Genomic DNA, 55394 nt, shown 5'->3' on the forward strand with positions numbered 1-55394 from the left:
CGTTCGCGCTGTTCAATGCCCGCCGTCTTGATGACGAACTGCGCGAAGCCTGGATTGGGCAGTTCCGGCTGGATCGACAGATAGAAGCGCGGCGTGCCGGCGCCGGTGTAGGCGGTGAAGAACTCGATGTCCGCGTCCTTCGCCAGCTGCGCTTCCAGCAGCTTCACCTGGCGCTCAGTCGCGGCGAAAGACGCGCCCTCGCGAAGCCGCAGGTCCACCAGCAGTTCCGGCCGCGATGCGGTGGGGAAGAACTGCTGCTGCACCGTCAGCATGCCGGCTCCGGCGATGGCGAAGATCAGCACCGTGGCGCCAAGCACCCAGGCCCGGCGCTGCACCGCCCAGTCGATGACGGCACGCAGCCGGTGGTAGACCGGCCGGTCGTAGACGTCGTGGTGTGTGCCCGCGGCCAAGTTCTTCGGCAGCAGCAACACGCCCAGGTACGGCGTGAAGATCACGGCCACCAGCCACGACAGGATCAGCGCCACCCCGACGACCCAGAAGATGCCGCCCGCGTACTGGCCCGCGATCGACTTGGCGAAGCCCACCGGCATGAAGCCGGCGGCGGTGACCAGCGTGCCGGTCAGCATCGGGAACGCCGTGGACGTGTAGGCGTAGGTGGCCGCATGCAGCCGGTCCCAGCCCTCCTCGAGCTTCACCACCATCATCTCCACCGCGATGATGGCGTCGTCCACCAACAAACCCAGCGCGATGATCAGTGCGCCCAGCGAGATGCGGTCCAGCGCCCAGCCGGCCGCTTGCATGACGGCCGCCACCAGCCCGAGCACCAGCGGCACCGAAGCGGCCACCACGATGCCGGTGCGCCAGCCCAGGAACAGGAAGGACACCGCCAGCACGATGGCCAACGCCTCCAGGAACGAGCGCTCGAATTCCCAGACCGACTCTTCCACCACGCGAGGCTGGTCGGCGTACTGCTGGATCTCGACGCCCGCCGGCAGCTCCTGCCGTACCTGCGCAAGTCTTTGCTCGAGCGCGTGCCCGAAGTCGAGCACGTTGCCATTGGCCTGCATCGTCACGCCGATGGCCAGCACCGGCACGCCGTTGTGGCGGATGGTCATGCTGGGCGGGTCCTCATAGCCGGTGCGCACGGTGGCGATGTCGGCCAGCCGCAGCAAGCGGCCTCCCACTTCCAGCGTCACGTTGGAAACGTCCGCAACGCTGCGCAGCCCGCCGTCCACGCGCACCTGCACGCGGTCGTGCGTGGCATCGGCTGAGCCGGCCGGGGCCACCAGGTTCTGGCGCGACAGCGCCTCGAACACCGCCGTCGCCGGAATGCCGAGCGCGGCCAGCCGCCGGGTGGACAGCTCCACGTACACGCGTTCGGCCTGCTTGCCCAGAACGTCGACCTTGCCGACACCCTGCACGGCCTGGATGCGCCGCTTCACGTCTTCGGTGACCGTCAGCAGTTCGGCCATCGACAGCTCGGGCGCGCTCAACGCGTAGAGCACGCTGTAGCGGTCGTTGTACTCGTCGTTGAAGAAGGGCCCGCGCACGCCCTCAGGGAACTCCTGCCGCACGTCGCCGATCTTCTTGCGCACCTGGTACCAGGCGTTCTCGAGGTCGGCCTTGGTGCTGCCACCCTTCATCCACAGCGTGATGCCGCCGTAGCCCTGGCGCGAGAAGCTGCGCACGTATTCGAAGTGATCGAGTTCCTGCAGCCGGCGCTCGATGCGGTTGAGCACCTGGTCCTGCACGTCCTGCGCGGTGGCGCCGGGCCACACGACGATGGCCGTCATCTGCGGCACGTCGAAATTGGGGTCCTCCAGACGACCCAGCCGGCTGAACGACATGACGCCAACGATGAGCGTCGCGATGATCAGGAACAGCACCATCGGCTGGTGCGTGACGGCCCATTCCGAGAGATTGAAGCGTTTCATGACTGCACCTGTGAGCTGCTCTTGGCGACGGGCGCCGGAGCGGTTTCGGGTGCACGTTCGACGGCCCGTACCTTGATGCCGGCGTCGAGCTTCTGGGCACCGACGCTGACGACCCGGCTGCCGGTGGCCAGGCCGGTGACGCGCACCGACGCGTCGTCCATGCCGACCACCTGCACCGGCTGGAACGCGATGCTGGAGCCCTTGGCGTCCAGCACCCAGACGCCTGCGGAGCCGCTGGCCTTCACCAGCGCCGTGACCGGCAGCGCGGCAGTGGCCGCGCCCGAGCTCGCGTCGGACAGGTTCAGCTGCATGGTGCTGCCCAGTGGCAGCGCCGCGACCAGCGCGCGCGATTCGGGGGCCGCGGCGTAACGCACGCGGAAGGTCCGGCCCTGCGCGCTGGCCAGGGGCGACAGTTCGCGCAGCACCAGCCGCAGCGGCGCCTTTGCGTCTTGCGCCGTGCCCTGCCAAGGCGTGGCCGCGGCAGTGAGGGTGCGCGCCCGGCCCACCCATTCCTCGGGCAGGTCGGCGACGATCTCGCGTTCCCCGTCACGGGCCAGCGAGAGCACGGGCTGGCCTTCGGTGACCACCTGGCCGCGCTCGAAGTGCAGCGCAGTCACCACGCCGGCATAGGGCGCGACCAGCGTGGAATAGCCTTCGCGGTTGCGCGCCAGGTCGAACTGGCGGCGGGCCTGGTCCAGGCGGGCCGCAGCCGCATCGGCACGCGCCTTCTGGCGCTCATGGTCGGCAGCGCCCACCGATCCGTCGGCAAGCAGGCGGCGCATGCGGGCCTCGTCGGACGCGGCCTGTTGGGCATCCACCGAAGCGGCCTGCACCTGATCGGCAGCGGCCCTCGCGGCCAGCTGATAGTCGGCCGGGTCGAGGCGAGCGAGCGGCTGGCCGGCCTTCACCACATCACCGACCTCGATCAATCGGTCGACCACTTTGCCGCCGGCGCGAAAACCCAGGTCCGTCTCAACACGCGCTCGAACCACGGAGGTGAAGGTGCGCGTCTGCGCAGACACCGATTGCGTCACCGTGGTCACGAAGACCGGCTTGACGACGGCTGCCGGAGCGCTGGGCTGGCTGCAGGCGGCCAACAGCACGCTGGCGGCGGCAATGACCGTGAGAGTCATTGATGGAGATATCTTGTTCATTGGGGCGTCCTTGCAAGAGAAGTCGTGACGGCACCGGCCGGCGCAAAGCCGCCGCCGAGTGCCTTGTAGAGTTGGACGTCGGCCAGCACCTGCTGAAGGCGGCTGTCCGACAGGGCGAGTTCGCTGGCCAGCACCGAGCGCTGCACGTCCAGCAACACCAGCAGGTCGATCTGGCCTTCGCGCTGTAGCGACTGGGCACGTTGCAGCGAGCGGCGACGGTGGTCGACGGTGCGGCTCAGTGCGGCCGCGCGCTCGGCCTCTTCGGTGCGCACGAGCAGGCTGCTCTCCACTTCCTGCACGGCCACCAGCACCGCCTTCTGCCAGGCCAGCAGCGCCTCATCGGCCCGCGCCGACTGCACGCGGATGCCGGCGTCGATGCGACCGGCATTGAAGATCGGCGCGGCAAACGCCAGCGCGACATTCGAGAAATGCACCGGCGCAAGATCCAGCGCATTCAGCCGCAGGTCTTCACGGCCGAACAGGGCGCTCAGGAACAGCTTGGGCCACCACTGCGCGCGCGCCTCGGCGCCGCGCAGCGTCTCGGCCGCAACGCGCGCCTCCGCGGCGATCAGGTCGGGTCGGCGCCGCAGCAGATCGCTGGGCTGACCGGTCCCGATGTCACGCGCGGTGGGCCACACGAACGCCGCACTGTCGTCGACGATGCGTGACGATGGGTTGCGGCCCAGCAGCACGGCCAGCCGGGTCTGCGAGACGCCGGCCAGCATCCGCAGTGGAGGCACCTGCGCGTCGAGCGCTTCCGCTTCGGCGCCTGCGCGGTCGAGGTCGAAGGCACTGGCCTCGCCTTCGCGCTGGCGGCTGCCCACGCGGTTGGCCGTCTCGCGCTGGGTGGCGGCCAGGGCCTGCACGATGCGCAGCTGCTCTTCAGCGCTGCGCAGCACGAAGTACTGCCGCGCCACCTCGCTGGCCACCAGCAAGCGCGCGCCGTCCACGCCCGCAGTGGCAGCCGCAGCATCGGCCTGCGCCGCATCGCGCGCAGCGCGCACACCGCCGGCGAGGTCGATCTCCCACGCCACGTCGACGCCCACACGAAGCGCGCGCGTGTCAGGCTGCCCCTGCTTGACCGGCTCGGGCAGACCGCTTTCGCTGCGCGAGGCCGACCCCTGCAAACCCACCGTGGGCCACAGGCGAGAACCTTGGGCATCGCTGCCTGCGCGCGCCTGGGCGACGCGTTGCAGGGCGATGGCCACGTCCTGGTTGGCGGCCAGGGCCTCGTCGATCAGCGCTGTCAGCACCGGGTCGCCATAGCCGGCCCACCAGGCACCGTCGGGAGTCTGGGCGGCACCGGCCGCCGGCACCCCGTGCGCGAAGGCAGTGGTCAGTGGCACCGACGGCGACGGAGGCTGCACGGGCGCTACCGAGCAGGCCGACAGGAGCACCAGCGCCGCCAACGCCACGGGGCGGATCGCCCAGGCGCCGGGGTCGAGGAGGCTGCGATGCGGAGGGGGCGTCATGATGTGATTCATTTGATGGACGGTTGAGTCCAGTAAATGTACCCGACAGATAATGTACTTTCAAGTACATTAAATTAGATGCCCAAGAACGAAACCGAAAACGATGCCGCACCGACGCCGCGCCGCGGCAGGCCGCGCGATCCTGTGCGCTACCGCCGCATGCTGGACGCGGCGCGCAGGCACTTCTATGCGCATGGCCCGAAGCGGGCCAGCATGGGCGCGATCGCCGCCGACGCCGGTGTCTCGAAGATGACCATCTACAGCCACTTCGGCTCCAAGGACGGGCTCTTTGAGGCAGAGGTACGGGACCGCACAGAGCGCGTGGTGGGCGGCCTCTCAGGTGCCCAAGCGCTGGACGCGAAGCAGCCCCAGAAAGCGCTGCTGGCCGTTGGAGAGCAGTTCCTGGCGTTGGCGAGCGAGGAACAGGTGCTGGGCCAGTTTCGCTCGCTCTATGCCGCTGCGGGCTCACAGCCCACGGCGTGCCGGGCGTTCTACAGGCAGGGCGCCGACCGGCTGATCAACGACTTGGCGACCTATCTGCGCCGCGCAGGCGCGCAAGGCACGCTGAACATACAGCGCCCGCGTCAAGCCGCGGACATGTTCCTGTCAATGTTCCTTGGCGATGGCCACACCCGTGGGCTGCTGATGCTCGAAATGCCCGATGCGCGGGAAGACAGGGCGCTGCTGCACGAGGCTGTGCGGGTGTTCATGGCGGCCTATGCGAAGACACCTTGACCGAAGAGAGGCCACATTCCTGCGCGATGCCGATGCGCTTCATCGTCGTGTCGTCCGCGCCGGTCTTGAAGCGGCCGCGTCCGGTCGCCGGCAGCTCGCCGACCTCGAAGGCTTTGCCCGGATCGACCGCATGCTGGTGGCACTGCCACCAGCACCGCGACAGACGCGGTGGTCAGACGGGGCAGCCAGCGACACAGCACTGCAAGAACAGTGCAGGGCAACCGTTCACATCGCCGCCGGAGGCTGCTGTGAGGTCAGTACCGCCGCGGCGACCAGCGCACCCGCCAGCAGCACCGACTCCAGGCGCAAGATGGCAATGACCTTGGCGGAGGCGCTGTCATGCCGGATCAGGGCTGGAAAGCCTATGAGCTTGTTGTAGCCGCCCAGTGCTGCAGCAGCGCCAACGCACACCAGCTTCACGATCAGCGTCAGGCCGTATCCGGTGTCGACCAGGTGCATGGGCAAGCCCAGGCGCGCCCAGGCGTTGACCACGCCCGTCAACACGATGCCGCCCAACGCGGCCGTCGCCGCAAGCGAAAGGCTTTCCAGGTAGCGATGCAACACCGCGCTCGTCGGCGCGGACATCTGTGCCGCGGGCAGCACGCACCAGCCAGCAATCGCAACACCGCCGACCCACAGCGCGATCAGGACCAGGTGCAGCCACTCGATCGCCATCCCCAAGGTCAAGATCCCGCCTTCACCACCGTGGCTCACCGACGCGCGGGCCAGCGCGAACAGGCCCAGCAGGCCCAAGGCTGCCGCGCATTGGAAGACGGTCAGCGCTGACCGCCAGGCCATGAAGGACGCGCAGGCGAGGAACACGAACGCAACGACGCCAGCGCGACCGTAGGAGGTCTTTGCGAGCATCGTGGGCAGCATCGCGGCTGCCTCGGGGAGCGTGTGTCCCATCATGACGGCCGCCGCTGCCCACATGGCCAGGCCCTGGCCGACGAGCCCGAGCACTGCGGCGGACCGCTCCCACGCGCGCAGATGCACCAACAGGCCGTCCTGCGGCCGCGCGCCAGCCCTCAACAGCCACCAGCGCGCGAGCACACAGCCGACAAGTGCGCAAAGGCTGGCATTGACGGTCGCCGTCGAACCGATCTGCAGCAGCGTGGTCGCGTCCATCATTTGACGGCGAAGCTGAAGTTCCCTGTGCGCCGATGACCGTCCGGCCCGACCGCGACCCACTGCACGCTGTAGACACCGGGGCTCAAGGCGGGCAGGTCGACGCGCAATGTCGTCGCATCGCCCGTGTCGACGTGTGGCTTGGACACTGAGACCTCCTTGCCTGCGGCGTCCTTCAAGGTCACGGCGCTGAAGGATTCCTCGACTTTCTCGTTGAAGGTCAGCGCGATGCCTTTGGGCGCTGCCACGGTCGAGTCCGCCGCTGGGGCCGAGTTCTTCAGCGAGGCGTGCGCTTGGGCCAGCTGCGGCAGTGAGACTGCGCCCGCAACGGCAAGGACCAGGCCGAGCATGTTGAGCTTTTTCATGGATTCACCTTTGATTGGAGGGGGCACGGGAGGACGTTACTTGGCAACCTGCAGCGTGGTCACGGTGAGGGCCCCGCCGACTTTTTCGGCGACGAAGTGGATCTGGTCGCCAACCTTGACCTGGGTCAGCATGGCGGGATCCTTGACGCGAAACACCATCGTCATGGCCGGCATGCCGATGTTCTTCAGCTCGCCGTGCTTGATGGTCAGCTTGGCGTTGTCCTTGTCGATGTTCTTGATCTCGCCTTGAGACATCTCCGCATGCGCGGGCACCATCGGCTCGTCATGGGCAAAGCTGGGCGCCGAAATGGGTAGCAACGAGCCGGCAATGAGGGCGGCGGCGGTGAGCTTGAGCAGTGGCTTCATGGTCTTGCTTTCAGATTTGCAGGTAAAAAAATCATTGATGTCCGGAATGACCGGACGGCTTGCGCACGGTCATCTCGATGGGGGTCGACTTTCCTGTCGGCTGCATGAGCTGCCCTCCGGGGCCCTCATTGCGTTGGGTGGCGGGCACCTCGCCCTGCCATTCATGGGCCAGCGTGCCGGGCGGGTGCTGGTACCAGCCGGGGTCCCTGTGGTCGCCTGGCTTCTGCGCACCGCGAACCTTCATCACGGTGAACATGCCGCCCATTTCGACGCCGCCGAACGGACCTTCTCCGCCCATCATCGGCAGCGTGTTCTCGGGAATCGGCATCTCCATGCCACCCATGGACTGGCCCTTGTCGCCCATCGCCATGTAGTCGGGCACGAGCTGCGTGATCTTCTCGGCGACGCCGCGCTGATCCACGCCGATCATGGTCGGGACGTCGTGGCCCATCGCATTCATCGTGTGGTGCGACTTGTGGCAGTGGAGGGCCCAGTCGCCGGGCTCGTTGGCCACGAACTCGATCGCTCGCATCTGCCCGACCGCAACGTCGGTGGTGACCTCCGGCCAGCGGGCCTGCGGGCCCACCCATCCGCCGTCGGTGCCGGTCACCTCGAACTCGTGACCGTGCAGGTGGATGGGGTGGTTGGTCATCGTCAGGTTGCCGACCCGGATGCGCACCTTGTCGTCTTGCCGGACGACCAGCGGATCGATGCCGGGAAACGCGCGGCTGTTGAAGGTCCAGAGGTTGAAGTCCAACATCGTGTTGACGCGCGGCGTGAAGCTGCCGGGATCGATGTCGTAGGCGTTCAGCAGGAACACGAAGTCGCGATCGACGCGCATCGTGTTGATGTCCCGCGGGTGCGTGACCCAAAAACCCATCATGCCCATTGCCATCTGGGTCATCTCGTCGGCATGCGGGTGGTACATGAAGGTGCCGGCCCGGCGAGCGACGAACTCGTAGACGAAGGTCTTGCCTGGCGCGATGCCTGGCTGCGTCAGCCCGGTGACACCGTCCATGCCGTTGGGCAGGCGCTGGCCATGCCAATGGATGCTGGTGACCTCGGGCAAACGGTTCGTCACGAAGACGCGCACGCGGTCACCCTCGACCACTTCGATCGTGGGTCCCGGCGACTGGCCGTTGTAGCCCCACAGGTTGGCCTTCATGCCGGGGGCGATCTCTCGCACCACAGGCTCGGCAACCAGGTGGAACTCCTTGACGCCGTCCTTCATGCGCCACGGCAAAGACCAGCCATTGAGCGTGACGACAGGGTTGAACGGCCGCCCGCTGGACGGAGCTGATGGCGGCTGGGTCAACGGGCTGGTCTGGCTGACGGTCTCGGGCAGCGTTGCTGCGCCCAGTCGGCTGACGGCGGTGGCGCCCACGAACGTCGCGCCTGCTGCCTGGAAAAAAGTTCTGCGGTTGGTCATCATCGATTCCTTCAGTGGGCCCGCTGCTCATCGGCGGCCAACTTGCCGAGCGCGACGGACGCCGCCGGGCCCGGAGAGCGCCCAGTGAGCGCGCTTTGCAGATCGGTCTCGGCGATCCAGAAGTCGCGCAGCGACTCGACTGCACCGGTCACGCTGTTGACCTGATCCCGTGCATCTGCAAGCAGTTCGAAGACGCCTGTCAGCATTCCGTTGTAGCGAAGCATGTTTTCGTCCGACATGCGCTTGCGCAGCGGCACCACCTCGTCGCGGTAGTGCCTGGCCAGGTCGTAAGCGGTTCGATAGGCCGAGTACGACTCGCGAACCTCGGAGCGGGCGTTGGTGGCGACTTCAGCCGCTCGGTGCACCGACTGCATGTACGTCGCCTCCGCGCGCGCGGCACGCGTCGAGCCGAAGTCGAACAAGGGCAGTTCCAGCTCGATCTCGTAGCCGCCTTGGCGCGCCTCGCCGGTCTGGCGTTTTTCGGCGTAGCCGACTTCGAGCACATTGATGAAGCGCGTTGCCTTCGTCAGCCCGAGCGACTTCGCCGTGGCCTCCGCATCGCGCTTGGCCATCAAGACATCCAGGCGCTTGCGGACTGCGGTTTGCTCGGCATCCTGGGGTTCAAATGCCGAACCCGGCAGGTCCGGCAGCCGTTCGGGCAGTCTGAAGCCGAGGCTTTCGCCGGAGAGGCCCAGCGCGCGGGCCAGCCGCTCTCTTTGTGCAACCGCCTGATGGCGGGCACGCGCCAGGCTGGCCGTGGCGTCTGCGTAGAAGGATTGCTCGCGCATCTGCTGAAGCCTGCTGAGGTTGCCCGCCTGCAGCATGCGTCGCGCCAGTTCGCTCGATGCATCGGCCGCAAGCTTGACCCGCTCGGCGTAGATGACGAGCTCCTGAGCAGCCACAGCACCAAAAAACGCCTTGCGGGCCTCCGCCGCGACGCCGACTGCTTCGAAGGCGGCTCGGTATTGCGCTTGTTCGAACTGCCGTTGTGCCGCCTCGTTGGCGAGGGGCATCGTCAAGAGGCCCACCAGGTCGAACATCACCGAGCGGTCGATCTCGGTGACACGCCCGCCGGCGAGGCGCCCCAGGCTCAGCCGGGGATTGGCCAGGCGACCTGCACGCACCCGCTCTGCTTCAGCGATGCCCAACTCGGAGAAGCTGGCCTGGAGGCCACGGTTGTTCAGGAACGCGATCTCGATCGCGGCGTCGGCCGTCAGTGGCTGTTTGAGCAGCTCGCCTACGCGCACAGCGGCCGAATCGACATCGGACGCCGTCCGCTGGAAGCTGACGCCCTGTCCCGTGCGTTCCTTGGTCAGCTCGGAGACCTGGCCGGCGCCACCGTCAGACGAAAACGAGGCGCAGCCGGCCAGGGCCAGCGCTGCAGCGGCAGCAAGGGTGAACCGCATCATCGCGTGACTCCCTGCGGGTGATGGCCCCCGTGCGCTGCCGCCGGCACAGAAACCGAGGGCGCGGATGAAGGGGTTGCTGGTGAGGCCAGGGGCGGGGCCATCTGAGGCCTGGGAAGGTCGTCCTGGCCGCCCGCGGCGCGGTCATCCCACAGCGCGTTGTTGAGCGTGCGCCAATCGCCAGCCTTGATGTCTTGCCAGCGCGTGTAACCGGCGAACGCTGATGGGTGGTGCAGCGCCGGGGCCGAGGCTTTCGGGTCGGCGGGGTCGGGCGGTCTGGTCTGGGCGAGCGCGAGCAGCGGCAAGCCAAGCGCAAGCGCCAGCGCCAGCCCGGAGAGGGCGTTGTTCATGAATCGGATCCATCTGAGTGGACGGCTCGGCAATGCGAGCCGCAACACGCTCGGCACGACCGCAATGGCGGACGCGCGAGCCCCGTCAGGCCTCCCACAGAGGCCCAGGGTGGGTCAGATGGTTCGGGGGGGCCGCTCTTGGCCGCCAGAGAAGAAGCTGGGCGACGGCGCGGCGAACGAGTCGAACTTCACGGCTTTGAAGCCCTGCGGTTCAGCAAGCACCGGCATGGCACCAGCCAGGGGCGTGAGCGAACAGCACGCGGAACACATGTTGCACTTGTCCGAGCCGGCATGATGATGAGGCGGCTCGCCGTGGGCATGTCCAGCACCTGCCTGCGCGTCAGACGGACCGGCTTCGTGATGCATGTGGTGCGCCGTTCCCGTGCTCGCCTCCGGACCTTCTGCCATGCGGAGCTCGTTGTGCGAACCGGCTTCACTTGCCGAGCAAAGCATGGCAGCAGCCACCGCGCCTCGCAACGGAAGCAGCACAGCCAGCAGCAACAGGAAGCAGAGGCGAACGGTTTTCAACAGAGGCAAAGGAGTGCAGAAAGCGGAATGACTGCCCGGCCGCGGCACGGGCCGAAGTCAATGGAAATGAATGCTAAACCCTCTCACTGTGACAAGGTCAAGTGAACTCCCTCCTGGTGCCACGCCATTGCGCCTGGATCGGTCTGTGCCCCCGGCGACGTAGCAGCGAGCGGAGTGTGGCCATTGTTTGACCTTCCCACAGTGGAAACGTTGAAGGTACGCCCAACGAGAAGTTCGCCTTTGCCGCCCTGTCTGCCGTGCGGTTGCAGCAGGCGCGCGCATTGCCGCCGCAGAGATTCCCGGCAAACAGAGAGCATCCATGCCTTCTTCCTCTCCCGAGCATCCCGCGCCTCAGCGCACGACGTCCGCTGGCCAGGTGATGCCGGATGGGACGGCCATGGGCCACGCGGCGCATCACGGCCACACAGCGCAAGCAGCGGCCGATTCAGGCCGTTTCCCCAGCTCGGCGGTTGAGAAGGCAGTGGTGCACAGCCGCCCAGGGCCCGCGGTGTACACATGCCCGATGCACCCGCAGATCAGGCAGGCGGGTCCCGGCAGTTGTCCCATCTGCGGCATGAGTCTTGAACCCGTGCTTGCCGCGCCCGAACCGGGCCAAAGTCCTGAGCTGAAGGACATGACGCGCCGCCTCTGGCTTGGCACCGCGCTGACTGTTCCGGTGTTTGTCCTCGAAATGGGAGGACACCTGATGAACCTGAACCCCCTTCTTTCGCAGCCGTCTTCGAACTGGATTCAGTTGCTGCTGGGAACGCCTGTGGTGCTCTGGGCGGGGTGGCCGTTCTTTGTTCGCGCTGCAGCGTCGTTGAAGCACCGCAGTCTCAACATGTTCACCCTCATCGCCTTGGGCACGGGGGCGGCGTGGCTCTACAGCCTCATTGGAACGATTGCACCGCAGCTGTTCCCGGCGAGTCTGCGCATGGACGGCGGCGCGGTTGCGGTCTACTTCGAGGCCGCTGCCGTGATCACCGTTCTGGTCCTGCTTGGCCAGGTCCTCGAACTGCGTGCGCGCGAGAAGACGTCTGGTGCCATCAAGGCCCTGCTCGGGCTGACGCCGAAGACGGCCGTCAGGGTCGGGGCCACCGGAAGCGATGAAGCGGTCCAGGTGGACGCCATCAGGGTTGACGATTTGCTGCGGGTGCGGCCGGGCGAAAAAGTGCCTGTGGACGGCGAGATCACCGAGGGCAAAGGCAATGTCGACGAGTCCATGGTCACGGGCGAGCCGATGCCGGTGGCCAAAGCAGCCGGTTCTTCGGTAACGGCTGGCACGCTCAACCAGACCGGTGGGTTCGTCATGCGGGCAAAAAAGGTCGGGGCGGACACCTTGCTCGCGCAAATCGTGCACATGGTATCCACCGCTCAGCGCAGCCGTGCACCCATCCAGCGCATGGCCGACCAGGTCGCGGGCTGGTTTGTGCCTGCGGTGATCCTGGTGTCCGCACTGACATTTGCAGCCTGGATGGTGCGGGGGCCAACGCCGGCCTTCAGCTACGCGCTGATCACCGCAGTGGCTGTGTTGATCATTGCCTGCCCTTGTGCACTTGGCCTGGCCACGCCGATGTCCATCATGGTCGGCGTTGGCAAGGGCGCCCAGCACGGCGTGCTCATCCGCGACGCGGAAGCCCTGGAGAAGATGGAGAAAGTCGACACGCTGGTGGTCGACAAGACCGGCACCTTGACCGAGGGCCGGCCGCGGGTCGTCCACGTCGAGCCGGCGTCCGGCTTTTCTTCGGACCAGGTGCTGCAGAAGCTCGCCAGTGTCGAGCGAGCCAGCGAACATCCGCTGGCCATGGCCATCGTGACGGAGGCGAAGCATCGCCAGCTGCCGCTCTCGGCTGTCATTGACTTCGACTCACCCGTAGGGAAGGGCGTCACGGGCCTGGTCGATGGCCAGGTCATCGTGTCGGGCAGCGCCAAATTTCTCGCCGAGCACGCCGTGCAGACCTCCGGGCTCGACCTGTCAGCCGAAGCGCAACGCAAGAAGGCGGCCACAGTGATTTTCGTGGGGATCGACGGCAGGCTTGCGGGCTTCGTCGCGATTGCAGATCCGGTCAAGGCCACGACACCTCAAGCGCTTTTGGCACTCAAGGCGGCCGGTGTGCGTGTCGTGATGCTGACCGGCGACGGCAAGACCACTGCGGAGGTCGTCGGTCGCGAGCTGGGCATCGACGAGGTCATTGCCGACGTACTGCCGCAGGACAAGGCCGCGGCGGTCAAGCGCCTCCAATCCGAAGGTCGCATCGTTGCCATGGCGGGCGACGGCGTCAACGACGCGCCTGCGCTTGCCCAAGCCACGGTGGGAATCGCCATGGGCACCGGAACCGATGTGGCCATGGAAAGTGCCGGCATCACCTTGCTCAAGGGCGACCTGATGGGCATTGTGAAAGCCAGGTCATTGTCACAAGCGACCATGCGAAACATCCGCCAAAACCTGTTCCTGAGCTTTGCCTATAACGCTGCTGGCATTCCACTGGCGGCGGGCCTGCTGTACCCGTTCTTCGGGCTGCTGCTCTCACCCGAAGTCGCTGCCGCCGCAATGGCGCTTTCTTCGGTGAGTGTCATTGCGAACGCTTTGCGGCTGCGCACCGTCAAAGTGCAGTGAACTCCGGGAGGCTTGCGGAGCGCTCATGCAGACGAGACAGGAATGAGGATTGCTGCGAGCAGTTGGGGAGCCGCATTTGGTGAACTTGTTGGTTCCGCAAGTCTGGCGATATATATAATGTACTGATAAGTACACAAACATATTCAATGGCACAAAACGACGAACCCGCGCCGCCTCCCGCGCGTCGCGGTCGACCACGCGACCCCGAGCGTTACCGGCGCATCATGGAGGCAGCCCGCAGCCACTTCTTCGCCCATGGTCTGGAGCGTGCCAGCGTGGATGCCATCGCGGCGGAGGCGGGTGTCTCGAAGATGACCGTCTACAGCCATTTCGCATCGAAGGAAGGGCTGTTCGAAGCGGTGGTGCAGGACCGCACCGACCGTGTGATGGGCGGCTCTGCCGGTGTTGAAGCGCTGGACCCGCTGCAGCCGCGCAAAGCGCTGCTCGCGGTCGGCGAACAGTTCCTGGCACTGACGCGAGAAGAGGACGCCCTGGGCAAGTTTCGTTCGGTCTACGGCGCCGCGGGCGCGTATCCCGAAGCCTGCCAGGCGTTCTACCGGCAGGGAGCGGGCCGGCTGAACAACGAGCTCGCCGCGTACCTGCGACGCGCGAGCGACGCAGGAACAATGACAGTGAAAAACCCCCGCCTGGCGGCCGACCTGTTCCTGGCGATGTTCCTCGGAGACGGCCATATTCGCGGCCTGCTGATGCTGGAGATGCCCGACGCACGCGAGAACAAGGCGCTGTTGCGCGAAGCTGTGCGGGTCTTCATGGCGGCTTACGCAGCCCCGGGCTGAGCCGCCGTCGGCCCCGCGTATCGCCCCGACTCGGCGCTGGCCCATGTCAGCCCGGTGCAGTTCGAGGAAAACTGGCTGGTCCGTCGATCAAAGCAAGCCGGCGCGCAGTGCAGTCATGGGATACGGAATCCAGGGCCAAGGTCAGAATTTCCGGTGGGCTGCGTCAAAGGTGGAACCAGGCCGCGACGCCGATCACCACACCCAGTCCGCCGAGGCCGATGGTGGCGTATTCCAGCCAGCGCCGCCGGGTGAGCAGGGCGATGGCGGCCATCGCGATGGAGATTTGCAGCGCGGTGGTCGCCTGGGCCCAGCGGTGGTGCTGGTGCATCTGCGCTTCGGATTTTTCGTCGAATTCCCGGGACTCGGCCTCCAGCTTTTCGGCGGCCACCTTGATGTCTTCCTTCTCGTGCTGGTAGCGGGTGACCTGCTTTTCGTATTCGGGGCGCTTGACCTCGGGCACCAGCACCATCGCCAGTTCGGCCATGTTCTGCTTGCCGCTCTTGGCCTGGTAGAAGGCCCACTGGTTGGCGGCTTCGGTCTTGCGGATCGCAGCGTCGTTCTTGTACAGCCCGGCCGCGGCCTGGGTGGCGCCGCCCATGTAGGAAAAGATCGCGCCAACGGTGGCGAGGATGGCGGTGATGACGGCCAGCTGGCCGGCCATGCTGCCGGCGCCGCCGTGTTGCGCGGCATGTTCGAGTTCGTGGTCGTGGGGACCGTGCACGTGGAATCCGTCGCCGGACATGGGTCAGCTCCTCAGGGGGACATGTTGGTAGGTGACGAAATCGTAGGCCGGCTGGCCTTCAGCAGGCTGGCCGGCGATTCGGGCGATTTCGTGGAATTCCGTGCGGTCGAAGCGCGGAAAGAAGGCGTCGCCGTCGGCGTCCTGCTGCACTTCGGTCAGCAGCAGTTGGTCGGCACGCGGCAAGGCAAGTTGGTAGACCTGCGCGCCGCCGATCACAAAAGCCTGCGGTGCGGCCTGGACCCGCATCAGGGCATCGTGCAGGCTGGTGGCGCATTCCGCGCCTTCCAGTTCCAGGCCGGGCTGGCGTGACAGCACCACGTTGCGCCGGCCCGGCAGCGGACGAAAGCGCGGTGGCAGCGAGTCCCAGGTCTTGCGGCCCATGATGACCGGGCAGCCTTGGGTGACACGGCGGAAATGGGCCAGGTCCTCGGGCAACTGCCAGAGCAACTGGTTGTCTCGGCCAATGCAGCCATTGCGGGCCACGACGGCGATCAGGGTGACGAGGGTTCGGCGGATCATCGGCGGGCATTGTCGCCCTGCTGCGGGTGAGCACCCATTCGGCGCGCGGTTGATGCGCCTAGACTGCACTGCAACATGGACCATGCGGCCCCTCCTGCCTCTGCCCAGGTGGATGTTGAGCCTGTGGAGGCGATCGCCTCCGGTTCGTTCGCGCGGCGAGGCGGTTGGCTGGCATGGCTGACCGGTCGGTCGGCACCGCCAGCGCCGCTGCGCGCCGTCTGGCAGCTGGAGCAATTGCACCTGGTGTGGTTGCACGCGATGGGCGCCATGGTCATGGCCAATGCCTTTGCGCTGCTGGGGGCCTGGCAGCTGCAGCCGCATGTGCCAGCTGCCTGGTTGTGGGCCTGGGTGGCGCTGAAGCTGGGCGTGGCGCTGGTGCGGCTGGTGATTGCCCTGCGGCTGATCCCGCAGCTGCAACCTCAGCCGGATGCCACCTCGGTGCAAGCCACCGCGCCGGGCCGTGTGTCGCGCTGGCGCCGCTTGACACTGGGCGGCTTGTTGATCGATGGGGCCGTGTGGGGCCTGGCCGGTGCCGGCCTGATGCAGGGCACGCCCGAGGTGACGGCGCTGGTGGTCGCCGGCCTGGCCTGCGTCGCCTGCGTGGCCACCTTCGGGCTGCAAATCAGCCTGGAGGCGACCGCCTGCTACGTGCTGCCCATCCTGCTGCCGACCGCGGCCTCGCTGCTGCTGCGTGGCGACAGGTTGGGCCTGTTCGGGGGCCTGGGCCTGCTGATGCTGGTTGCCGCACAGCTGGCCACCGCGGTGCGCATGCAACGCCGGCTGCTGCAGGCGGTCACGCTGCGCCAGCAGGCCCGGGCGCTGGTGCGTGAGCGGGGCGAGGCGCTGCAGCTTGCGCTGCAGCAAAGCGCGGTGAAGTCCAAGTTCCTTGGCGCCGTCAGCCATGAACTGCGCACGCCGCTGCACGGCATCATGGGCCTGGCGCGGCTGATGCACCTGGACAGCGCGGATGCGCTGGCCCGCCAGCGGATCGAACTCATCGAGTCCTCCGGCCGCCACCTGCTCGGCCTGATCAGCGACCTGCTGGACATGGCCGTGATGGAGGAGGGCCGCTTCGCACTGCGCGAGGAAGTCTTCGACCTGTGTGCCCAGCTGAACCAGGTGACGGGTGTCTACGAAGTGCGGGCGCAGGAGAAAGGGCTGCGGCTGGATGTGGACTGCGAGCTGAGCCCGCCACTGTGGGTGCGTGGCGATCCGGTGCGCTTCCGCCAGGTGCTGCACAACCTGCTGGGCAATGCGGTGAAGTTCACCGCGCAAGGCCATGTGACGCTGCGCGTGCGCCCAGCCGAGGACGACGGCGAAGGCGAGCGCTGGTCGATCGTGGTCGCAGACTCCGGCCCGGGCATTGCCGAGGCGGACCAAGCCCGGGTCTTCGAAGCCTTCGAGCAGGCCGATGCCGGCATGCGGCCACTGGAAGGCACCGGCCTGGGCCTGCGCATTGCACGCGCCATCGCGCAGCGCATGGGCGGGGGGCTGACGCTGGAAAGCCGACCAGGCGAAGGCTGCTGCTTTCGTTTCGTGGCCCGCTTGCCGCGGGTGGCTGAAGCCGCCAGTGCGGCACAGGTGCCTGCGGATGCATTCGCTGGCCAGCGAATGCAGGTGCTGCTGGCCGAGGACGACGACGTCAACGCGATGATCGCGGAGGCTTATCTGCAGCGCCTGGGCGTGGCGGTGGAGCGCGTGCCCAACGGCCGCGAGGCCGTGCGCCGGGCCTTGCGCGACAACCGCCGGCCCGACCTGGTGCTGATGGACTGCCGCATGCCGGTGATGGACGGCTACGAAGCCACGCGCGAGATCCGCCGCCGCGAGGCCGCGCTGGGCCTGGCGCGGCTGCCCATCGTGGCGCTCACCGCGACGGTGACGGCGCTCAGCCGCGCGCAGTGCATGGAGGCCGGCATGGACGACTTCCTCTCGAAGCCGTTCACGCTGGATGACTTGGCGCGGGTGCTGCAGCGGCCATTGCCTGGCGCTGAGCTGGGCGACTGAACCAGTCGAGCCGAATCAGACGGCCACCGGGGCTTTGATGGCCGCGTGGTGCTGGTAATCGACGATCTCGAAATCTTCCAGCGTGTAGTCGAAGATCGAGGCCGGGCGGCGCTTGATCTGCAGCGTGGGGTACGCAAACGGTTCGCGCGCCAGCTGGGTCTGCACCTGCTCGAAGTGGTTGTTGTAGAGGTGGCAGTCGCCGCCGGTCCAGATGAAATCCCCCACGTCGAGGTCACACTGCTGGGCCAGCATGTGGGTCAGCAGCGCGTAGCTGGCGATGTTGAACGGCACGCCGAGGAAGATGTCGGCGCTGCGCTGGTAGAGCTGGCAACTGAGCTTGCCGCGGCCGCCCGGTTCGGTGGCCGGGGCGACGTAGAACTGGAACATCGCGTGGCAGGGCATCAGCGCCATCTTGTCCAGTTCGGCCACGTTCCAGGCACTGACCAGGATGCGGCGCGAATCGGGGTTGGTCTTGAGCTGCTGCACCACTTGCGAGATCTGGTCGATGTGGCCGCCGCCGGGCGTGGGCCAGCTGCGCCACTGCACGCCGTAGACCGGGCCCAGGTCGCCGTCGTCGCGGGCCCATTCGTCCCAGATGGTGCAGCCACGCTCCTGCAGCCACCGCACGTTCGAGTCGCCGCGCAGGAACCACAGCAGCTCGACGATGATGGCCTTGGTGAAGACCTTCTTGGTGGTGACCAGCGGAAAGCCTTCGGAGAGATCGAAGCGCATCTGGTGGCCGAACACGCTGAGCGTACCGGTGCCCGTTCGGTCGCCCTTGGCCACGCCGTGTTCGAACACGTGGCGCATCAGGTCCTCGTACTGGTGACGGACCGGACGTGGGGCGGGCGAGGGCGGGCTGGTCATGTCGGCAGGCGAAAAAAAGCCGGGGCAGGAGCGCCCCGGCCGGGATTGTAGAAGTCGAGAATCAGCCTTGCTTCTCCGCCAGGAAGATTTCCACGCGGCGATTGCGCGCACGGCCGTCATCGGTGCTGTTGTCGGCGATGGGCTGGTGCGAGCCACGGCCGTCGGTGCTGATGCGTCCAGCGGCAACGCCACGGGTGACCAGGTAGTCCTTGACGCTGGCGGCGCGGTCGACCGAGAGCGGGTTGTTGATCGCGTCGCTGCCGGTGGCGTCGGTGTGGCCGACGATTTGCACTTGCATCGCACTGCTGTCCAGGCCGGCCGCGAATTTGTCCAGCACCGGCCGCAGTTCGGGGCGGATGGCCGAACGGCCAACGTCGAAGCTGATGTCGCTGGGCACGTTGACCTGCAGCTGGTTGTCTGCCGTGCGGGTGACCTGCACGCCCGTGCCGGCCGTGGCCTGTTCCATCGCCCGGCGCTTGTCCTCCATGCGCTTGGACCAGACGTTGCCGGCGACCGCGCCGAGCGCGCCACCAATCAGCGCACCCGTGCCGGCCTTGCCGCCAGTGGCCGAACTGATCACCGCACCGCCGATCGCGCCGATGGCAGCACCGCCGGCGGTGCCTTTTTCGCGTTCGCCCATGTTGGCGCAGCCGGTCACGAGGATCGTGGCGCTGAGCAGCGTGATGCCTGCAGCCCGGGTGGTGGCGTTTACCAGCGGCCGGAAGTTGAAGCGTGGGGTGTTGATTTGAGTGTGCATGGAAGACTCCTGTGTGTTCGAGTTGGGATGCGGGCGCCGCAGCCACGCGAGCGCCGTCGCAGCCATTAGGGACCGGAAACGGCGTAAAAGTTCAGCTGCCGCTGTATCGGCGCGTGTCCGCCCGTTCAGCTCAAGCGGCGCGGACCTGCGATTCACCGCCAAATTGCAGCGCCGCCAGCCGTGCATACAGCCCGCCTCTCGCCATCAGCTCGGCATGCTTGCCCTGGTCGACGATGCGGCCCTGGTCCAGTACCACGATGCGGTCGACCTGTTGCACCGTGGCCAGCCGGTGGGCGATGACCAGCGTGGTGCGGTCGGCCATCGCGGCCTGCAGCGCGGCCTGCACCACGCGCTCGCTTTCGGCGTCCAACGCGCTGGTGGCTTCGTCCAGCAGCAGCAGCGGCGGGTTCTTCAGGATCGCGCGGGCAATGCTGATGCGCTGGCGCTGGCCGCCCGACAGGCGTACGCCGCGTTCGCCGAGGAAGCTCTGGTAGCCGCCGGGCAGCGCGAGAATGAAGTCGTGCGCAAAGGCGGCCTTGGCTGCGGCGATGACCTCTTCGTCCGTGGCCGAGGGCCGGCCGTAGCGGATGTTCTCCAGCGCGTTGGCCGAGAAGATCACGCTGTCCTGCGGCACGATGCCGATGCGCTCGCGCAGGTCGTGCAGCCGGGTGCTGCGCACGTCCACGCCGTCCAGCGTGACGGTGCCGGCGTCCACGTCATAAAAGCGCAGCAGCAGTTGGAACAGCGTGGACTTGCCGGCGCCGCTGGGGCCGACCAGCGCCACCGTCTCGCCCGGCTTGATCTGCAGGTTCAGGTCGGCCAGCGCGGCCTGCGCGGGCCGGGAAGGGTAGTGGAAGCGCACGTGGTTCAACGCCACGGCCGAGCCGCCGCGCGTGGCCGGCAGGGCCAGCGGCTGGGCGGGCTCGGCCACGGCGGACTGGGTGGCCAGCAGCTCCATCAGCCGCTCCGTTGCACCGGCGGCGCGCAGCAGGTCGCCATAGACCTCGGACAGCACGGCCACCGAGCTGACCAGCACGATCACGTACAGCACCGTCTGCCCCAGGTGGCCAGCCGACACGTCGCCGCGGATCACTGCCTGCGTGCCCTGGTACAGGCCGAACAGCAGCGCGCCGAAGGTGGCGCTGATGATGAAGGCGATCAGCACCGAGCGCACGCGGGTGCGGCGGCGGGCGGTTTCGAAGGCGGCCTCTGTCGCGCGGTCGAAGCGCGCGGCCTCGCCGGCTTCCTGGGTGTAGCTCTGCACCACCGGAATGGCGTTCAGCACCTCGTTGGCCAGCGCGCTGGCGTCTGCCACGCGGTCCTGGCTGGCGCGCGAGAGTCGGCGCACGCGGCGGCCGAAATACAAGGCCGGGCCGACGATCAGCACCAGCACTGCAAAGACCGGCAGCATCACCCGCACGTTGGTGAAGATCAGCATGCCAAGGGCGCCCAGGCCCATCACGCTGTTGCGCAGCCCCATGCTGAGGCTGGAGCCGACAACGGTCTGGACCAGGGTGGTGTCGGTCGTCAGCCGGCTGATGACCTCGCCGCTGGAAGTCGTCTCGAAAAAACCAGGGCTTTGCAAGACGACGTGGCGATAGACAGCGTTGCGTAAATCGGCGGTGACACGCTCGCCCAGCCAGCTGACCATGTAGAAGCGCAGCGCCGAGAGCACGCCCACCAGCATGCCGACGACGAACAGCGCGAAGAAGTGCTCGCGCAGCTGCATCACGCGCTCGCCGGGGTCGGCCGCTACCAGGCCGTGGTCGATCAGTGAACGCAGTGCCACGGGCATCACCAGCGTGGCGGCGGCCGCCGCGACCAGCGAGACCAGGGCCAGCGCGATGCGCCAGCGGTACGGGCGCAGGAAGGGCAGCAGTCCGCTCAACGAACGGGGGCTGCGGGCGGGCGGGCGGTCTGGGGTGGACTGGCTCATGGCGCCGAGTGTAGGCAGCGCCTCGTGACGCAGCGCCGCTGAGACAAAACCTTGCAAAACGCAAGCCTATTCAATCATCGCCTGAGCAATACTTGCTTGAGCAAATATAGTTCAGGCATGAAATCGACCCAGGACCCTTCCGTTGCCGCTGCTGCTGCCCCTGACCGGGCGGAAGACGCGTCGCCGGCCATCGCCTTCTACGTGCCCGGCCAGTACAAGTCCGAGCACAGCGTGGGTTACCTGATGCGCCTGGTGTTGAACTCGGTGATGGCCCGGGTCGACAGCCGCCTGTCGGCGCTGGACATGACGCATGCCCAATGGCTGCCGCTCTACAAGCTGGTGGCCTGCGAAGACCACACCATGGCCAGCCTGGCGCGCGAACTGGGCACCGACCCGGGCGCGATGACGCGCTCGCTGGACCGGCTGGAAGCCAAGGGACTGCTGCGCCGCGAGCGCTCGACCGAAGACCGCCGCGTGGTGCACCTGGTGCCGACCGAAGAAGGCCGGGCGGCGGCGGCCCTGGTGCCACCGGTGCTGTGCGACGAAATGAACCGACACCTGGCCGGTTTCTCCGAAGCCGAATTCCAGCAACTGCAGCAATTCATGCGGCGAATGATCGCCAACGGCGAAGCACTCAAACCGGGCTGCTGCGGCAATGTCGGCGCAGCCATCGTCGCCGGCGCGGTTCTGGCCGGCACCACGCCCTCTGCTGCAGATGGCAGCGGCTGAAACTTCAAGAACAAGGAGCCTGCACATGGCCCACTTTCCCCTGCTGCCGCGCCGCGGCAATGCCTCCAGAACCCATCTCCTGTCGTCCCTGTTGCCCATGTCCCTTCACAGCCTCACGAACCTGGCCCGCGCCTTCGGTCCTGCCAGCCTGACCACCGCTGTCGCGCTGGTTTCGGCCGCGGTGCTGCTGACCGGCTGCGCCACCCCCGGCCCCGATCACGCCCCGCTGGCGCAGACCGAACCCGCCGTGCTCGGCCTGACCCAGCAGGCCACGCCAGAAACCGCCGCGCTGAACTGGTCGGTGCTGGGCGATGCGCGCCTGAGCAGCCTGATCGAGCAGTCGCTGCAGGCCCATCCCAGCCTGGCCGTGGCGCGTGCCCGCGTCGAGCGGGCCGCAGCGCTTGCCCAGTTGAACGAAGCCGCGAATGGCCCGCAAGCCTCGCTGAGCAGCGACGTGACCCGCCAGCGCTTCAGTGCCAACGGCATCTACCCGGCGCCGCTGGGCGGCGGCACCTGGAACATCGCCAACCTGCAGGCCGGTGCCAGCTGGTCGCCGGACTTTTTCGGCAAGCACGCCGCCGAGCTGGCCGCCGCGCTGGGCCAGGCCAAGGCCGCACAGGCAGATGCGGCCGCTGCTGCGACGGGCCTGTCGGCGCAAGTGGCGCGCGGCTACGTGGCGCTGGCCCGGCTGCTGGCGCAGCGCGAAGTGGCAGAGCGCACGCTGGCCCAGCGTGAAGAGCTGCAGAAGCTGACCCGCCAGCGCGTGGACGCCGGGCTGGACACCAAGGTCGAGCAGGTGCAGGCCGAAGGCGCGCTGCCGGACACGCGGGTGCAGATCGAATCCCTGAACGAGCAGATCATGCTGGCCCGCCATCAGCTCGCCGTGCTGGCCGGCCTGGCGCCGCAAGCGCTGGACGCGCTCAGCCCGAAGCTGGACGCGATGGCGCTGGCCCAGCTGCCCACGGTGCTCGGTGCCGACCTGCTGGGCCGCCGGCCGGACGTGGTCGCGGCGCGGCTGCGCGTCGAAGCGGCAGGCCAGGACGTGAAGGTTGCCCGCACCGACTTCTACCCGGACATCAACCTGACTGCCTTCATCGGCTTCAACTCGCTGGGCCTGGACCAGCTGTTCGAAGCCGGCAGCCGCCAGTACGGTGTGCAGCCGGCGCTGCGACTGCCTTTGTTCGACGGTGGCAGGCTGCGTGCACAGCTCGGCGCCAAGCAGGCCGACCTGGACGCCTCGATCGCGCAGTACAACGGCGCGCTGCTGGACGCCGTGCGCGAAGCGGCCGATGCGATGGGCTCGCTCGCCTCTCTGAACCGCCAGCAGGCCGAGCAGAATTCGGCGCTGCAGAGCGCAGAGAAGGCCTACGACCTTGCTCGCCAGCGCCATGCCGCGGGCCTTGGCAACTACCTCATCGTGCTGAACGCGGAAAGCCAGCTGCTGGTGCAGCGCCGCGCTGCGGTGGACCTGCAGGCCCGCCAGCTCGACAGCCGCGTGTCGCTGGTCAAGGCGCTGGGCGGTGGCTGGGCCGAACAGCCCCAGGCCGTGGCGCAGGCCGCCACCGGCAAGCCGGGCGCGCCGTGATCCGGCGCCGCGTTGGCCACCTTCCACACCTCTTCCGATTGCAGATGCAAACCGGGTTCCACCAGAACCCGACCCACTTCGAAAGCTTGCCATGAGCGACAACAACAACGCTGAACCCAACAACGCCCGCCGTCGCGGCCTGACCGTGATTGCCGCCGTCGTCGTGCTGGCCGGTGCCGGCTGGGGCGTGTACCACTGGATGAACGGCCGCTACCTGCAGAACACCGACAACGCCTATGTCGCTGGCAACGTGGTGCAGATCACGCCGCAAGTCGGCGGCACCGTGGTCGCCATCCTGGCCGACGAAACCGACTTCGTGCGTGCCGGCCAGCCGCTGGTGAAGCTCGACACCACCGACGCCCGCGTGGCGCTGGAACAGGCCGAAGCCCAGCTGTCCAAGGCGATTCGCGACACCCGCGGCCTGTTCGCTGGCAACGGCGCGCTGTCGGCCCAGATCGCGCTGCGCGAAGCCGACCTGGCGCGCGTGCAGAGCGACCTGGCCAAGGCGCAGGACGATGTGAACCGGCGCGCTGCGCTGGTCGCCTCGGGCGCGGTCGGCAAGGAAGAGTTCCAGCATGCCAACAACCAACTGGTCAGCGCCAAGAGCGCAGTGTCGGCAGCCCAGTCGGCCGTGCTTGCGGCGCGGGAGCAGCTGACGACCAACCAGGTGCAGACCGATGGCACCAGCGTCGAGCAGCATCCTGCCGTGCAGACCGCGGCGGCCAGGGTCCGCGAGGCCTACCTGACGCTGCGCCGCGCCGAACTGCCGGCGCCGATGGACGGTACCGTGGCCAAGCGTGCGGTGCAGATCGGCCAGCGGGTGCAGGCCGGTGCGCCGCTGATGACGGTGGTCTCGCTGAACCAGTTGTGGGTGGACGCGAACTTCAAGGAAAGCCAGCTGCAGAACCTGCGCATCGGCCAGCCGGCCGAGCTGGAAGCCGATGTCTATGGCAAGAAGGTCGTCTACCACGGCAAGGTCTCGGGGCTCGGAGCAGGCACCGGCGCGGCCTTCTCGCTGCTGCCGGCGCAAAACGCCACCGGCAACTGGATCAAGGTGGTGCAGCGGGTGCCGGTGCGCATTGCGCTTGACCCGGCCGAGCTGCGCGCCAACCCGCTGCGCGTGGGCCTGTCGATGGACGTCACGGTGAATGCCGAGGACCAGAGCGGCAAGGCCCTGGCCGATGTGCCGCGCGGCGACGCGGTGGCCCAGACGGGGGTCTATGAGACGCTGGAAAAGGATGCCGACCAGCGCGTGCAGCAACTGCTCGCCAGCAGCCTGGGCCGCCGCGGCCACGAGCCGGTGGCCGGCGCAGCCGCCGGCCAGCTGGCCGCCAGTGTCACCACGGTCCGCTGATCGCTCCTCTGAAAGGCTGTTGCCATGAGTGCTGATTCTTCAGCGCAGCCGGGCGGCGCTGCGCCTGTTGCCGCGCCGCCGGCCAGTGCCGCGCCGGCAGGCTACACGCCGTTGCACGGCCTGCCCTTGCTGCTGGGCACGATCTCGCTGTCGCTGGCCACGTTCATGAACGTGCTGGATTCGTCGATCGCCAACGTGTCCATTCCGGCGATTGCCGGCGACGTGGGCGTGAGCCCCAACCAGGGCACCTGGGTCATCACCAGCTTTGGCGTGGCCAATGCGATTTCGGTGCCGCTGACCGGCTGGCTCACGCAGCGCTTTGGCGCGGTGAAGCTGTTCACGATGAGCGTGCTGCTGTTCGTGCTGACCAGCTGGCTGTGCGGCTTCGCCACCTCGCTGGAAATGCTGGTGGTCTGCCGCGTGGCCCAGGGCCTGGTGGCGGGCCCGATGATCCCGCTGTCGCAAACCCTGCTGCTGTCCAGCTACCCGCGGGCCAAGGCTGGCATGGCCTTGGCGTTGTGGGGCGTGACGACATTGGTCGCGCCGGTGGTCGGCCCGCTGCTGGGCGGCTGGATCACCGACAACGTCTCCTGGCCGTGGATCTTCTACATCAACGTGCCGGTCGGCCTGCTGGCCGCGGGCATCACCTGGTGGATCTACCGCGAACGTGAAACCACGATCCGAAAGCTGCCGATCGACACCGTCGGCCTGACGCTGCTGGTGCTGTGGGTGGGATCGCTGCAGCTGATGCTGGACAAGGGCAAGGAGCTGGACTGGTTCGCTTCGAACCAGATCGTGATCCTGGCGCTGGTGGCGGGCATCTCGTTCGCCGTCTTCGTGGTGTGGGAGCTGACCGAAAAGCACCCTGTCGTCGACCTGCGGTTGTTCATGGGCCGCAACTTCGCGTTTGGCGCGCTGGCGCTGTCGGTCGCCTACGGCCTGTTCTTCGGCAACGTGGTGCTGATGCCGCTGTGGCTGCAGCAGTGGATGGGCTACACGGCCACCAGTGCCGGACTGGCGCTGGCACCGGTGGGTTTGTTCGCCATCCTGCTGACACCGCTGGTGGGCAAGAAGGTGGCCGAATGGGACCCGCGGCGCATGGCCACCGGCGCCTTCATCGTCTTCGCGCTGGTGCTGTGGATGCGCTCGCAGTTCACGCCGCAGACCGACTTCGTGCAGATCCTGATCCCCACGGTGATCCAGGGGGCGGCGATGGCGTTTTTCTTCATCCCGCTGACGACGCTGACGTTGTCCGGTCTGCCGCCAGAGCGCATTCCGGCGGCCGCGGGCCTGAGCAACTTCGTGCGCATCACAGCCGGTGCGATGGGCACCTCGATCGCCACCACGCTGTGGGAAAGCCGCGCGGCGCTGCACCACGCGCACCTGACCGAGCCGATGACCGGCCACGGCGATGCCCTGAGCGGCGCGTTGACCGGCTTGAACCAGGCCGGCCTCAGCACCGAGCAGGCGCTGGTCCAGATCAACCGCCTGATCGACGTGCAGGCCTTCACCCGTGCGGCCGACGACATCTTCATCGGCTCGGCGCTGCTGTTCGTGCTGCTGATCGGCCTGATCTGGCTGACCAAGCGTCCGGCAGCGCACGCGGGCGGCGCACCCGCCGATGCAGGCGGAGCGCATTGATGGAGCACCCGGTGCCGCGCGTACGCAGCACCACCCGCCGAGCGGGTTGAGCCGCCGCCTTGGGACGGCCCGGCGGTGGCGGCTCTGCGTCGCGCGAGGTGATCGACCAAAGCGGCCGGCGAGGTTCATTCATCGCCGGCCGCTTCTTCTTTGGCGTTGCCCGCGGCAGGCAGGCGCCCACGCCGGGCCAGCGCTTCGCGCAGCAGGTATTCGACCTGCGCATTCGCGCTGCGCAACTCCTGCGCCGCGAGCCGCTCGATCTCGGCCCACAGCGCGGGGTCGATGCGCAGCGGGTAGCTCTTCTTGCCGGGACTGGCCATCAGCGGCCCGTCCCCGGCCTGTCGCCCAAGCGGGGTGCCAACAGGTTGACGAGGGCCGCCGGGTCGCTGCAGCCAATGCGGATGGTGCGCCCATCGCGCAGCGTCAGCTGCACCGCCTGCAGGCCGCGCAGGTTGTAGAGCATGCCGTCGCGTGTCGCGCGAATGCCCCAGCCTTCGGTCCAGCGGCTGCGGGCTGGCGCCACGTGCGCGATGTCGGCCAGCAGCACCTGGCCGCGGGGCCAGCCCAGCCAGCCGAAGGACCAGCGCAAGCGTGTGGCGTCCAGCGAGACGCTGAAGCGGCCGAAGCTCAGCAGCAGGCCAGCCTGCACCGCGACGATGAGTGCATAGACCGGCAGCGTGTCGTGCCACTGCCCGCCGCTGCGCAGGTCCGCCTGGATCGCCAGCGGCAGGCCCAGGCCCAGCGCGAGCAGCAGGCCCAGCAGCGGCAGGCTGGCGTACTGGCGTTGGAGGTAGATCTCGTCGAGCGGCGAGCTGGACGGCGAAGCGGTGTCTTGCAAGCGGTGGGACATGGCTGGCCTTGCACGTCAGTTGTACAGCGTGCCGGTGTTGATGATGGGCTGGGTGTCCTTGTCGGCACACAGCACCACCAGCAGGTTGCTGACCATTGCCGCCTTGCGTTCGTCGTCCAGCACCACGATGCCGCGCTCGGACAGGCCGCGCAGTGCCGCTTCGACCATGCTGACCGCGCCCAGCACGATCTGCGTGCGCGCGCCGACGATGGCCTCGGCCTGCTGGCGGCGCAGCATCACCTGGGCGATTTCCGGCGCGTAGGCCAGGTGCGTCAGCTTGGCGTCCAGCGCCTCCACGCCTGCCGCGGCAAAGCGTGCCTGCAGTTCGGTCCGCAGGGCATGTGCCACCTCGTCGATGCTGCCGCGCAGCGTCGTCTCGGCGGCTGCGGCCTGGGTGGCCAGGCTGTCGGTCGGGTCGTTGGTGTGGTCGTAGGCGTATTGCGAGGCGAGGTGGCGCAGTGCGGTCTCGGCCTGCACCTTCACGTACAGCTCGAAATCATCGACCTCGAACACCGCCTGCGCGGTGTCGCGCACCCGCCAGACCACGGCCGCACCAATCTCCACCGGGTTGCCGCGCTTGTCGTTGACCTTCAGCGTTGGCGCATTGAAGTTGCGTGCGCGCAGTGACACGCTGCGGCCGGCGAACAGCGGGTTGGCCCAGCGCAGGCCTTCGGCCCGATCGGTGCCGCGGTACTGGCCGAACAGCGTCAGGATGCGCGCGGTGTTGGGCTGGAGCATGTACAGGCCGGCCAGCGTGATGACCCCACTGAGCACCAGCACCACACCCGCCAGGATGCTGGCGACCAGCGGCAGCACCTGCAGCACCAGCGACAGCGCGCCGGCCAGGATCAGCGCCAGCGCGGCGATGATCATCGCGTAGCCGTTGAGCGAATGGAACGGCTTTTCCGTGCGGGCGGGGTCTGCATGAGGTCTCCTCGGTGGCCTATGGCCAGAAATCAAAGTGATATCACTTTAATCTCATATCGCCTGGCCGGTCAAGCGCATGCGCTCGGGCCGGTGAGGCCGGCACCTGCACCGCCTTGCATCTGAGTGAAATTCCCGGTTGCTTTACCCAATTCCGCACGTTGTCAACGCTGAAGGAAACGCACATCGCGGCCGAAATGTGTTGGAATCTTTACTGACATTTTTTGTCCTTCTGGCATGGCCTCAACCGACCTCGACATGGATTGGGCACACCGGCTCTCACGCGCCGTGACCCGCATGGGCTTGCGCTCCGCCTGGCTGTTTCAGCTCGGCGTGGCCTTGTGTGTGGGCGCGTTTGTCGCGGCCGTGCTGATGTGGATGGACCACGCTTCGTGGCCCGCCGCGCTGGCTGGTGCCGCGATCGCGCTGGTGCCCGCGCTGCTGACCGGCGGCGTGGCGCTGAACCTGGCCAGCGCGCTGGCCCAGTCTACCCAGCAGCGGCAAATGCTGTGCGTGGACGATGAGCTGACCGGCGTCAGCAACCGCCGCCAGTTCCTGCGCCTGGCCGACCGCGAATGGGCCCGCTGCCGCCGCTACGGCGACGACGGCGCGCTGCTGCTGATCGACACCGACCATCTGCGGCGCATCAACGACAACCTTGGCCAGCGCTGTGGCGATGCCATCCTGCTCGAAGTGACTCGCCGCGTCAGCGCCACGCTGCGCCAGTCTGACGTGCTGGCCCGCTTCGGCGGCGCCGAACTGGCCGTCTTCCTGCCGCACACCGACCCGCTGGGTGCGCTGGACGCAGCCGAGCGCATTCGCCAGCAGGTGGCTGCCACCCCGTTCCGCTGGGACAAGGCGCATGTGGTGGCCACCGTCAGCGTGGGTGTGGCCCATGTGCACGCCGGTCAGCTGGCGCTGGACGGGCTGATCCAGGAAGCCGAAGCTGCGCTGCGCACTGCCAAGGACGCCGGCCGCAACTGCGTGCGCGCCGCGCCCATCCTGCCGCGCCAGAGCGACCCGTCGCGCTCGGTCGCGCCGTCCTGATCGCGCGTTGACACCCCACGACAAAGCGGCCTGCGGGCCGCTTTGTCATTTCTGCTTGCCTACGCAGGGACCTGGTAGTGACGCGGCCCCATCAGGTCGATGCCGCACTGCAGCTCGCGCACCCAGGCAATGAATTCGCCGATGGCCGGGCCGGTCAGCGGCGCACCGTGTTGCGGCACCAGCATCTGGATGTCCAGCGTGCTGACCATGTCGGCCCAAAGCCTGAGGACTTTGTTCGAGACCATGTAGCGGCGGTGAAAGGCCTCCATGCGTGGCAGCAGCGTGGCCAGCGACGAGACGGGCGTCCTCGCGATCTCGCCACTCACCATCGAAACGCCCAGGTCGCCCGAGAACAGGATCTTGCTGATCGGGTCATAGAACTGGAAATTGCCCTCGGCGTGCAGGAAGTGCGCCGGCAGCGCGACCAAGTCATGGCTGCCAATGCGGATGCGCATGCCAGGGTCCGGAATGCCGACGATGCGGCCCACCGTCTTGCCGGGCTTGCAGAAGTGCGGAATGAAGCGTTCCCAGACGGTGGACACGTAGATCTTGGCGTTGGGCGTGGAGGTGGTCCAGCGGTCCAGCGATGCGACGATGTCCGGGTCGGCATGGGAGGCCAGGATGGCCGAGAGCTTGTGCGGCGGGAAATGCCGCGTCATCGTCAGATACAGCTCGGAGTAGGCCAGGTTGCCCCCCGGATCGATGATGGCGCCCGTGCCGTCGTCGACGATGAGGAACTGGTTGGACTGAACCGCCTCTCCGCCGGATTCGTCGGCCAGGTCGGAAAACATCAGGCACTGGTGGCCCGGCGATTGGTGGAGGATGACGGGCATCCCACCATCCTAGGTTCGCGCCTGCTGCCGGTGTTTGACGCGACGCAAGCGGGACGCTGTTGCATCAGCCCGGCATGGCCTGCAGCACCAGGCTGCGCACCTGCGCCACCGCATCGCCTTCGTCGCAGGCCACCACTTGCCGGGTCATGCTGCGCAGCCACGTCAGCTGGCGTTTGGCCAACTGGCGCGTCGCGGCCACGCCGCGGGCCATCAGGTCGTCGTGCAAGGCCCGGCCGGCCAGCCCGGCGTCCAGCGCCTGCCAGGCCTGGCGGTAGCCCACGCAGCGGATGGACGGCAGGCCGGGATGCAGGTCGCCACGCGCGCGCAGCGCCTGCACCTCCGCCAGGAAACCCTGTGCCAGCATGGCCTCGAAACGCTGCGCAATGCGCGCATGCAGCCAGGCGCGCGAGACGGGTTCCAGTGCGATCAACAGGTGCCTCGCCGGTGCTGCGGGGGTGTCGGCGCGCGAGTGGAAGCTGGACAGTGGCTGGCCGGTCAGGTGCCAGACCTCCAGCGCGCGCTGCACGCGCTGCGCGTCGCCTGGCGCCAGCCGCGCCGCGCTCACCGGGTCTACCTTGGCCAGCCTGGCATGCATGGCCGGCCAGCCCAGGCGGGCGGCTTCGGCGTCCAGCTCGGCGCGCAGCGCGGCGTCGCCCTGCGGCAACTCGTCCAGGCCGTCCACCAGGGCCTTGAAGTACAGCATGGTGCCGCCGACCAGCAGCGGCAGCCGGCCCCGGGCCCGGATCTCGGCGATCAGCGTTTGCGCATCGCGCGCGAACTGCGCGGCTGAGTAGGCCTGCTCGGGCTCGATGATGTCGATCAGGTGGTGCGGCACCAGCGCCTGCTCGGCGGCGCTGGGCTTGGCGGTGCCGATGTCCATGCCGCGGTAGACCAGCGCCGAGTCGACGCTGATGATCTCGACCGGCAGCGCCTGTGCCAGCGCCAGCGCCGCCGCGGTCTTGCCCGAGGCGGTCGGCCCGGCCAGGCCGATCCAGTCCGGCGCGTTCTGTTTCATGCGGCGGCGGTGTGCCGGGGCTCGCCATGCCTGCGCACCAGCGTGAACGCCACGCCGATGACCGCCAGCGAAGCCAGCGCCAAACCGACCGCCAGTGGTGCCAGCTGGCCATTCATCGTGCGGCCCATGCCCAGGCCGATGGCAAACGCCACCAGCGCCAGGATGCAGCCGGACCAGGCCGAGGCGAGACCGGCGGCTTGCGGAAACGCGCCGACCGCGCCGGCCTGGCCACAAGGCTGGTGAATGCCATGGCCGAACACATACAGCCAATGCGCCACCAGCACGCCGGCCAGCGGCGGCTGCGTCAGGCTGGCGCAGGCCAGCATCAGCAGCCCGCCAGCGAACGACATCACGCCGCCGATGCGCACCGCACCCGCCAGCCCGCGCCGCGGCACCAGCCGCCGGCAGGCCAGCGTGCCCAGCATGTACGAGCCGGAGGCCGAGGCCATTACCAGCCCGTAGGCCCAGGGCGCCAGGCCGAGTGCGCCAATGTAGACAAACGGCGAGCCGGCCAGCAGCACGATCAGCCCGCCATAGGTGGCCGAGATCAGCGCGGTCCAGGCACGGAAACCGGGATGCCGCAGCACCTCGGCCGTGGTGCGCGCCAGCGGTCCGGCGTTGAGCGCCTGCAGGTTGCGCCTGGGCAGGCTTTCCGGCAGCGTGCGCCAGACGAACAGCAGTGTCAGCGCGCCGCCCAGCGCCACCGCGGCCATGGCCGCGCGCCAGCCCAGGCTGGCTGCCAGCACGCCGCCCAGCACCGGGCCCAGCATCGCGATGACACCCAGGCCGAACAGGCCGCGGGACATGACCTGCGCGCCTTCGAAAGGTTCGTACAGGTCACGCACCATGGCTCGGGCGCAAACGACCGAAGCCGCCATGCCCACGCCTTGCACCGCGCGCAGCAGGATCAGCGTCGCCATGTCCGGCGCCAGCGCCACGCCCACGCCGGCCAGCGCATGAAGGCCCAGTCCGCCCAGCAGCACCGGGCGGCGGCCGAAGCGGTCCGACAGCGGGCCCATCAGCAATTGCGCCAGCCCGAAGCTGAGCAGCAGCGCGGACATCGTCAGCTGCGCTGCCGCCATGCCGGCGCCCAGTTCGTGGCGCAGCAAGGGCAGCGCCGGCAGGTACAGGTCGGTCGTGAGAGGTTGCAGGCCCAGCAGCAGCGACAGTGCCAGCGCAACCTGTGCTTCGGTCAGGCGCGGTGCCGGCACCGCAGCGGGCAATGCAGTGCTGGCGTCAGAACCGCTCATCTTCGCGCAGGTAGCGCCACTGGCCCGCGGGCAGCTTGCCCAGCACCACGCTGCCGATGCGCACGCGCTTGAGCCCCGTCACCTTCAGGCCGACCAGTTCGCACATGCGGCGGATCTGGCGTTTGCGGCCCTCGCGCAGCACGAAGCGCAGCTGGTCCTCGTTGGCCCAGCTGACCTTGGCCGGCTTCAGCTCGACATCGTCCAGCCACAGGCCATGGTTGAGCTTCTCCAGGTTTTCCGGTGGGAACGGGCCTTCGCCCATCGGTTCGACCCGCACCAGGTATTCCTTCTCGACCAGCGAATGCTCGCCGATCAAGTGCTTGGCTACCCGGCCGTCCTGGGTCAGCACCAAGAGGCCGGTGGAGTCGATGTCCAGCCGGCCGGCGGGCGCCAGGCCACGCGCGTGGCCGGCATGGAAGGGCTTTTGCGTCGGGTCTTCTTCCCAGTGGTTGGCGGCGGTCACCAGCACAACGGCCGGCTCATAGCCGTCTTCGGCCTGGCCGCTGACGTAGCCGATCGGCTTGTTGATCAGCACCGTGATGCGCTTGGCCTGCTGGGTGTGCGCGGCCGGGTCGATCTCGATGCGGGCGTTGGGCTTGACGCGCTGGCCGAGCACGGCCATTTCGCCGTCCACCTTGACCCAGCCGGTGTCGATCCAGTCGTCCGCCTCACGCCGCGAGGCCAGGCCTCGGTCGGACAGCACCTTGGACAGGCGCACGCCTTCGGCCGGGTCGCGCGGCGGCGTGGCGCCGGGGTAGACCTTGGCTTTGGACGGGGCGGCCTTGACGGCGCGCGGGCCGCGGTTGGCCGGGTCCTGGCGCGGGTAGGCCGGGCCGGCGTCGCGCGGCTGCGGGCGTGCAGGGCCGTCGGGCCGGGCAGAACTGACGTTGCGGCGCTGGTCGTTGCGGGCCAGGCCAGGATCGGCGGCAGGCGCGCGTTCGCGTGGCCGGTCGAACGATGGCACGGGGCGTGCGTCGCCACGCGGCGCTTGGCGGTCTTCCCAGCGAGGCGCTGGACGATCATCGTTGCGCGGACCCTGGCGCGGCTCACCGCGCGCGTCCGGCCGACGCTCGCCCCGAGCCTCGGGACGTGCATCGCGGCGCGGTTCGTTGCGGTAGTCACCACGTGGTTCGGGGCGGCCGTCGCCCCGCGCGTCTTGCCGCGGTGCGTACGTCACCGTGGGTTTGGGCGCGGCGGGCTTGCCGTCCTCGGCGGGTGCCGGCGCAGCCTTGGGTGCGGCGGGCGAACCGGTGGCTGTGCGGGTCAGCGGGCGTTTCGGGGTGCGTTGGATGTCGCGGTCTGAGCGCATGTTGGGATCCAGTTCAGGGAGAGGGCTCAGCGGCCGCGCAGAAACAGCGCGTCGAGTTCTTTCAGGGTCAGCTGGCGCCAGGTGGGCCGGCCATGGTTGCATTGCTCGGAGCGTTCGGTGTGCTCCATCTGGCGCAGCAAGGCATTCATTTCTTCGAGGCTGAGGCGCCGGTTGGCGCGCACTGCGCCGTGGCAGGCCATCGTGGCCAGCAGGTCGTCGCGGGCACGCTCGATGAGGTGCGCCGCGTCGGCCTCGGCAAGTTCGGCCAGTTCGCCCAGCACTGAGCGGGCGAGTTCGACCGGGTCGGCATCCGGCAGCGCGGCCGGGCGGCTGCGCACGGCCAGCGAGGTCGGCCCCAGCGGGCTCAGGTCCAGGCCCAGCGCCATCAGGTCGGCCTGCCGGGCTTCGGCGACGGCCACTTCGGTGGCGGTGGCGGCAAAGGTGGCCGGGATCAACAGCGGCTGCGCGGCCAGGCCGGTGAGCCGCGCCTCGGCCTTCATGCGTTCGTAGACGATGCGCTCGTGCGCCGCATGCATGTCGACGATGACCAGGCCGTGCGCGTTCTGCGCCAGCACGTAGACGCCCGACAGTTGCGCCAGTGCGCGGCCGAGCGGCCAGTCGCCGTCCAGTACCGCGGCGCGGTCCATCGGCGGGTCGCCGGCCGGGGCCGTCGGCAGGTTGAGGGGTGTGGTCGATGGCGGTGCGAAAGTCGCGGGGCTGCTCCAAGGCGCCGGCGCCTCACGGGCATAGAGCTGGCCCAGGTCGGCCAGGCTCAGGCGCTGCTGGTGCGCGGTGGGTGGCAGGCCGGCGCCGGTGCTGTAGGAGGCGGGCAGGCTGGGCTGGCGGTCGCCCCAGGGCGTGGGCGTCGCAGCATCAGCGGCGTTTGCCTCGGGCAATGGTGCTTGCGTGATCGTGCCCGGCACATGCGCGCCGGCCGGTGCCGAAAGCGTCTTCTCCACCGCCCGCTTGACGACCGAATAGACCTCGCCCGATTCGCGGAATCGCACTTCGATCTTCGTCGGGTGCACGTTGACGTCCACGCGCGTCGGGTCGATGTCCAGGAACAGCACGTAGGCCGGCTGCTTCTGGCCGTGCAGCACGTCTTCGTAGGCGCTGCGCAGCGCGTGCGTGATCAGCTTGTCGCGCACGTAGCGGCCGTTGACGTAGACGTATTGATGGTCGGCGCGGTTGCGCGCGGCTTCGGGCAGGCCCACGCGGCCCTGCAGCCGCATCGGTCCGGCCAGCAGTTCCACCGGCCGGCTCTGGGCCAGGAAGTCTTCGCCCAGCACGTCGGCCATGCGCTGCTCGTGCAGCGCGCGGCGCCATTGTTCGACCAGCTTGCCGTCGTGCCAGATCGCAAAGCCCACGTCGGGCCGCGCCAGTGCATGGCGGCGCACCGCCTCGATGGCATGCGACAGCTCGGTCGGGCCGGACTTCAGGAACTTGCGCCGTGCCGGCGTGCTGAAGAACAGCTCGCGCACTTCGATGCTGGTGCCCTGCGCACGGGCTGCGGGCTGCAGCTCGCCGCTGCGGGCGTCCAGTCGCCGGGCCTGGGATGCGTCCGCCGGGCGGCTGACGATGTGGGTTTCGGAGACCGAGGCGATGGCGGCGAGCGCCTCGCCGCGGAAGCCCATGGTCATCACGCCTTCGAGCTCGGCCAGCGAGCTGATCTTGCTGGTGGCGTGGCGCTTGAGCGCCAGCGGCAACTCGTCATGCGGGATGCCGCAGCCGTCGTCCTCGACCACGATGGCCCGCACGCCACCAGCCACCAGGCGCACGGTGACCTGCTCGGCGCCGGCATCCAGTGCGTTGTCCACCAGTTCGCGCACGACCGAAGCCGGGCGCTCGACCACTTCGCCGGCGGCGATCTGGCTGACCAGTTCGTCGGGCAATTCGCGGATCGGGCGGCGTGGCGCGGCCTGCAGGGCGTTGTGCAGTGGCGTATGCACGGTGTCGTTCATCCCGGGATTGTAGAGAGCCTGTCTCATGTCCACCCTGATAATCCCTGCCCATGGACTTTCTCGCACCCCTGATCGACCTCATATTGCACGTCGACAAGCACCTTGCAGTGTTCGTGACTGACTACGGCACCTGGGTCTACGTGCTGCTGTTCGCCATCATCTTCGTGGAGACCGGCGTGGTGGTGATGCCCTTCCTGCCCGGTGACTCGCTGCTGTTCGTCGTTGGCGCGATGTGCGGCACCGGGCTGATGAGCCTGCCGGTGGCGCTTGCCGTGCTGCTGGTGGCGGCCGTGCTGGGTGATCAGCTGAACTATTCGATCGGCCGGACGCTGGGACCGAAGGTGTTCAAGTGGGAGCAGTCCCGCTTTTTCAACAAGCAGGCCTTCGAGCAGGCACATGCTTTCTACGAGCGCTATGGCGCGGTGACCATCATCGTGGCGCGCTTCATGCCGTTTGTGCGCACCTTTGCACCCTTCGTGGCCGGCGTGGCGGACATGACACGCACGCGTTTCACGCTGTTCAACCTGATTGGCGGTGCGCTGTGGGTCGTCGGCGTGATGATGGCTGGCGTGCTCTTCGGCAACATCCCCTGGGTCCAGCACAACCTCGAGAAAATCATCTGGGCGATGATCCTGATCCCGGGTTTGGTGATCCTGGCCGGCGCGGTGAGGGCGCGCCGCCGCGCGCCAGCCTGACCAGGCTCGAGTCCGGCCTCAGGTTTGCCGATTGCGCGCCAGCGGCGGGTTTTTCGCGAAGTAGCGGTCGATGCCGGTGAACAGCGCTTCGACGAGCTTGCGCTGGTATTCGGGGTCGCGCAGCTTGTCTTCTTCGGTCGGGTTGGAGATGAAGGCGGTCTCGACCAGGATGGACGGGATGTCCGGCGCTTTCAGCACCGCAAAGCCGGCCTGCTCGACCTCGCCCTTGTGCAGCCGGCCCACGGTGCCGATGCGCGACAGCACCTCGTTGCCCACGCGCAGGCTGTCCTTGATCTGCGCGGTGGTACTCATGTCCAGCAGCGCGCGCAGCACCTGAGCGTCCTTGGTGGCAGCGTTGACGCCGCCGACCACGTCGGCTGCGTTTTCGCGCTGCGCCATCCAGCGTGCCGCCGTGCTGGACGCGCCATGCTGGCTCAGCGCAAAGACGCTGGCGCCGCGTGCGTCGGGGTTCATGAAGGCGTCCGCATGCACCGAGACAAACAGGTCGGCCTGCACGCGGCGGGCCTTGGCCACGCGCTCTTGCAGCGGCACGAAAAAGTCGTCGTCGCGCGTCAGCATCGCACGCATGCCGGGCTTGGTGTTGAGCTTGTCGCGCAGCTGCATCGCGATGCGCAGCACCACGTCCTTTTCCTTCAGACCGCTGGGGCCGATGGCGCCCGGGTCCTCGCCACCGTGGCCGGGGTCGATGGCGACGATGACCAGGCGGTTGATGCCGTCCCGCTGCGCTGCGCTCGGCTTGCCGGGGATGGGTGGCGGTGCGGCAGGTGGGGGCGGCGCCATGGCGATCTGGGTCGACGGTGGCGCGGTGGTGGAGGTGCCGGGTGCTGCAGCGCCGGAGCGCGCGGCTTCGGTGGCGGCCAGCGGGCGGTCCACCTTGCCGATGAACTCGCCCAGCGCGTCCTGCACCGAGCGGGCGGCCTCGCGTTCGGCCTGGGCCTTGTCGCGGATCAGTGTGAGCAGCGGGTCGGGCGCTTCGGTGGGGTAGAGGTCGAACACCAGGCGGTGCTGGTAGGCGGCGACCGGCATCAGCGTGAACTGCTGCGGCTTCACCGTCTGCTTCAGGTCCAGCACCAGGCGCACCACGCGAGGCTGGTTCTGGCCCACGCGCACGCCGCCGATGAACGGGTCGTCCGACTTGATCTTGCCGACCAGCTCACGCAGCGCGGGGCTCATCTCCAGCCCGTCGATGTCCACGACCAGGCGCTGCGGGTCGTCGGTCAGGAAGTGACGCGCCACCAGGGGCTGGTCCGACTCGATCGTCACCCGCGTGTATTCCTGCGCGGGCCAGACCCGCACCGAGACGATGCTGGCGCCCCAGGCGAGCTGGGCCGGGCCCAGCACCAAGGCCACACGGCCCAGCGATTTCAAGGCGTCACGACGTTTCATGCCAGCAACTCCTGTCCTCGTGCGGTGAAGGCCTGCAGTTGCACCACACGGCTTTCGTCGGCCTGCGGCGCAATCTGCAGCGCGAGGTCTGCGGCGGGGCGATAAGGGCCGGCATTGCCGGCCCATTCGCACAGCTTCAAACCCGGGGCGGCAAATACCTCCCGAAAACCCGCGTCCTCCCATTCGCGCGGGTCGCTGAAACGGTAGAAATCAAAATGCCAAACTGCCAGCGCGCCATGTGGGCTGGCCAGCAAATAAGGTTCGACCACCGCATAGGTCGGGCTTTTGATGCGGCCGGTGGCTCCAAGCGTGCGCAGCAGATGGCGCACCAGCGTGGTCTTGCCGGCGCCCAATGGGCCGTCCAGCTCGATGCAGGCGTTGGCGATGGCGGGGCGGGCCGCCCAATCGGCGGCAAATTCGGCGCAGGCCGTTTCGTCAGGCCAGCGCAGCGTGCGAGTTTCTAGAATCGGCGGATGGCTCAAAATATGGAGGGCGGTGAAGGCGTCTCGCGGCAGCAGGCATCTGACAACTCGCCGCCAGCAAACACGGACATCACGCAGCAGTTGCGGGACTGGGCCCGCACGCTCGGATTCTCCCAGATTGGTGTGGCCGATGTCGACCTGTCATCTGCCGAGCCCGGTTTGCTGGCCTGGCTGGACGCCGGCTTCCACGGCAGCATGGGCTACATGGCGGCGCACGGCCTCAAGCGGGCCCGCCCGGCCGAGCTGATACCCGGTACGGTGCGCGTCATCACCGCGCGCATGGATTACCTGCCGGCCAACCGCGAGGGCGACTGGCAGCAGGTCGAGTGGCAAGGCCTGGCCGACCCGCAGCGGGCCATGGTGTCGCTTTACGCCCGGGGGCGGGACTATCACAAGGTCATGAGGGCGCGGCTGCAGCAGTTGGCTGACAGGCTGGCGGCACAGGTCGGCCCGCTGGGCCACCGTGTGTTCACCGATTCGGCGCCGGTGCTGGAGGTGGAGCTGGCCAGCCGCAGCGGCATCGGTTGGCGCGGCAAGCACACGCTGACGCTGTCGCGCGAAGCCGGCTCGATGTTCTTCCTCGGCGAGATCTATGTGGACCTGGCGCTGCCGCTGAGCGAGCCGGTCAGCGCGCATTGCGGGGCCTGCGAGGCCTGCCTGCAGGTTTGCCCGACCGGGGCCATCGTAGCGCCTTATCGGCTCGACGCGAGGCGCTGCATCTCGTACCTGACGATAGAGCACGATGGTGCCATTCCCGAGGCCTTGCGGCCGTTGATCGGCAACCGCATCTACGGCTGCGACGATTGCCAGCTGGTCTGCCCGTGGAACAAGTACGCGCGCCGCGCCACCGTGCCCGACTTCGACACGCGGCCCGCGCTGGACGCCCCCGGTCTGCTGGACCTGTGGGCCTGGGACGAGGCGAGCTTCCTGCAGCGGACCGAAGGCAGCGCGATTCGTCGCATTGGCCATCAGCGCTGGCAGCGCAACCTGGCGGTGGCGATGGGCAATGCGCTGGCTTCAGGCGTGGCCGACAAGGCAGCGCTGGGGCAGGCGTTGTCGGCCTCGCTGCCTGCGGCCACGCCGTTGGTCGCGGAGCACATCCAGTGGGCGCTTGCGCAGGCTGCCGACAAGCCTTGAGGTTTCAGCGCGTCGCATCCAGCCCGATCAGCGCCAGTGGCAGGCTCAGCATGCCCAGCAGCGTGGACAAGCTGACCAGCCCGGCGACAAAGCTGCCACTGCCGCCCATGCGCGCGGCCAGCACATAGGCGCTGGAGGCGGTCGGCAAGGCCGCGAAAGCGACGACCACGACTTGCTGCCCGGCCGGCAGTTCGGCCACGCGCACCAGCACGATGGCGACGATTGGGAGGACCAGGTGGCGAATGCTCATCAGCGCGGCGGCGAGCCTGGGTGCGTCCCGCAACGCGCCCAATTGCAGCCCGGCGCCCACCGCCATCAATCCCAGCGGCAGGGCGGCACCGCCGATGCGGCTCAACGTGACCTGCAGCAGGTCTGGCAGTTGCAGTCCCAGCAGGTTGCCGACCAGGCCGGCCACGGTGCCGATGATCAGCGGGTTCTGCAGCAGTTCGCGCAGGAAGTTCTGGCCGGCATGGCGGGCCAGCGGCCAGACCGCAGCGATGTTGCAGACCGGCACGCACAGCGCGACCAGCAAGGCCGTCCAGGCGACAGACTGAACACCGCCCAGCCGCTCGGCCAGTGCCAGCGCGACATAGGAGTTGAAGCGGAAGGCTGTCTGCGCGCCCGAGGCGTGCAGGCGCGCGTCCACGCCAGGCCAGCGGCCGATGGCATATGAAAGCGCAATGCCGCAGCCGACGACCGCCAGGCCGCAACCGGCCAGCGTCATCAGCGCACCGGCCTGCAGCGGCTGGCGCACGATCGCGACAAACAGCAGCACCGGGAACAACAGGTAGTAAACCAGTTTCTCGACGCCGTCCCAGACCGAGCGGTTCAGCGCCGTGCGGCGGCACAGCACAAAGCCCAGCAGGATCAGCAGGAAGTCGGGCAGCAGCAACAGCACATGGGACATGGCTGCAGTGTGCCTGCGACAGCAGGGATCGCCCTTACGCAATGGCCGCAGTCCCGGCAAAGCGAGGCCTCGGCATACTTCCCCGCGTGCGCTGAATCGAAGGTCGGCTGGGCTATCCTGCCGACATTGCCCCCCCGTTCACTCTGGAGACTGCATTGCGACACTCGAACCGCCTGCGCTGGACCCTGTCCGCAGCCTTGATGGCCGCTGCTTGCGCCACTTCCGCGTTTGCGCAGAGCAACTACCCGACCAAGCCGGTCAAGCTGGTCGTGCCGTTTGCGCCAGGTGGCACCACCGACATCATTGCCCGCGTGGTGTCCGAGAAGATGAACCTGGCGCTGGGCCAGACCATGATCGTCGAGAACAAGGCTGGTGGTGGTGGCGTGGTGGGCGCACTGGACACGGCGCGGTCGGCGCCGGATGGTTACTCACTGGGTGTGGCGACGGTGTCGACCACCGCGGCCAATCCGGCCATCAATCCGAAGATCGCCTACAACCCGCTGACCGACTTCACGCCCATCATCAACATCGCGGCGACACCGAATGTGATCGCGGTGCACCCGTCATTTCCGGCACGGGACTACAAGACCTTTCTCGAAGTCCTGAAGAAGAACCCTGGGAAGTACAGTTTCTCCAGTTCCGGCACCGGCGGCATTGGCCACCTGCAGATGGAGTTGTACAAGAGCCTGACGGGTGTCTTCCTCACGCACATCCCCTACCGCGGCGCCGGCCCGGCACTGAACGACACGGTGGCCGGCCAGGTGCCGATGATCTTCGACAACCTGCCTTCCGCACTGCCGTTCATCAAGGAAGGGCGCCTGATCGCCATCGTCGTCGCGGCGCCGCAGCGTTTGGCGGTGCTGCCCGACGTGCCGACGTTCAAGGAAGTGGGCCTGGAGGCGGTGAACCGCATGGCTTACTACGGCATCTACGGCCCCAAGGGCCTGCCGAAGGAGGTGGTCGACAAGGTGGCGGCTGCGGTGAAGAAGACGGCGGAGTTGCCGGACGTCAAGAAGCGCATCGAGGACACCGGTTCGCTGCTGGTGCTGAACACGCCTGAGCAGTTCGCCACGCAGATCAAGGCCGAGTTCGACGTCTACAAGCAGGTCGTGGCCAAGCAGAAGCTGACGCTGGAGTGACACAGCCCGCGGGGCCAGTGGTGCATCTGCCGCCATCCGCGGCGGATGCGGGCCTGATCGATCTGTTCAATGACGCGCTGTGGCTGGAAGACGGTCTCAGCGCCAACACCCTGGCCGCGTACCGCCGCGACTTGGCCGGGCTGGCCAGTTGGCTGGCCGAGCGGGGCGAGGCGGACCTGACCCGGGTCACCCAGGTCCATCTGCAGGCCTATGCGGCGGCCCGCCATGCCGGCAGCCGCAGCAGCAGTGCCAACCGCCGCCTGGCGGTGTTCCGGCGCTTCTATCGCTGGGCACTGAGAGAGCGCTACGTGACGGAGGATCCGACGCTGAAGCTGTTGGCTGCCCGGCAGGCGATGCGTTTGCCGAAGACGCTGAGCGAGGTCCAGGTCGAAGCGCTGTTGCGAGCGCCGGACGTGGCAACGCCGCTGGGCCTGCGCGACCGTTGCATGCTGGAGCTGATGTACGCCAGCGGGCTGCGGGTCAGCGAGTTGGTGAGCCTGCCGTCCTTGCACGTCAGCCTGAGCGATGGCGTGTTGCGTGTGAGCGGCAAGGGTCAAAAGGAGCGTTTGGTGCCCTTCGGCGAAGAGGCCGAGCGCTGGCTGCGACTTTACCTGTCCGATGGCCGGCCTCAGATCCTGCAGGGACAGGCAAGCGACGCCTTGTTCGTCACCGCGCGCGGCGGGCCGATGACACGCCAGATGTTCTGGACGCTGGTGAAGCGGCATGCGGCGCAGGCCGACATCCGCGTGCCGCTGTCACCGCACACCTTGCGGCACGCCTTCGCGACCCATTTGCTGAACCATGGCGCGGACCTGCGGGTGGTGCAGATGCTGCTCGGCCATGCGGACATCTCGACCACGACCATCTACACGCACGTGGCGCGAGAGCGCTTGAAGTCATTGCATGCGCAACACCATCCGCGAGGATGATGGCCCAGGCTTCTGATGCAGGGCAGTGGAGAAACCCATTCGCCTATGAAAAAAGCCGACCCTGAGGTCGGCTTTTTTTCTGAGGCAAGGCCGGAGGGCCTGAAGCATCAGAAGTTGTGGCGGATGCCCACGGCGTACGAATTGAAGTTCGCACCAGCGATGCCCGTGCCGTAGCCGACGTTGGCGTCGTTGTCGATCTTGGTATAGAACGCGTAGACCTTGGTCCGCTTGCTCAGGTTGTAGTTGTAGCCAACGGTCCACTGGCTCGCGCCCGACTTGTCGCCGATGTTGTCATCGTCGTTGGTCATGCCGTAGTTCAGGTGGAACTCGCTGTTGCCCAGGGTGTACATGCCGGCCAGGCGCCAAGCGTCACGCTCAGACACGCCCTGCACCTTGTCCCAGTAGCCGCCGAAGGTGAAGGCACCCCATTCGTACACAGCACGAACAGCGGTCGACTTGTCGTCGCCGTGCTGCTCATAGCCCAGGCCCAAATGCAGAGGGCCGCGGTCATAGTTCAGCGCTGCAGCACCCAGCTTCGACTTCGAAGCGCCTTGGGCCTCTGCCACTTGCAGGTGACCCACAAAACCGCCCCAGCTGGGGGTGTAGTAAGCGACGGCATTCTTCAAGGCGCCAGTCACGATGTAGCCGAACAGCGCATCAGACGAAGTACCGGTGTCGTGGTTGTGCATGCCGATCCAGTCAGCGGTGGCGTAGTACGCCTCGCTGGCGGACATGTTGCCCAGCTTCACGGTACCAAAGCGGGTCGACAGGCCAACCCACGATTCACGGTTCCAGAAACCGGCAGGATCCGACTTGCCGGTGCTGACGTCAAAGCCGCTCTCGATCAGGAACAGGCCCTTCATGCCGCCGCCCAGATCTTCTTCGCCCTTGAAGCCGATGCGCGATGCGTTGTCTTGAATGACGTTGTCGCGGTCGCCGTCGCCAACCTTCTGGCCTTCAGCAGACACGTTCAGGCGACCGTAGATGGTCACCGAGCTTTGTGCGAACGCAGCGGGAGCCGCCAGGGTGGCCGCGATCGCGGTCAGAACGAGAGATTTCTTCATGAGAAGGACCCTTGGTCAATGTAAACAAAGGAGCCTCACGTCTGCGCTAGCAGAGCAGCGAAACTCTGAAGTGCTGAATGACAACACTGTGAAAAGCAGTTTATCGCTGGATCAAGTGCGGCCCGAAGGTTTACCCTGGCGCCGCGCTCAAACAGGGTTCAATCTGTTGTTGCGATGCAACTCCCGTAGGACTGCGCTGACATCCGGCGAGCCGCGACAATCTACCAATGGACCACACCTTCATCTCTGCTTTTGTCCTTCTCCTGCTGGTGCTGGACCCTTTTGGCAGCCTGCCAATCTTCATTTCCGTGTTGCGTGGCGTGTCGCCCGAGCGCCGCACCGTGGTGGCGATTCGCGAGGTCTCGATCGCCTTTTCGGTATTGCTGGTCTTCATGTTCACGGGCGAAGGCTTTCTGCGGCTGATGCACCTGTCGGAGCGTTCGCTGGAGGTCGCTGGCGGCGTGATCCTGCTGATCATCGCGATCCGGATGATCTTCGCCTCTGGCGGTGAGATTTACGCTGCGGATGGGCAGCGAGAACCCATGATCTTCCCGTTGGCAGTGCCGTTGCTGGCAGGCCCCTCCGCGATGGCCACGGTGCTGCTCCTCGCCTCGCGCCAGCCTGAGCGCATGTGGCACTGGGTAGGGGCGCTGACGCTGGCGATGCTGGTCAGCGGCGCGGTGATGCTGGCAGCCGACCGCATCCGCAAAATCCTTGGCACGCCGGTGGTTTCGGCGGTTGAAAAGCTGATGGGCCTGGTGTTGACGGCGGTGGCAGTGGAAATGATTCTGGCGGGGTTGAAGCGCTATTTCTTCGGGCTTTGACAGGGCAAAAGAAAAGGCGGCTTAACGCCGCCTTTGCATTTTCAGAATACTTGCAATCATCGCCCGCGCAAGTGTGCGGGCGCTTCCAGCCGCTTGGCCAGTGTTGAGAGCAGCAGGGTGAGGATCAGGTACATCGCAGAGATTGCGAGGTACGGTTCCCAGTAGCGGGAATATGCCCCCGCCACCGTGCGAGCTGCCAGTGCCAGTTCGGCCAGGCCGATGGCCGAGACCAGGGACGAATCCTTGATCAAGGTCACGCCTTCGTTGACCAGCGCCGGCACCATGCGGCGGAAGGCCTGCGGGAGGATCACAAAGCGCATGGCCTGCGAGTGCGACAGCCCCACGCTCCAGGCGGCCTGGGTCTGGCCCAGGTGAATGCTCTGGATGCCGGCCCGGAAGATCTCGGAGATGTAGGCGCCCGCATTGAGCGAGAGCGCCACGCAGCCCGAGAAAAACGCGCCGTGTTCCTGGCGGAAGGTCCTCGCCATGTCGCCCGACAGCAGCAACCCGTTGTCCGGATGGATCAACGCAGGCATCACTGCGAAGTGGACCAGCAGGATCTGCACGAACAGCGGCGTGCCGCGGAAGAAGGTGACGTAGGCGGTCGTGATGCCGCGCACAATCACCAGCACCCACCGCGCAAGCGCCGATTGCGGTGGCGGCGCACTGCGTGAACTGCTGATCAGGCCCAGCACCACGCCGAGCAAGAGGCCGACCACGATGGCCACCAAAGTCAGCTCGATGGTGGTCGCCAGGCCGCTCATGAAGAGCGGCCAGTAGCCCGACAGGATCTCCCAACGCAAGTCCACGCTGTGCGCTCCGCGTCAGTTGGAGGCGGCGGATGCTGCCGGGGCGGCGGCCGGCGGCTCGGTGCCGAAGGTCTTCTTGTAGATGGCGGCGTAGGTGCCGTCAGCCTTCACCGCTGCGAGGCCCTTGTTGATCAAGCCCAGCAGTTCCGTGTTGCCCTTCTTCACTGCAATGCCGTATTGCTCGGGGGCAAAGGCCTTGTCCGACACGGTCTTGAACTTCGAGCCCGGGTTGTTGGCCACGTAGTGGATCACCACGCCGTTGTCAGCCACCACGGCATCCACGCCGCCGGCTTCCAGTTCCTTCAGCGCCAGCGGGGTTGATTCGAAGCGCTTGATGGTGGTGGCAGTCTTGCCTTGCAGCTTGGTGACGACTTCGTCACCGGTGGTGCCGGTCTGCACGCCAACCTTGAGCTTCTTCAGGTCGTCGAACTTCGAGATCTTCGAAGATTCTTTGACCGCGATCAGCTGGAATGCATCGAAATACGGGTCTGAGAAATCCATGGTCTGCTTGCGCTCGTCGGTGATCGTGATCGACGAGATCAGCAGGTCACGGTCACCCTGGCCCAGTGCGTTGAAGATGCCTTCCCACGGGGTGTTGACAAACTTGACCTGGAAGCCGCCTTTTTCCGCCACGGCGGTCAGCAGATCGACCGACAGGCCGACGATCTCACCCTTCTCGTTCTGGAACTCGAACGGCGCATAAGCGGCGTCGGTGCCAACCGTGTAGACCTTGGCCGGCGCGGGGGCGGGTGCCGAAGCCGGGGCGGACGCCGTTTCTGCCGGTGCGGGCGGCACTTCCTGCTTGCCGCAGGCTGCCAGCACCAAGCCAGCCACCAACGCGGTCGCAGCCTTCAGGAAACGACGGGTATCTTGTTGAGCCATGGATGTCCTCAAAAACAGTGGGCGAAACTAAGGAAAAATTAGTTCCTTCAGTGTACGGCCGGCTCACGCAATATTTACGCCACGGGGGCACGGGGTAATCACGCACCGAGGCGGTGCCTTGTTACCTGCGCAAAGCAGCATCCGCAGCGGGAGCGGATGGCCCAGCACCGCTCGCCGGTACGCCGATTGCCGCACTGCAGCAGTGCGGGTCGGCAAGGCGTTGCCTCTTCGCAAGTGTCACTGTTCGTCTGGTAACTCTTCTCTTCCGACTTCAAGGAGCGCCGATGTTGCGATGCCAACCTGTTCGTCTGAGATTTTCGATCGCTGCACTCGGGCTGTCCGTGTTGATGCAGCCCGATATCGTACAAGCTCAGGCCACGGTCAAACCCGATGGCCAGATGCGCTATGCGCTGGGGGCGGGTGCCAGTTATTCGTCTGGCAATACCAGCGCGGCCAGCGTCAATTTGAATGGCGAGGCCGTGCAGGCCAGCGAGGACAGCAAACTGACTTTGGGCGGCAAGGCCTTGTGGTCGCGTTCCGAGGGGCAGACCACCGCAGAGAACGTGTCCTTGAGCGGGGCGTATAACCAGGATTTCACGCCAGACTGGTTTGGCTTTGGCAGTGCCGATTTCCTGCGCGACGAATTTGCCAACATCCAGGCCCGTGGATCCCTTCACGGCGGTGTCGGCCGGCATCTGATCAAACGCGATGACCTGACCTGGGACGCGACACTGGGCATTGGTTATTCGCAGGACCGCTATTTCGATCCGGTTGTCGTCAACGACGAACTGCGCGTGCGCTATGGCCGTGCCGAGTTGGTGCTGGGTGAAGAGTCCAGTCACAAGTTCACCGAAACCACCAGCTTCCGGCAGAAGGTCTCGTACTACCCGGCGCTCAATTCCGGCGGCGGCTCGCGCGCGACGCTGGACGCCGGCCTGGCCGTTGCGATGACCGCCAGGCTCAGCCTCACCGCCGGGCTGAACTACCGTTACGACAGCGATCCTGGCGTCGGCCTGAAAAAGGGCGACACGCTGTTCGTCACCGGCATCTCCGTCAAGCTGGACTGAAGCGCCTGCCGGCGCAGCAGCGCAAGCTGGTTAGCATGCTGCATGGAGAACCTTCGTCGGCAGGCCTTGGTGCTGCTGCTCACCCCGTCGCCTGACGCCAAGGCCGAAGGCACGCGTGCGCTTGACCCGCAGGCAATGTTGGATGCTGATGAAGTGTTCAGCGAACCCGCCTGCGTCATTCCTGGACGGCCGGTCAAACCCGAATTGCTGTCGCACACCGCGCTGAAACAGCGTTCGGTCGGCACGCTGGAGGGCAGGGCGGGACTTTTGCATGCGCTGGCCCACATCGAGTTCAACGCCATCAACCTGGCGCTGGACATCGTCTGGCGCTTTGCCGGCATGCCTGCGGATTTCTACCGGCAGTGGCTGGTGGTCGCCCGCGAAGAAGCGCTGCATTTCCAGCTGCTGCGTGACCATTTGCTGACGCTGGGTTTCCAGTATGGCGACTTCGCCGCCCACAATGCCTTGTGGGAAATGGCAGAAAAGACCAAGGGGGACCTGCTGGCCCGTGTGGCCCTGGTGCCGCGCACACTGGAAGCGCGTGGGCTGGACGCTTCGCCCGCCGTCAAGGCCAAGCTCATTGGCGCAGGCGACCTGAGGGCCGGGGCCATCATCGACGTCATCCTGCGCGACGAGATCGGCCATGTCGCCACCGGCAACCACTGGTACCGCTGGCTTTGCGCGCAGCGGGGCCTGGAACCGGTGGTGACCTACCCATTGCTGGCCGCCCAATACGGCGCGCCACGCATGAAAGGCCCGTTCAACTTCGAAGCCCGGCGCGCGGCTGGTTTCACCGAAGAAGAGCTGGCTTCGTTCCGGAGCTGAGGGTTGCCGTGGGCACGCGCAAGACCTTGGCTGCGCCGGCCGGCGCCAGGCTCCGTAAAATCAGTGGTCTTCCAGGCGCAGCGTGGCAGGCCGCACACGCGGTCACCGTTTGCGTGGCTGCGGACCCATCTCATGAGCGAACTCCACAAATTTCTGTTTGAAGGCCTGCCTGTGCGCGGCATGCTGGTTCGGCTGACCGACAGCTGGCAAGAGGTGCTGCGGCGCCGCGAGGCTGCAGGCGACTACCCGCCGCCGGTGCGCGAGTTGCTTGGCGAGATGGCCGCGGCTGCCACCTTGATGCAGGCCAACATCAAGTTCAACGGCTCGTTGATCCTGCAGGTCATGGGTGACGGTCCGGTCAAACTGGCGGTCGCCGAAGCTCGCCCGGACCTGAGCTTTCGCACCACGGCCAAGGTCATTGGCGACGTGGCGGAAGACGCGCGTGTCGAGGCCATGCTGAACCTGCACGGCAAAGGCCGCTGCGCGATCACGCTGGACCCTGCCGACCGGCTGCCGGGCCAGCAACCGTACCAAGGCGTCGTGCCCTTGCATGACGACCAGGGCCTGCCGCTGCAAAACGTCTCGGAAGTGCTGGAGCACTACATGCTGCAGTCCGAGCAGCTCGACACCCGGTTGGTGCTGGCGGCCAACGGCGAAGTCGCGGCCGGGTTGCTCATCCAGCGCCTGCCGACCAAGGGCGAAGGCAATCTGGAAGGCGAGCGGCGGGGCACCACGCCCTGGGGCTCGGGTGACGAAGACCAGATCGGCCAGTCCGAGGCCTTCAACCGCATTGCCCACCTGGCCGCGACGCTGACCCGCGAAGAGCTGCTGACGCTGGACGCGGACACGATCCTGCGCCGGCTGTTCTGGGAAGAAACCGTGCGCCGCTTCGAACCGCTCACGCCCAGCTTCGGCTGCAGTTGCTCGCGCGAGCGGGTGCGCAACATGCTCACCGGGCTTGGCCGCGAAGAGTCCGAAAGCATCCTGGAAGAGCGTGGCGACATCGAGATCGCCTGCGACTTCTGCGGCCAGCAGTACCACTTCGACGCGGTCGACGTGGGCGAGATGTTCACCCCCGGCCGCGACCAGCCGCCGGCCTCAGCCTCGTTGCAGTGAGCCGGCCTTGCGGGCGCGCTGCTTGAAGGCGGCGTGCTCGCATTCGGGTTGGTCGCAGCTGTCGCAGGCCCACAGCCATGCGGGTTGTGCCGCATCCCGGTCCTGCAGCCGCGTCAGCAGCCCGGCCCGTGGCGCGCGACGCAGGCGCAGCACCGGCCCCATCGCGTCCAGCGCCGTTTCAACGCGGCGCTCACCGCTGCCACTGACCACGGCAAACGCCAGCCCCGCACCGACCAGCAACTCGCGCAGCCGGTTGTCCACTGGCTCGCGCACCTGCGGTCCGTCACGCTGCAAGCCGTCGGGCTCCCAGGGCAGGTCCAGCGCGGTCAGCAGTGTCAGCGCGCAGCGGCGCTGCCAGGCCAGCGCCATCGCATCCAGCATCTCGCTGCCGAAGACCTGGCGGTGGTAGACGGCGGTCATCAGCGGCGTGGTGTCGGCCAGCACCACCGCGTGCGTGGCAGCGGCCAGTTCGATGCGCCTGGCTTGTTCGAGGGCGATGGCTTCCTGCTCATCCTCGCGTGGTGTGCGCCCCTGCGCATCGCACCACTCGCGCAGGTGTTCGGGCACCCAGGTGCAGGGCCAGCCGGTCAGTTCGGCCACGCGGGGCGCGAGCGCCGCCGCCAGCGTGCTCTTGCCGGTGCTCTCGGCGCCGACCAGCGCGATCACCAGTCCCGTTTGCTGCTGCTCAGGCACTGACCCGGCCCTCCAGCTTGCGCCAGGCCCGCCAGCCCGCGGCGGCCATCACGGTGAACACCGCGTACAGCAGCACCGTCAGCCAGAGCGACTTGAGCGCGAACAAGCCCATGCTGACCAGGTTCACCGCGATCCACACCGGCCAGTTCTCGATCAGCTTGCGGCCCAGCAGGGACTGGCCGGTGATGCTGGCGACGGTGGGCAGTGCGTCCCAGAACGGCACGTCGCTGTCGGTGAAGCGGTGCAGCAACAAGCCCAGCAGCGGCCAGCCCAGCAGCGTGGCCAGCAAGGCCAGGGCGCGTTGCCGGCCGGTCAGGCGATGCACGCGCAGCGCGCCGCCGTCCTCGCCACGACCGCGCAGCCATTGCCACCAGCCCCAGCCAGCGACCAGCACAAAGAAGATCTGCAGGCTGGCTTCGCCATACAGCTTGTACTCGGCAAACAGCCCTGCGTAGAGCAGTGAGCTGGCGATGGCCAGCGGCCAGCCCAGCGGGTTCACGCGCATGTTGCAGGCCACCATCCAGACGGCCAGCACGCAGGCAAGCAGTTCGAGCCAGGTGAAAGGGCTGCCCCACAGCGTGAAGGCGGGCGCGAGCAGGGTGGCCCACAGGGCAACGGCTGCCTGCATGGCAGCGGACATCCAGTTCTGCATCGGCGTCAGGGCTGCGAGGGGGCGGCCGTGGCTGGCGCGAGCGGCGCGGGTGGTGCAGTGGGCTTGGGCGCCACATTGCCGGCGCTGCTGGAGATCACCACCAGCAGCTCATCCGGCTTCACCATCCCCAGTTCCAGCCTGGCTTTTTCCTCGACCATTTCCAGCCCGTTTTTCAGGTCGGCGACCTCGGCGGAGAGGCGTTCGTTCTGCGCCCGCGCCTTGTCGTTGGCAGCCAGCTGCGTGGCCAGCTCGCTGCGCAGGCGCATCACATGCGGCACGCCACCGCGGCCGAACCAGAGTTCGGCCTGCACCAGCGCCAGCAAGGCGGCGAGGACAAAGGGCAGCACGCGCATGCTGTGATTGTGCCGCAAGCCCCTGTTGGCGCCTCAAAACGACAACGCCGGGCAAGGGCCCGGCGATGGTGAGCGGTTCCAGGCGCTCAGGCCTGGCCTGCGCTCAGCGCAGGTTGTAGAACGCGGCGCGGCCCGGGTACACGGCCACGTCGCCCAGGTCTTCCTCGATGCGCAGCAGCTGGTTGTACTTGGACATGCGGTCGCTGCGGCTCAGCGAACCCGTCTTGATCTGGCCGGCGTTCAGGCCCACGGCGATGTCGGAGATCGTGTTGTCTTCGGTCTCGCCCGAGCGGTGGCTGATCACCGCGGTGTAGCCGGCGCGCTTGGCCATCTCGATGGCGGCGAAGGTCTCGGTCAGCGTGCCGATCTGGTTGATCTTGATCAGGATCGAGTTGGCAATGCCTTTCTCGATGCCTTCCTTCAGGATCTTGGTGTTGGTGACGAACAGGTCGTCGCCCACGATCTGGACCTTCTTGCCCAGGCGGTCGGTCAGGTGCTTCCAGCCGTCCCAGTCGCCTTCGGCCATGCCGTCTTCGATCGAGATGATGGGGTACTTGTCGACCCAGGTGGCCATCATGTCGGTCCACTCGGCTGCCGTCAGCGTCAGGCCTTCGCCTTCGAGGTGGTACTTGCCGTCCTTGTAGAACTCGCTGGCCGCGCAGTCCAGGCCGATGGCGATTTGCGTACCGGCCTCGAAGCCGGCCTTGTCGATGGCTTCCAGGATCAGCTGGATGGCCGCTTCGTGGCTGGGCAGGTTGGGCGCAAAGCCGCCTTCGTCGCCGACGGTGGTGCTCATGCCCTTGGCGTCGATGATCTTCTTCAGCGCGTGGAAGATCTCGGCGCCGTAGCGCAGCGCTTCGCGGAAGCTCGGTGCGCCGACCGGGATGATCATGAACTCTTGCAAGTCCAGGCTGTTGTTGGCGTGGGCGCCGCCGTTGATGACGTTCATCATCGGCACTGGCAACTGCACGCCGCCCATGCCACCGAAGTAGCGGTACAGCGGCAGGCCGGACTCTTCGGCTGCGGCCCGTGCCACGGCCATCGAGACGGCCAGCATGGCATTGGCGCCCAGGCGGCTCTTGTTGTCGGTGCCGTCCAGGTCGATCAGCGTCTTGTCCAGGAAGGCCTGCTCGGAGGCATCCAGGCCCAGCACGGCTTCGCTGATGTCGTTGTTGATGTTCTGGACGGCCTTCAGCACGCCCTTGCCCAGGTAGCGGCTGTTGTCGCCGTCGCGCAGCTCGATGGCTTCCCGCGAGCCGGTCGAAGCGCCCGAAGGCACGGCCGCGCGGCCCATCACGCCCGATTCCAGCAGCACGTCGCACTCGACCGTGGGGTTGCCACGGCTGTCGAGGATTTCGCGGCCGACGATGTCAACGATTGCACTCATTGCTCTCTCCGTAATGAAAATTCTTCTGCGGCGCGCAGGGTGCCAGAAACGGGTTACCCGCGTGCATCAGCTTGTTGCGCCGCGGGCGAGACTTCAGCAGCTGAAGTCGTTCTCCAGCAACGGCTGGGCCTTGATCACTTTGTCCAGTGCGACCAGTTGCGCCAGCAGCGTCTTCATGTGCCTCAGCGGCACGGCGTTGGGGCCGTCGCTGAAAGCCTCGGCAGGGTTCGGGTGTGTTTCCATGAACAGGCCTGCGACGCCGACGCCGACGCCGGCCCGCGCCAGCACCGGCACCATCTCGCGGGCACCGCCGCTGGCGCCGCCGAGGCCGCCGGGCTTCTGCACGGAGTGGGTCACGTCGAACACCACCGGCGCGCCGGAATTGCGCATCTCGGCCAGGCTGGTCATGTCGGCCACCAGATTGTTGTAGCCGAAGCTGACGCCGCGTTCGCAAGCCAGGAAGCGATCTTCGGAAAGGCCCACCTCACGCGCTGCGGCGCGGGCCTTGTCGATGACGTTCTTCATGTCCCAGGGCGCGAGGAACTGGCCCTTCTTGATGTTGACCGGCTTGCCCGATTGCGCGACCGCGCGGATGAAGTCGGTCTGGCGGCACAGGAAGGCGGGTGTCTGCAGCACGTCCACGACGCTGGCGACCTCGGCCACCTGGGTGGCGTCGTGCACGTCCGTCAGCACCGGCAGGCCGGTCTGGCGGCGCACCTCGTCGAGGATCTTCAGGCCCGCCTCCATGCCGACACCGCGCTTGGTGGTGCCGGACGAGCGGTTGGCCTTGTCGAACGAGCCTTTGTAGATCAGCGGAATGCCCAGCGCGGTGCAGGCTTCCTTCAGCTGGCCGGCCACTTCCAGCGTCAGTTCCAGCCCTTCGATTGAACAGGTGCCAGCGATCAGGAAAAACGGCTTGTCGAGGCCGACCTCGAATCCGGCGAGTTTCATGCGGTGCCCTTTTCGGCAGTGGCGGCGGGCGCTGCGGCAGCCGCGGCGGCTTGCTGCTGGTGGCTGATCGCCGCCTTGATGTAGTCCTTGAACAGCGGATGGCCGTCCCACGGCGTGGACTTGAATTCTGGGTGGAACTGCACGCCGACGAACCAAGGATGCACCGCGCGCGGCAGCTCGACCATCTCGGTCAGCTTCTCGCGCTGGGTGATGGCCGAGATCACCAGGCCAGCCTCTTGCAGGCGGTCCAGGTAGTGTTCGTTGGCCTCGTAGCGGTGGCGATGGCGCTCGGTGACCACCGGGCCGTAGATGTCGTGCGCCAGCGTGCCGGGCTTCACATCCGAGCTCTGCGCGCCCAGGCGCATCGTGCCACCCAGGTCGGAATTGGCATCGCGTTTCTGGATCGAGCCGTCGGCGTCCTGCCATTCGTCGATCAGCGCGATCACCGGGTGCGGCGTGTCGGGCTCGAACTCGGTCGAGTTGGCACCGGTCAGGCCGACCATGTGGCGGGCGTATTCGATGGTGGCGACCTGCATGCCCAGGCAGATGCCCAGGTACGGCAGCTTGCGTTCGCGTGCGAAGCGGGCGGCGGCAATCTTGCCTTCCACGCCGCGCTTGCCGAAGCCACCAGGCACCAGCACCGCATCGAAGCCGCTGAGTTGCACCGCAGCGTTGGCGTCGTTCAGCTCTTCCGAATCGACGTATTCGATCTTCACCCGCACATGGTTGTGCAGGCCCGCATGGCGCAGTGCTTCGTTGAGCGACTTGTACGAGTCCGACAGCTCGGTGTACTTGCCGCACATCGCGATCGTGACCTCGCCCTTCGGATGCGCCACCTCGTGCACCAGGTTGTCCCAGGTGCGCAGGTCAGCCGGGCGGGTCAGCAGCTGCAACTTCATGCAGATCAACTCGTCCAGGCCTTGCTCGTGCAGCATGCGGGGCACCTTGTAGATGGTGTCCACGTCCCACATCGAGATCACGCCGTGCGAGGCGACGTTGGTGAACAGCGAGATCTTCTCGCGTTCCTCTGCCGGCACCTCGCGGTCGGCACGGCACAGCAGCGCATCGGGCTGGATGCCGATCTCGCGCAGCTTCTGTACTGTGTGCTGGGTCGGCTTGGTCTTCAGCTCGCCTGCGGCCTTGATGTAAGGCACATAGGTGAGGTGCACAAAGGCGGTGTTGGTCGGGCCCATCTTCAGGCTCAGCTGACGCACCGCTTCGAGGAAGGGCAGCGACTCGATGTCCCCCACCGTGCCGCCGATCTCGACGATGGCCACGTCCACCGCCTCGGGCGTGCCGAAGCCGGCGCCGCGCTTGACGTATTCCTGGATCTCGTTGGTGACGTGCGGAATGACCTGCACCGTCTTGCCGAGGTAGTCGCCGCGACGTTCCTTCTCCAGCACCGTCTTGTAGATCTGGCCGCTGGTGAAGTTGTTGCTGCGCTTCATGCGCGTCGTGATGAAGCGCTCGTAGTGCCCGAGGTCCAGGTCGGTCTCCGCGCCATCGTCGGTGACGAACACCTCGCCGTGCTGGAACGGCGACATCGTGCCCGGATCCACATTCAGGTAGGGGTCCAGCTTGATGAGGGTGACTTTGAGACCGCGCGATTCAAGAATCGCTGCGAGTGAGGCTGATGCGATGCCCTTGCCCAGGGAAGACACCACACCGCCGGTGACGAAGACGAACTTGGTCATTTCTTGCAGCGCACGCGGTCTCGCCCGCGGGCCCGAAGACAGGCCGCATCACGGGGATGCACGAACGCTGTGGTGGTAAAAAGGCATTATACCGGGCCGTTCCAGCCGGCCCGGGCCAACGCTTCAGGGCATGCTGCGCAACAGCTTCACGACTTCGTCGGCCGTGTCGTCCGGCCGCTCCATTGGGTAAAGGTGTGTGCCCTCGAACCAGGTGAAGCGCTGCTTGGCCAGTGCCCGCGCGCCCTCGGTGCCACCCTGGCGCATTTCGGTCGACTGCGTGCCGGCAATGAAGCCCACCGGGCATTGCAGCGGGTGCTTGTGCAGCACCAGCCCCAGGTGATGCGGCAGCGTGTTGTAGATGTGGGTTTCGACCTCGCGCCGGAAGTTCAGCACGATGCGCGCTGCTTCGCGCACCGGCTCGGCCGGGTCAGCTTCCACGAAACCGGTGGCGACATAGTCGGCCAGCACTCGCGGATCCCAGCGGGCGAAGACCGGTTTGCTGGCGAAATGCGCATGCACGGCCTCGCGGCTGGGCCATTCATGGCGCCGCTTGACCGAGACCTTGCCGGGCGAAATGCTGGGCAGCAGCCCGCCCAGCTTGACCATTTGCAGGCTGTGGGCACGCCAGCCGGTGATCACCGGCGAATCCAGCATCACCAGCCCGCGTGCCAGGTCCGGCCGGCGGCTGGCGGCCATCAGGCTCAGCAGCCCGCCCAGCGAATGGCCGACCAGGAAGACCTTGGCTTCGGTCTCGCGGTCGATGAAGGCCAGCAACTCGTCGCGCAGCGCGCGCCAGTTGCTCGCCACCGGGTATTT

Annotated in this window: 53 protein-coding genes (1 of these 53 running past the window's edge); 17 read left to right on the forward strand and 36 right to left on the reverse strand. The window is 67.2% G+C overall.

All coding sequences use genetic code 11. The annotated features are described in order from the left end of the window. The 3 genes from ACAH41_RS07815 to ACAH41_RS07825 form a co-directional block, all read right to left on the reverse strand. The coding region (locus ACAH41_RS07815; protein WP_370538243.1) for an efflux RND transporter permease subunit at nt 1-1895 on the reverse strand (1895 nt) is incomplete at its 3' end. Then, entirely contained in the window at nt 1892-3028 is a 1137-nt protein-coding gene (locus ACAH41_RS07820) for an efflux RND transporter periplasmic adaptor subunit (RefSeq protein WP_325649793.1), read from the reverse strand. The genes ACAH41_RS07815 and ACAH41_RS07820, both read right to left, overlap by 4 nt. 17 nt (nt 3029-3045) lie before the next feature. Continuing rightward, nucleotides 3046-4521, reverse strand: coding sequence for an efflux transporter outer membrane subunit (locus ACAH41_RS07825; RefSeq protein WP_325649794.1), 1476 nt, complete (start codon nt 4519-4521; stop codon nt 3046-3048). A gap of 78 nt (nt 4522-4599) precedes the next feature. Between ACAH41_RS07825 and ACAH41_RS07830 the strand changes: the two genes are divergently transcribed. Next, entirely contained in the window at nt 4600-5256 is a 657-nt protein-coding gene (locus ACAH41_RS07830; RefSeq protein WP_325649795.1) for a TetR/AcrR family transcriptional regulator, read from the forward strand. A 225-nt stretch (nt 5257-5481) separates the two neighbouring features. On the opposite strand, the gene ACAH41_RS07835 is transcribed toward ACAH41_RS07830, so the two are convergent. From ACAH41_RS07835 to ACAH41_RS07865, 7 genes are all read right to left on the reverse strand, one after another. Further along, nucleotides 5482-6387, reverse strand: a complete 906-nt coding sequence (locus ACAH41_RS07835) for a CopD family protein (protein WP_325649796.1) — start codon at nt 6385-6387, stop codon at nt 5482-5484. Next, nucleotides 6384-6749: a copper homeostasis periplasmic binding protein CopC gene (gene copC, locus ACAH41_RS07840; RefSeq protein WP_325649797.1), complete on the reverse strand. Its 366-nt coding sequence runs from the start codon at nt 6747-6749 to the stop codon at nt 6384-6386. The genes ACAH41_RS07835 and copC overlap by 4 nt, the downstream gene beginning before the upstream one ends. Nucleotides 6750-6785: 36 nt before the next feature. Then, nucleotides 6786-7115: a copper-binding protein gene (locus tag ACAH41_RS07845; protein WP_325649798.1), complete on the reverse strand. Its 330-nt coding sequence runs from the start codon at nt 7113-7115 to the stop codon at nt 6786-6788. A gap of 31 nt (nt 7116-7146) precedes the next feature. After that, the gene (locus ACAH41_RS07850) at nt 7147-8544 is read right to left on the reverse strand and encodes a copper oxidase (RefSeq protein WP_325649799.1); all 1398 of its coding nucleotides are present in this window, start codon (nt 8542-8544) and stop codon (nt 7147-7149) included. 11 nt (nt 8545-8555) lie between these two features. Then, nucleotides 8556-9953 (reverse strand): TolC family protein, encoded by a 1398-nt coding sequence (locus tag ACAH41_RS07855; RefSeq protein WP_325649801.1) that lies wholly within the window; start codon nt 9951-9953, stop codon nt 8556-8558. Further along, nucleotides 9950-10300, reverse strand: a complete 351-nt coding sequence (locus ACAH41_RS07860; protein WP_325649802.1) for a hypothetical protein — start codon at nt 10298-10300, stop codon at nt 9950-9952. The genes ACAH41_RS07855 and ACAH41_RS07860 overlap by 4 nt, the downstream gene beginning before the upstream one ends. Nucleotides 10301-10414: 114 nt before the next feature. Further along, a complete protein-coding gene (locus ACAH41_RS07865) occupies nt 10415-10828 on the reverse strand; it encodes a DUF2946 family protein (protein WP_325649803.1) in 414 nt (137 codons plus the stop codon). Nucleotides 10829-11225: 397 nt separating this feature from the next. Here ACAH41_RS07865 and ACAH41_RS07870 point away from each other — a divergent pair, with 397 nt between their 5' ends. Together ACAH41_RS07870 and ACAH41_RS07875 are read left to right on the forward strand one after the other, a co-directional pair. Next, nucleotides 11226-13445, forward strand: a complete 2220-nt coding sequence (locus ACAH41_RS07870) for a copper-translocating P-type ATPase (protein WP_370538248.1) — start codon at nt 11226-11228, stop codon at nt 13443-13445. A gap of 146 nt (nt 13446-13591) precedes the next feature. Next, complete coding sequence (locus tag ACAH41_RS07875) at nt 13592-14242, forward strand: TetR/AcrR family transcriptional regulator (RefSeq protein ID WP_325649804.1); 651 nt, start codon at nt 13592-13594, stop codon at nt 14240-14242. A gap of 163 nt (nt 14243-14405) precedes the next feature. On the opposite strand, the gene ACAH41_RS07880 is transcribed toward ACAH41_RS07875, so the two are convergent. Both ACAH41_RS07880 and ACAH41_RS07885 read right to left on the reverse strand, forming a co-directional pair. Then, entirely contained in the window at nt 14406-14984 is a 579-nt protein-coding gene (locus ACAH41_RS07880) for a DUF4337 domain-containing protein (RefSeq protein ID WP_325649805.1), read from the reverse strand. A gap of 3 nt (nt 14985-14987) precedes the next feature. Further along, complete coding sequence (locus ACAH41_RS07885) at nt 14988-15503, reverse strand: dihydrofolate reductase (RefSeq protein WP_325649806.1); 516 nt, start codon at nt 15501-15503, stop codon at nt 14988-14990. A gap of 108 nt (nt 15504-15611) precedes the next feature. Between ACAH41_RS07885 and ACAH41_RS07890 the strand changes: the two genes are divergently transcribed. Next, nucleotides 15612-17507, forward strand: a complete 1896-nt coding sequence (locus ACAH41_RS07890; RefSeq protein ID WP_325649808.1) for an ATP-binding protein — start codon at nt 15612-15614, stop codon at nt 17505-17507. A 15-nt stretch (nt 17508-17522) separates the two neighbouring features. Here the strand turns inward: ACAH41_RS07890 and ACAH41_RS07895 are convergent, their stop codons facing one another. The 3 genes from ACAH41_RS07895 to ACAH41_RS07905 form a co-directional block, all read right to left on the reverse strand. Beyond that, complete coding sequence (locus ACAH41_RS07895; protein ID WP_325649810.1) at nt 17523-18374, reverse strand: thymidylate synthase; 852 nt, start codon at nt 18372-18374, stop codon at nt 17523-17525. A 61-nt stretch (nt 18375-18435) separates the two neighbouring features. Further along, a complete protein-coding gene (locus ACAH41_RS07900; protein WP_325649888.1) occupies nt 18436-19014 on the reverse strand; it encodes an OmpA family protein in 579 nt (192 codons plus the stop codon). Between the two features lie 247 nt (nt 19015-19261). Beyond that, the gene (locus tag ACAH41_RS07905; protein WP_325649812.1) at nt 19262-21067 is read right to left on the reverse strand and encodes an ABC transporter transmembrane domain-containing protein; all 1806 of its coding nucleotides are present in this window, start codon (nt 21065-21067) and stop codon (nt 19262-19264) included. 117 nt (nt 21068-21184) lie between these two features. Between ACAH41_RS07905 and ACAH41_RS07910 the strand changes: the two genes are divergently transcribed. From ACAH41_RS07910 to ACAH41_RS07925, 4 genes are all read left to right on the forward strand, one after another. After that, nucleotides 21185-21796 (forward strand): MarR family winged helix-turn-helix transcriptional regulator, encoded by a 612-nt coding sequence (locus ACAH41_RS07910; RefSeq protein WP_325649814.1) that lies wholly within the window; start codon nt 21185-21187, stop codon nt 21794-21796. A gap of 97 nt (nt 21797-21893) precedes the next feature. Next, a complete protein-coding gene (locus ACAH41_RS07915; RefSeq protein ID WP_325649889.1) occupies nt 21894-23381 on the forward strand; it encodes an efflux transporter outer membrane subunit in 1488 nt (495 codons plus the stop codon). Between the two features lie 91 nt (nt 23382-23472). After that, nucleotides 23473-24735, forward strand: coding sequence for an HlyD family efflux transporter periplasmic adaptor subunit (locus ACAH41_RS07920; RefSeq protein WP_325649816.1), 1263 nt, complete (start codon nt 23473-23475; stop codon nt 24733-24735). A 24-nt stretch (nt 24736-24759) separates the two neighbouring features. Continuing rightward, nucleotides 24760-26376, forward strand: a complete 1617-nt coding sequence (locus ACAH41_RS07925; protein WP_325649818.1) for a DHA2 family efflux MFS transporter permease subunit — start codon at nt 24760-24762, stop codon at nt 26374-26376. A gap of 125 nt (nt 26377-26501) precedes the next feature. On the opposite strand, the gene ACAH41_RS07930 is transcribed toward ACAH41_RS07925, so the two are convergent. The 3 genes from ACAH41_RS07930 to ACAH41_RS07940 are packed head-to-tail and all read right to left on the reverse strand — an operon-like array spanning nt 26502 to nt 28099. After that, complete coding sequence (locus ACAH41_RS07930) at nt 26502-26696, reverse strand: hypothetical protein (RefSeq protein WP_325649820.1); 195 nt, start codon at nt 26694-26696, stop codon at nt 26502-26504. Continuing rightward, nucleotides 26696-27226, reverse strand: coding sequence for a hypothetical protein (locus tag ACAH41_RS07935; RefSeq protein ID WP_325649822.1), 531 nt, complete (start codon nt 27224-27226; stop codon nt 26696-26698). Before ACAH41_RS07935 ends, ACAH41_RS07930 begins: the two co-directional genes overlap by 1 nt. A gap of 15 nt (nt 27227-27241) precedes the next feature. After that, the gene (locus tag ACAH41_RS07940) at nt 27242-28099 is read right to left on the reverse strand and encodes an SPFH domain-containing protein (RefSeq protein WP_325649825.1); all 858 of its coding nucleotides are present in this window, start codon (nt 28097-28099) and stop codon (nt 27242-27244) included. Between the two features lie 309 nt (nt 28100-28408). Here ACAH41_RS07940 and ACAH41_RS07945 point away from each other — a divergent pair, with 309 nt between their 5' ends. Beyond that, entirely contained in the window at nt 28409-29197 is a 789-nt protein-coding gene (locus tag ACAH41_RS07945; RefSeq protein ID WP_370538244.1) for a GGDEF domain-containing protein, read from the forward strand. Between the two features lie 59 nt (nt 29198-29256). Here ACAH41_RS07945 and ACAH41_RS07950 read toward each other — a convergent pair whose 3' ends face one another. From ACAH41_RS07950 to mutL, 5 genes are all read right to left on the reverse strand, one after another. After that, on the reverse strand, nt 29257-30030 hold the full coding sequence (locus ACAH41_RS07950; RefSeq protein WP_325649829.1) for an MBL fold metallo-hydrolase: 774 nt from the start codon (nt 30028-30030) through the stop codon (nt 29257-29259). 64 nt (nt 30031-30094) lie between these two features. Then, nucleotides 30095-31045 carry a tRNA (adenosine(37)-N6)-dimethylallyltransferase MiaA gene (miaA, locus tag ACAH41_RS07955; protein WP_325649831.1) on the reverse strand — a complete coding sequence of 317 codons (951 nt, stop codon included), beginning with the start codon at nt 31043-31045 and terminating at the stop codon, nt 30095-30097. Continuing rightward, entirely contained in the window at nt 31042-32295 is a 1254-nt protein-coding gene (locus ACAH41_RS07960) for a Bcr/CflA family efflux MFS transporter (RefSeq protein ID WP_325649833.1), read from the reverse strand. The genes miaA and ACAH41_RS07960 overlap by 4 nt, the downstream gene beginning before the upstream one ends. Next, the gene (locus ACAH41_RS07965) at nt 32282-33604 is read right to left on the reverse strand and encodes a pseudouridine synthase (protein WP_370538245.1); all 1323 of its coding nucleotides are present in this window, start codon (nt 33602-33604) and stop codon (nt 32282-32284) included. The genes ACAH41_RS07960 and ACAH41_RS07965 overlap by 14 nt, the downstream gene beginning before the upstream one ends. A 26-nt stretch (nt 33605-33630) precedes the next feature. Then, complete coding sequence (gene mutL, locus ACAH41_RS07970; protein WP_325649837.1) at nt 33631-35565, reverse strand: DNA mismatch repair endonuclease MutL; 1935 nt, start codon at nt 35563-35565, stop codon at nt 33631-33633. A gap of 50 nt (nt 35566-35615) precedes the next feature. On the opposite strand from mutL, the gene ACAH41_RS07975 reads away from it, so the two are divergent. Beyond that, a complete protein-coding gene (locus ACAH41_RS07975; protein ID WP_325649838.1) occupies nt 35616-36260 on the forward strand; it encodes a VTT domain-containing protein in 645 nt (214 codons plus the stop codon). Between the two features lie 18 nt (nt 36261-36278). On the opposite strand, the gene ACAH41_RS07980 is transcribed toward ACAH41_RS07975, so the two are convergent. Continuing rightward, nucleotides 36279-37667 carry an N-acetylmuramoyl-L-alanine amidase gene (locus ACAH41_RS07980; protein WP_325649840.1) on the reverse strand — a complete coding sequence of 463 codons (1389 nt, stop codon included), beginning with the start codon at nt 37665-37667 and terminating at the stop codon, nt 36279-36281. After that, the gene (tsaE, locus tag ACAH41_RS07985; protein ID WP_370538246.1) at nt 37664-38149 is read right to left on the reverse strand and encodes a tRNA (adenosine(37)-N6)-threonylcarbamoyltransferase complex ATPase subunit type 1 TsaE; all 486 of its coding nucleotides are present in this window, start codon (nt 38147-38149) and stop codon (nt 37664-37666) included. Before tsaE ends, ACAH41_RS07980 begins: the two co-directional genes overlap by 4 nt. Here tsaE and queG point away from each other — a divergent pair. Further along, nucleotides 38141-39286 (forward strand): tRNA epoxyqueuosine(34) reductase QueG, encoded by a 1146-nt coding sequence (gene queG / locus ACAH41_RS07990; RefSeq protein ID WP_325649842.1) that lies wholly within the window; start codon nt 38141-38143, stop codon nt 39284-39286. The two genes, tsaE and queG, sit on opposite strands and share 9 nt — an antisense overlap. A 4-nt stretch (nt 39287-39290) precedes the next feature. On the opposite strand, the gene ACAH41_RS07995 is transcribed toward queG, so the two are convergent. Continuing rightward, nucleotides 39291-40193: an AEC family transporter gene (locus ACAH41_RS07995; RefSeq protein ID WP_325649843.1), complete on the reverse strand. Its 903-nt coding sequence runs from the start codon at nt 40191-40193 to the stop codon at nt 39291-39293. A 200-nt stretch (nt 40194-40393) separates the two neighbouring features. Between ACAH41_RS07995 and ACAH41_RS08000 the strand changes: the two genes are divergently transcribed. Then, nucleotides 40394-41332 carry a tripartite tricarboxylate transporter substrate binding protein BugE gene (locus ACAH41_RS08000; RefSeq protein WP_325649893.1) on the forward strand — a complete coding sequence of 313 codons (939 nt, stop codon included), beginning with the start codon at nt 40394-40396 and terminating at the stop codon, nt 41330-41332. A gap of 26 nt (nt 41333-41358) precedes the next feature. Then, complete coding sequence (xerD, locus tag ACAH41_RS08005) at nt 41359-42261, forward strand: site-specific tyrosine recombinase XerD (RefSeq protein ID WP_325649895.1); 903 nt, start codon at nt 41359-41361, stop codon at nt 42259-42261. Between the two features lie 107 nt (nt 42262-42368). On the opposite strand, the gene ACAH41_RS08010 is transcribed toward xerD, so the two are convergent. Further along, nucleotides 42369-43325: a porin gene (locus tag ACAH41_RS08010; RefSeq protein WP_325649844.1), complete on the reverse strand. Its 957-nt coding sequence runs from the start codon at nt 43323-43325 to the stop codon at nt 42369-42371. Nucleotides 43326-43552: 227 nt separating this feature from the next. Here ACAH41_RS08010 and ACAH41_RS08015 point away from each other — a divergent pair, with 227 nt between their 5' ends. Next, entirely contained in the window at nt 43553-44149 is a 597-nt protein-coding gene (locus ACAH41_RS08015) for a MarC family protein (protein ID WP_325649845.1), read from the forward strand. Between the two features lie 56 nt (nt 44150-44205). Here the strand turns inward: ACAH41_RS08015 and ACAH41_RS08020 are convergent, their stop codons facing one another. Both ACAH41_RS08020 and ACAH41_RS08025 read right to left on the reverse strand, forming a co-directional pair. Then, nucleotides 44206-44958, reverse strand: a complete 753-nt coding sequence (locus ACAH41_RS08020; RefSeq protein WP_325649846.1) for an amino acid ABC transporter permease — start codon at nt 44956-44958, stop codon at nt 44206-44208. Between the two features lie 15 nt (nt 44959-44973). Continuing rightward, a complete protein-coding gene (locus ACAH41_RS08025; protein ID WP_325649848.1) occupies nt 44974-45840 on the reverse strand; it encodes a basic amino acid ABC transporter substrate-binding protein in 867 nt (288 codons plus the stop codon). A 347-nt stretch (nt 45841-46187) separates the two neighbouring features. Between ACAH41_RS08025 and ACAH41_RS08030 the strand changes: the two genes are divergently transcribed. The 3 genes from ACAH41_RS08030 to ACAH41_RS08040 all read left to right on the forward strand — a co-directional run bounded on the left by ACAH41_RS08030 (nt 46188) and on the right by ACAH41_RS08040 (nt 48848). Next, nucleotides 46188-46907, forward strand: coding sequence for a DUF481 domain-containing protein (locus tag ACAH41_RS08030; RefSeq protein WP_325649897.1), 720 nt, complete (start codon nt 46188-46190; stop codon nt 46905-46907). 42 nt (nt 46908-46949) lie between these two features. After that, nucleotides 46950-47732 (forward strand): ferritin-like domain-containing protein, encoded by a 783-nt coding sequence (locus ACAH41_RS08035; protein WP_325649850.1) that lies wholly within the window; start codon nt 46950-46952, stop codon nt 47730-47732. Nucleotides 47733-47864: 132 nt separating this feature from the next. Further along, nucleotides 47865-48848, forward strand: a complete 984-nt coding sequence (locus ACAH41_RS08040; protein WP_325649852.1) for an Hsp33 family molecular chaperone HslO — start codon at nt 47865-47867, stop codon at nt 48846-48848. On the opposite strand, the gene ACAH41_RS08045 is transcribed toward ACAH41_RS08040, so the two are convergent. From ACAH41_RS08045 to ACAH41_RS08075, 7 genes are all read right to left on the reverse strand, one after another. After that, nucleotides 48831-49541 (reverse strand): ATP-binding protein, encoded by a 711-nt coding sequence (locus ACAH41_RS08045; RefSeq protein ID WP_325649853.1) that lies wholly within the window; start codon nt 49539-49541, stop codon nt 48831-48833. The genes ACAH41_RS08040 and ACAH41_RS08045 overlap by 18 nt on opposite strands. Then, a complete protein-coding gene (gene pnuC, locus ACAH41_RS08050) occupies nt 49534-50181 on the reverse strand; it encodes a nicotinamide riboside transporter PnuC (RefSeq protein ID WP_370538247.1) in 648 nt (215 codons plus the stop codon). Before pnuC ends, ACAH41_RS08045 begins: the two co-directional genes overlap by 8 nt. Nucleotides 50182-50198: 17 nt before the next feature. Then, complete coding sequence (gene ftsB, locus ACAH41_RS08055; RefSeq protein ID WP_325649857.1) at nt 50199-50546, reverse strand: cell division protein FtsB; 348 nt, start codon at nt 50544-50546, stop codon at nt 50199-50201. A gap of 103 nt (nt 50547-50649) precedes the next feature. Further along, nucleotides 50650-51933, reverse strand: coding sequence for a phosphopyruvate hydratase (eno, locus tag ACAH41_RS08060; RefSeq protein WP_325649859.1), 1284 nt, complete (start codon nt 51931-51933; stop codon nt 50650-50652). 93 nt (nt 51934-52026) lie between these two features. Beyond that, on the reverse strand, nt 52027-52884 hold the full coding sequence (kdsA, locus tag ACAH41_RS08065) for a 3-deoxy-8-phosphooctulonate synthase (RefSeq protein WP_325649861.1): 858 nt from the start codon (nt 52882-52884) through the stop codon (nt 52027-52029). Beyond that, nucleotides 52881-54578 carry a CTP synthase gene (locus tag ACAH41_RS08070; RefSeq protein ID WP_325649862.1) on the reverse strand — a complete coding sequence of 566 codons (1698 nt, stop codon included), beginning with the start codon at nt 54576-54578 and terminating at the stop codon, nt 52881-52883. The genes kdsA and ACAH41_RS08070 overlap by 4 nt, the downstream gene beginning before the upstream one ends. A gap of 123 nt (nt 54579-54701) precedes the next feature. Next, nucleotides 54702-55394, reverse strand: partial view of an alpha/beta hydrolase gene (locus tag ACAH41_RS08075; protein ID WP_325649864.1) — the 3' portion only. It continues 126 nt past the right edge of the window; 693 of the gene's 819 nt are visible here — the last part of the coding sequence; the start codon falls outside the window, past its right edge; its stop codon occupies nt 54702-54704.

This window comes from Ideonella sp. (assembly GCF_041287625.1).
Classification (GTDB): domain Bacteria; phylum Pseudomonadota; class Gammaproteobacteria; order Burkholderiales; family Burkholderiaceae_C; genus Ideonella.

Bases quoted from the DNA above. Each gene is read 5' to 3' on its own strand.
- ACAH41_RS07820 (WP_325649793.1), bottom strand. From the start codon at position 3,028: ATGACTCTCACGGTCATTGCCGCCGCCAGCGTGCTGTTGGCCGCCTGC.
- ACAH41_RS07825 (WP_325649794.1), bottom strand. From the start codon at position 4,521: ATGACGCCCCCTCCGCATCGCAGCCTCCTCGACCCCGGCGCCTGGGCG.
- ACAH41_RS07830 (WP_325649795.1), top strand. From the start codon at position 4,600: ATGCCCAAGAACGAAACCGAAAACGATGCCGCACCGACGCCGCGCCGC.
- ACAH41_RS07835 (WP_325649796.1), bottom strand. From the start codon at position 6,387: ATGATGGACGCGACCACGCTGCTGCAGATCGGTTCGACGGCGACCGTC.
- copC (WP_325649797.1), bottom strand. From the start codon at position 6,749: ATGAAAAAGCTCAACATGCTCGGCCTGGTCCTTGCCGTTGCGGGCGCA.
- ACAH41_RS07845 (WP_325649798.1), bottom strand. From the start codon at position 7,115: ATGAAGCCACTGCTCAAGCTCACCGCCGCCGCCCTCATTGCCGGCTCG.
- ACAH41_RS07850 (WP_325649799.1), bottom strand. From the start codon at position 8,544: ATGACCAACCGCAGAACTTTTTTCCAGGCAGCAGGCGCGACGTTCGTG.
- ACAH41_RS07855 (WP_325649801.1), bottom strand. From the start codon at position 9,953: ATGATGCGGTTCACCCTTGCTGCCGCTGCAGCGCTGGCCCTGGCCGGC.
- ACAH41_RS07860 (WP_325649802.1), bottom strand. From the start codon at position 10,300: ATGAACAACGCCCTCTCCGGGCTGGCGCTGGCGCTTGCGCTTGGCTTG.
- ACAH41_RS07870 (WP_370538248.1), top strand. From the start codon at position 11,226: ATGGGCCACGCGGCGCATCACGGCCACACAGCGCAAGCAGCGGCCGAT.
- ACAH41_RS07875 (WP_325649804.1), top strand. From the start codon at position 13,592: ATGGCACAAAACGACGAACCCGCGCCGCCTCCCGCGCGTCGCGGTCGA.
- ACAH41_RS07880 (WP_325649805.1), bottom strand. From the start codon at position 14,984: ATGTCCGGCGACGGATTCCACGTGCACGGTCCCCACGACCACGAACTC.
- ACAH41_RS07885 (WP_325649806.1), bottom strand. From the start codon at position 15,503: ATGATCCGCCGAACCCTCGTCACCCTGATCGCCGTCGTGGCCCGCAAT.
- ACAH41_RS07895 (WP_325649810.1), bottom strand. From the start codon at position 18,374: ATGACCAGCCCGCCCTCGCCCGCCCCACGTCCGGTCCGTCACCAGTAC.
- ACAH41_RS07900 (WP_325649888.1), bottom strand. From the start codon at position 19,014: ATGGGCGAACGCGAAAAAGGCACCGCCGGCGGTGCTGCCATCGGCGCG.
- ACAH41_RS07905 (WP_325649812.1), bottom strand. From the start codon at position 21,067: ATGAGCCAGTCCACCCCAGACCGCCCGCCCGCCCGCAGCCCCCGTTCG.
- ACAH41_RS07910 (WP_325649814.1), top strand. From the start codon at position 21,185: ATGAAATCGACCCAGGACCCTTCCGTTGCCGCTGCTGCTGCCCCTGAC.
- ACAH41_RS07915 (WP_325649889.1), top strand. From the start codon at position 21,894: ATGTCCCTTCACAGCCTCACGAACCTGGCCCGCGCCTTCGGTCCTGCC.
- ACAH41_RS07920 (WP_325649816.1), top strand. From the start codon at position 23,473: ATGAGCGACAACAACAACGCTGAACCCAACAACGCCCGCCGTCGCGGC.
- ACAH41_RS07925 (WP_325649818.1), top strand. From the start codon at position 24,760: ATGAGTGCTGATTCTTCAGCGCAGCCGGGCGGCGCTGCGCCTGTTGCC.
- ACAH41_RS07930 (WP_325649820.1), bottom strand. From the start codon at position 26,696: ATGGCCAGTCCCGGCAAGAAGAGCTACCCGCTGCGCATCGACCCCGCG.
- ACAH41_RS07935 (WP_325649822.1), bottom strand. From the start codon at position 27,226: ATGTCCCACCGCTTGCAAGACACCGCTTCGCCGTCCAGCTCGCCGCTC.
- ACAH41_RS07940 (WP_325649825.1), bottom strand. From the start codon at position 28,099: ATGATCATCGCCGCGCTGGCGCTGATCCTGGCCGGCGCGCTGTCGCTG.
- ACAH41_RS07945 (WP_370538244.1), top strand. From the start codon at position 28,409: ATGGATTGGGCACACCGGCTCTCACGCGCCGTGACCCGCATGGGCTTG.
- ACAH41_RS07950 (WP_325649829.1), bottom strand. From the start codon at position 30,030: ATGCCCGTCATCCTCCACCAATCGCCGGGCCACCAGTGCCTGATGTTT.
- miaA (WP_325649831.1), bottom strand. From the start codon at position 31,045: ATGAAACAGAACGCGCCGGACTGGATCGGCCTGGCCGGGCCGACCGCC.
- ACAH41_RS07960 (WP_325649833.1), bottom strand. From the start codon at position 32,295: ATGAGCGGTTCTGACGCCAGCACTGCATTGCCCGCTGCGGTGCCGGCA.
- ACAH41_RS07965 (WP_370538245.1), bottom strand. From the start codon at position 33,604: ATGCGCTCAGACCGCGACATCCAACGCACCCCGAAACGCCCGCTGACC.
- mutL (WP_325649837.1), bottom strand. From the start codon at position 35,565: ATGAACGACACCGTGCATACGCCACTGCACAACGCCCTGCAGGCCGCG.
- ACAH41_RS07975 (WP_325649838.1), top strand. From the start codon at position 35,616: ATGGACTTTCTCGCACCCCTGATCGACCTCATATTGCACGTCGACAAG.
- ACAH41_RS07980 (WP_325649840.1), bottom strand. From the start codon at position 37,667: ATGAAACGTCGTGACGCCTTGAAATCGCTGGGCCGTGTGGCCTTGGTG.
- queG (WP_325649842.1), top strand. From the start codon at position 38,141: ATGGCTCAAAATATGGAGGGCGGTGAAGGCGTCTCGCGGCAGCAGGCA.
- ACAH41_RS07995 (WP_325649843.1), bottom strand. From the start codon at position 40,193: ATGTCCCATGTGCTGTTGCTGCTGCCCGACTTCCTGCTGATCCTGCTG.
- ACAH41_RS08000 (WP_325649893.1), top strand. From the start codon at position 40,394: ATGGCCGCTGCTTGCGCCACTTCCGCGTTTGCGCAGAGCAACTACCCG.
- ACAH41_RS08010 (WP_325649844.1), bottom strand. From the start codon at position 43,325: ATGAAGAAATCTCTCGTTCTGACCGCGATCGCGGCCACCCTGGCGGCT.
- ACAH41_RS08015 (WP_325649845.1), top strand. From the start codon at position 43,553: ATGGACCACACCTTCATCTCTGCTTTTGTCCTTCTCCTGCTGGTGCTG.
- ACAH41_RS08025 (WP_325649848.1), bottom strand. From the start codon at position 45,840: ATGGCTCAACAAGATACCCGTCGTTTCCTGAAGGCTGCGACCGCGTTG.
- ACAH41_RS08030 (WP_325649897.1), top strand. From the start codon at position 46,188: ATGCAGCCCGATATCGTACAAGCTCAGGCCACGGTCAAACCCGATGGC.
- ACAH41_RS08035 (WP_325649850.1), top strand. From the start codon at position 46,950: ATGGAGAACCTTCGTCGGCAGGCCTTGGTGCTGCTGCTCACCCCGTCG.
- ACAH41_RS08040 (WP_325649852.1), top strand. From the start codon at position 47,865: ATGAGCGAACTCCACAAATTTCTGTTTGAAGGCCTGCCTGTGCGCGGC.
- pnuC (WP_370538247.1), bottom strand. From the start codon at position 50,181: ATGTCCGCTGCCATGCAGGCAGCCGTTGCCCTGTGGGCCACCCTGCTC.
- ftsB (WP_325649857.1), bottom strand. From the start codon at position 50,546: ATGCGCGTGCTGCCCTTTGTCCTCGCCGCCTTGCTGGCGCTGGTGCAG.
- eno (WP_325649859.1), bottom strand. From the start codon at position 51,933: ATGAGTGCAATCGTTGACATCGTCGGCCGCGAAATCCTCGACAGCCGT.
- kdsA (WP_325649861.1), bottom strand. From the start codon at position 52,884: ATGAAACTCGCCGGATTCGAGGTCGGCCTCGACAAGCCGTTTTTCCTG.
- ACAH41_RS08070 (WP_325649862.1), bottom strand. From the start codon at position 54,578: ATGACCAAGTTCGTCTTCGTCACCGGCGGTGTGGTGTCTTCCCTGGGC.